The sequence below is a fragment of the Vibrio sp. SCSIO 43136 genome, assembly GCF_023716565.1.
Lineage (GTDB): Bacteria > Pseudomonadota > Gammaproteobacteria > Enterobacterales > Vibrionaceae > Vibrio.
The window spans coordinates 1,556,480-1,614,150 of the sequence record NZ_CP071848.1 but is presented as its reverse complement, the minus strand read 5'-3'; the positions used below and the strand labels follow the sequence as shown (position 1 = coordinate 1,614,150).

The following is a 57,671-nucleotide window of genomic DNA, read 5'->3' as shown; positions in this document are numbered from 1 at the left end:
TGATTGAAGAGCAAAATAAAGATCGTTGATAATTAGGTTAGAACTACCTTTTAATAGTTTGCGTGGCGCTTTGTATGAAGAGATCGCCAAATAGCTTCATACTCACGCCACGCAATCCATTTAGCAGTAACGATTTAGAGAGTAATCGTCGCCGCTTTTTCCTGTAAATTCTTTGTCTACGCTGTGTGCGATTGGGTCACCTTTTGCCCCAGTTTCCATTAGGCTTATCCAGTAGCGGTGGCTCGTTTGGGTTTTATCGCAAAGTGTAGTTTTAGACTCCAACTGGATATCACTAATTCTCGCAAGTGTTGTTCTACCTTGGCGTTGACCCAACATGATTTCCAAGTGGCAGCCATGCTCATCTTTCAGAAGAACTGACTCTGGTTCTTGTTTATGCCCGGCTAAGGCGACAAACTGCTTAGGGTTTTTGAGGCCGGTCAGTGTGCCATCCTTGAAACAGGCCACTAGGTTGCAGTAGTAAACCATGTAGTTGGTAACATCTTGGTGCGAGCCACCTTCAAGAGGGAAAGCAGTATCCAAAATCTCTTTCGCACGTTGTTGGCTAGTTTGGGTGTTAGTCGCTGCGACCTCACCTGCAACAGCCTTGTTTTCAAACATTGAATCATTTTGTAAGTTCTGATTATTTTCTGCTGTTGACATTGCCATAGTAGTGTCCTCGTCATGGTTAACTTAGTCGAACCTAGGTTTGTTTTGACCTTTTCGCTTGGTTCAGTTTTAGATTAACCAAGTTTTCACCAAAACTTCACAAAAGAAATTTTACAGTGTAAATTTTACAAAAAATATTTCACCATACTTTATGCTGTATTCTTAAATTAAACTTTATTTTTCATATCCTTATGTTTCATTGAGTGTTTACGAGTAAAGCGGTAAAATTGCATCAATTGACTTTTGCACATTAGATTTTTTTGATCAATTTTTATCGACTTTATTCGAGTTGACATTTGATGGTCGCTTTTGTTTTGTTCTTTACAATCACCTCAGACCAGCTTTGGGTTAGCGAACCTAATTTTATTGCCTACTATTTAATTAGGGGTATAGCAGGGAGTGTGATTATGGAGTTAGTGTTTTATGGAGTGTTGACCGTGGTCATTGTATTGCTTGTGGCTCGTCAATATAAAGCTGGCAGTAAAGAGGGAAAAGGTGCATCGTCAGCGCTGTATCTCGCTCGAGATAACTCAGAACAAAAGAAACCTGTTAACAAACCCAAACTAAGACTTGTTGCTACGCAGGGCAATACCGCTCGTAACCTCAATTTATCTGAGCCGAAGACTAAACCTACACAGCTTAAATTGGTACATAGCCAAAGTGAGCAGAAAACTTCGGATAAGTAATCGATACAGCTAACGTTATGGCGATAAAAAGGTAGTGTTTGATATTTAAACCTGCTTAGAATCATGGGAGGACAAGCGATAAAGAGAATACCCCATGGAATGGATCATACTTACCACTTTGGCATTGACTGCCTTGACGATGCTGTATGCGCAGAAGCGCCAACATACTCCTCGAAAAAACACACTCACTCCTGTAGAACCTGATAAAATCGAGCCTATTGTTTTACCCGATAGCTACCGGCTCCATCCTCGTTTGAGTGATGAATCTACCCAAGTTCATATCGTCCAGTGCGAAAGTCGACTAAGCCGGAAACTAGCAAAACTCCATGTAGTTAAATGAATAATCCACTGAAATACGTTCAAGGTTACCCAGACAGTATCTTAAACCAGATCAAGCACCTTATTGACCAAGGCAAACTTGCTGCCTGGGTTAGCCAACGTTATCCAACCAATCACAACATAACCTCTGACAAAGCGCTTTTTGAGTACACTCAGGCATTGAAAAACCAGTACATGAAAAAGTCTGCTCCACTAAGTAAAGTGGTTTACGATAAAAAAATTCATATGGTTAACAATGCCCTTGGCCTGCACAGTTATGTTTCTCGTGTGCATGGCAGTAAGATCAAATCAAAAAATGAAATCCGAATTGCGAGTCTGTTTAAAGATGCACCAGAACCTCTATTGCGGATGTTGGTCGTTCATGAATTGGCTCATTTGAAAGAAAAGGAGCACAATAAGGCGTTCTATCAGCTATGTTGCCACATGGAACCTGATTATCATCAGTTAGAACTTGATGCGCGACTGTATCTAACCTACAAAGAAATGAGTAACTAGTTCAGGTGGCTAAGCGATTGGAAGTCAAAGCATAAGCTGTGTTACACTCCACGCCCAATTTTATCATCCAAAGGCGAGCGCCATGAGCACGAAACAAGAACTTCAAAAACTAAATAACCGTTTGGATAAGTGTAATCACAAGCTGAATGCAGCAAAAAGCCGTGGCGATCATGAGATGATCTCTAAGTTTTCGGACGAAATTGATAAGCTAGAGAAGAAGCGTAACCAACTAAACCACAAGCAAAGCTACGATCTCAATAAAGAGCGCAAAATGCTGCTTGATATGCCTTTCTCTCGTGAGTTGACCAAGGCTGAGCAAGCTGACCTAGGTAAACTTAAAAAATCAGTACGTGGTCTAGTGGTGGTTCACCCAATGACTAAAATTGGTAAAGAGCTTCGTCTAGACGCAATGACAGGTTTTGCTCCTAAAGAGTTTTAACCCACTGTCACCATGAGTGACTGTTGATGAACATTTAAAAAGCCGCTCCTTAACAAGAGCGGCTTTTTCGTGTCGTAGCAAACGGGTATGGCATTATTTGCTTTGATTGTAAGCGTTGAGCTTAACCGCATTACCCAATACGTGAAGACAAGTTAAGCGACCAACACCACCTGGCACAGGCGTGATGCTAGCTTCTGTGTTTACATCCTCTAGGTGTTTTATATCACCGACGAGTTTGCCATCGATTCGGTTGATACCCACATCGACAATGAGTTGGCCTTTACGGAACTGACTGTTGTCGAGCGTGCCATGATGGCCTGTTGCAACGACGACAACGTCAAACTCGGACCAATCAGTATTATCAGTTTTCGAACGGCTGTTAAAGCTGGTCACTGTACTTTGGCGGTTGATTAGCTCAATCACCAGTGGCTTGCCTACGATGTTGCTTCGGCCAATGACTGCAACATTTAGGCCAGCAAATCCTTGGTCATCATCTAGGTGGTTTTCGATGATATCAATGGCTGCTTGCACGGTGCATGGTAGTACCGGTGCTTCACCAAGCACTAGCTTTCCTAGCGCTTCAGAACCGAATCCATCGACGTCAACAGAGGCTGGAAGATCGGGGGCGATAAGGCCATTAGGTAAAGGCAATTGGAACAGAATAGGGTGGTCTGCCTTAGCTGCAATTCCATCGAGGTCATTTTGAGTTGTGCCAACTTCTGGTAGAACGAGATGATGGCAAGGAAGTTCTAGTTGTTCAAACAGTCGAATTTTGTTTCTAACATAAACTTGGCTTGCTGGGTCATCACCTACAGTAACGATGGTGAGCTCTACTGAAAGGTTCTGTTTTTCAATCTCTTGCTTAAGCTTACTTAGCGTAGCGTCGTGTAGTTCACTGATTACTTTTTTCATCTTACTTACTTCTTAAACGACTTGGCGAGAAAAACTATTGAAACGCCAAAAAATAATAATATTGCGAGAATTCACCCATTAAAACCTTAAGGGCTTTTAGGGCTTAGACGCCTTCCAATCCTTGGTAGGTTAAGGGAGATACATCATGGTTTGATTTTACCGAACTCACCGCTTGGTTCAACGGTGGTGTTAAATTATCGAAAAGCTTAAGAAAAAATCTTTAATTTTCAAGTGTTTGAGGTGAGTTAATGGCTGTTTACAGCAGTAAATCAGACTAAATACATAACTGTAATAAAAGGTTCATCTTTTTGTGCTTCCCAATTCGTATATTGTTTCATATATTTGTAATGTAACTGAAACAAAAGTTGCTTTCTATTATTCACTGAGGAGTGTGCTTATGCAGCAAAACGAAATGATTCAACCATCGAACTTTGGCTTGATTAGCCGTACATGTCTATTCTCAATTGCAGCTATCGTCGGTACTTTTGTAGTTTTGTAATAGATCTTTCATAGGGGTAGCCTTAGAGATAAGGCGTCCCCCTGTGGCTAAGCTTCCACAACAAACTTAAAATACTTCTGTTCGAAATCTTCTACTTTTAGCGGCTTGCTAAACAGATACCCCTGAAGATAGCGATATCCACAACGACATAAGTTCGTTTTTTGCTCATCTGTTTCCACCCCTTCTGCGATAACCTCAACATTCAGTGAATGACACATAGATAACGTCGCTTGCACGATGGTGTGACTATGTTGGTGGTAGCTTTCGATAAAGCTTTTATCTAATTTCACTTTGCTAAGTGGAAGATCTTGCAGTACCGATAGGGAAGAATAACCTGTCCCAAAGTCATCGAGATAGAGGTGTACGCCTAACTCTACAATATCATTGAGGTAATGCTGAACATCTGAAAAGCGCTGCATCATGCAAGATTCTGTAAGTTCTATTGCGAGTGATTGAGCTGGGAGCTGGTATTTGCAAAGCAACTCAGCAACTAAATTACTAAAGCTACTATTAAGTTGAATTTGTGACACATTGACACTGACAACAAATGGCTGATTGTTTTGAGAAAGCCACTTGGCTTGCTGAGCAATGGCTTTTTCCAGTACCCAGGCACCTAATTCAACGATCTTGCCCGTCTCTTCTGCAATCGGAATAAACTCGTCAGGGCCAATAAAACCGAGTTCAGAATCGTTCCAACGTAATAGAGCTTCGGCGCCATACAGTTTGTTCGAGGCAGAGTCCCAAATAGGTTGATAGTGTAACTCGAACTCTTGTGCTTCAAGGGCCTTTGACATTCTGTGCTTAATACGCGCTTTACGGTGCATGCCGTTGGTAAGTTCATCACAGTAGAGTTGATATCGATTACGACCCTGATGTTTGGCATGGTGCATAGCGATGCTTGATTGCTTGATCAAGGATTCGATGTCAGTGCCATGAAGTGGAAAACAGCAGGCTCCAATACTGCAACTGAGTGACAGTTCGCCGATGTCATTGAGCAAGTACTCCTGACTGATGGTTGCAACGATTTGTTGGAGCAGTGGCTCAACGGTAGGGTAACCTTCTACATTTGCAGCAAGTACAAATTCATCACCACCAAAACGGGCAATTTGCGCATGCATGCCAAAGTGGGAAGTAAGCCTTTCTGCGACGAGATGAAGCAACTGATCACCCGCAATGTGCCCATAGGTATCATTGACGGACTTAAACTCATCGAGATCAAGAAAGACGAGATGAAATTCTTTGTTATCCGCGACCAGTTCGCTTAACTGTTCGATCATACCGCGTCGGTTGAGCAGGCCAGTCAGGTAGTCGTGGCTAGCATTGAACTTCGCATCGAAGAGTTGTTGTTTACAACGGGTAATATCGGTGAGCTTGAGCAATAGCTGTTTGCGCTCGTCAAGCCAATTAGCGTTGACCTCAAAGTAGTGCTTTTTGCCATTGATGACGGTATCTATCTCTTGGTTCAGTTCTCCGTCAGCCTGCGCTGTTACGAGAAACCGATGAGCGAACTTAGAGTCGTTAATCAGATCGCCCAAATCTAGGTTGCTGCTACCAAACATGAGATCAAATGCTTTGCTATAGCTCACCAGCTTTCCGTGCTTATCAAACAGAAGAGATAAATTTCCTCCCATCGAAAAATCAATATCATGCAATAAGCTTTCTTCTTCAGAAAGGACGTGTACCAACATACCAGTTCTGCCGTCTTCTAGCTCAATACCTGAGAACTGGCATAAGCCTCGTTTACTGATGCAGTTGGGGTTGAAGGTCCACCAAGTTCGGATCGATTCTCCTTGCTCTACCAACTCACGATACTGACTTAAGGTTGCCTCTACGGCGAGAGACATGGTTGACTTGATATTGCGATTGATAAGGTTACTTAGTTTATCTTCTTCCCAAAACTCTAAAGAGGCACTGTTTGCCCAAATAATCGACTTTCTTTCGAAATCATATATCCAGATTGGACATTGAATGAGCTCAAATGCCGAAAAATGATTCATAAATAACCTAAATTCCATTCAAGTTGCATAGCGAAGTTTATACTGCAAACGATTGCCATTAATTGCTTGTATATAAACAATTTATTGCTTGTTATTCTTATGTTGTAGTATTTCGAACAATACCAGATAACAGGTATGGCGGCTAGGGAAGTGCTATGCGTTAGGTTACTTTTGTATCAAGCTCTATTTTTTACATCTAGGGTATTGAATCCAGAGTATATTCGGGTAAAGGTCGTAAACCAGCATAATGCGCCGAACACCCATGCAATCTCATTGAAGCTGAATGGGAATAGACAGACTAGAATAAAGCAGGCGATGGTTTCCGTACCCTCGGTGAGCCCACTCATATAGTAGAGTGACTTATGGTGATACACAGGGTTTTCAATGCCTCGTTTACTTGCCAGTACTGCAAATGCCAAGAAACTGGTGCCAGTACCTACAAATGAAAATATCAAAAATGCCCCTGCGATAGCATTGCTTTGAGGATCCGCCAAAATAAATCCGAACGGAACTAGAGAGTAGAAGAGAAAATCTAAGCTGATATCAAGGAATCCGCCAGCGTCCGTTATTCCTTGACGCCTTGCCAACGCCCCATCGATCCCATCACATATTCGATTGAGCAAGATACAAATCAGCGCAAGGTCGTAGTTTTGCCAAACCAATGCTGGGAGCGTAAAGCAGCCAATAATAAAACCAAACACAGTGACTTGATTGGCTGTAATTGAATATCTATCTAACTGGGCCGCCGCCAAGTTAAGCGGTGACTTAATGATTTTAATGGCGTATCTGTCTAACATTTATCTAACTCCACGGCCATTCAAGAACAAGGTTAGGATCAGCGATATCATCATGATCGTGAGTGACCAATAATGCTGGTATATTTGCCTCCTGTAACTGCTTCTCGACCCATAATCGAAATTGACTTCGCAAGTTTTTATCGAGTTTGCTGAAGGGTTCGTCGAGTAATGCCAGTTTGGGTTTGGCAAGCAACATTCTGGTTAAGCTAATCCTAGCCCTTTGGCCGCCAGAAATTTCATCTGGATAGGACTCTGCGAGATTTGATAAAGATATTGCCTTAAGAGCTTGTTTTGCCTCTTGCTCACGAGCCGCTCCTTTGACCTGGTTAGGAAGTGCATAAGCGAGATTTTGCCAGACGTTCAAGTGTGGAAATAACAGGTCGTCTTGAAACAATATTCCAACTTGGCGCTGATGTGGAGCTATCTGGTCAATTCGAATACCGTCGAGCGATATGGTGCCTTGCATCGTAAATGGGTCATCTAGATGGCCGGCAATCGCATCGAGCAATGTTGATTTTCCACAACCACTTGGCCCCATCAATGTCAATATGGTTCCTTTTTTAACCTCGACATTGAGGGTGTCGAACAGGGTAATGTCAGGGTGCTTTTTTATAGTTACGTTATTAAGCGACAGGCTCATTAATCAAAGTCCGTTTGGTAGTGTTGCGATAAAACTTTTTTGGCAATTTACTCGCCAGTATTGCAAAAGAGAAAAATAGTAACGGTAACAGCGCTTGCCAAAGCGCATAAATTGCCGTGACACGGCGGTCTGAGCCACTCGATATAGCGACAGCTTCAGTTGTCAATGTGGTGATCCTTCCGGCCCCTAGCATCAGTGTTGGTAGGTATTGAGCAAGGCTTACACTCGCACCTATCGCCCACCCAAACAGTAGGGCGGGCAATAACATTGGCATTTTAATTTTTAGCCAAGCGTGCATTGGGCTTTTCCCTAAGCTAAGTGCAATTTTGGTGTAATTGGGATCAAAGCTTCGCCACGGACCATCAAGCGCCAAGTAAACATAAGGAAACGCAAAAAAGACGTGTGCCCAAGTTACCCACAAACCGAAGCTCATGTGGCTGACATACAAAGTTAAGGTTTGGATACCAAATAGGATCGATAGTTGCGGTACTAGCATAGAAATCGCAATCATGTAATTGGGGAAAGCCGCTGAGCGTTTAATTTTGATTTCTTGAGCAATGACTGCCAGAAGTAAGGTGATCGTTGCTGTTACCGTCGCCAGCACAAAACTGGTGTGGATGGTACTTGAAACGCTCGACCACTCAATTTCCCAAAAGCGAGTGGTAAGTGAAGATGGGAATATATCTGGAAAACGCCATCTTAAAGAAAAACTCCACAAGACGGTGACAGGCACAATCAGAGCGCTCGTAGTTACCATTAACCAAAATAGGGGTTTGCCATTAAGCGCAACTCCACTGCGACCAGAGTATTGATAACGTTTTAACCCTTTACAAATCAGCATCTCGTTAAGGATCACCAATGCAATTAAGCTGGTAGCGATAGCAAACAATACCACTGCCCCAGCAGACGCACGAGGGAATAGAGTTAAATCAGGTTCGTTAAACCATTGCCACACTAAAACCGCAAACGTCGGTGGGTTAGTTGGCCCTAGCACGATCGCCATATCCACAACAGAGACGGCATATGCAATCACTGCGAACAGTGGAAAGCGGATTTTTCTGATCCATAAAGGAAGAATACACTTCCACCAAGTCTGGGTGCGGCTATAACCCATAGAGGCGCTGACTTTTTCTATTTGTGCTACCCGTAGCTGTTGAAGCACCGGTATGCTCATTAATAGAAGAAAAGGGATCTCTTTAAGAGTGAGGGCAAAAATTAATCCGAGCGCTTTGGGATCTTTGACCAGAAGTGGAAGCTGGCTTTGATCTTGATTTAATAAACCTACGGCGTCAAATAGCCGTGCACCAAGTCCTGTGGGTGCGAAAAGAAACGCAAAACCAATGGCAAAGGCCACATGTGGCATTGCCAATAAAGGAGAAAGCGTCAGCTCGACTTTATGCCACCAGCGAGTATTCCAACAAGTTTTCAAAATAACGAAACTTGCCAAACACGCCAAATAAGTGCTCGTAATAGCAGAAAAGAAGGTGAGCGCCATGGAGTGGTAAACACTACTCCATGCGTGTAAATCGATAAAACCCTGCAGAGAAAGTTCCCGCAAACCTATGGCGGGAACATAACTCATCGCAGATAATGCAACACCAACGATGCCAGGCAATGTTGGCAAAAAGCAAATAGAGATTACCAATAGGTACAACAATCTCATCATAAGGGTTAGCCGTTACCGTAACGCTTCAGCCACTCTTTCTCTAGCGCAGTTTGCCAGCTTGGGTGAGGCTCAGAAACGGACTTGAATTGCTGAGTATTCTTAGCACTACCTGTTAAGTATTCGCTACTCAAAACAGAAGGGTCACCCCATACTTTCAAATCGCCCTTACGAGACTGTGCTTCTGGGCTTAGTAAGAAGTTGATAACCACTTTAGCCCCTTGTTTAGCATTGGCATTCCAAGGAATGGCTAAGAAATGGATATTTGACAGCGCACCTTGATCCATTGCATAGGCTTTGGTTGTTGGCGCCAGAGTGCCGTTTGCTTGTGCTGAGAATACCGAGTTGGGATTAAAGCTGATGCTCAAGTCGATCTGTCCATCATCTAGCAGTTGCACCATTTCAGCAGAACCTGTTGGGAATTGCTTGCCTCCACGCCACGCCGATGCGTGAAACTCATCTAGGTATGCCCATAGAGGTTGAGTAATGATGTCGAAAGATGCGTCATCGACTGGCTTTTGCAGTGATGCGTCGTTGTTGGTCAGTTCAATTAACAAAGACTTAAGGAAGCTGGTGCCATGAAACTCAGGTGGGCGAGGGTAGCTTATGCGATTCGGGAATGCTTTTGCGTAGCTGAGTAACTGCTGAAAAGAGGTCGGCGGGTTGTTAAGCTTCTCGCTGTCATGAACAAACACCAATTGCCCAACACCCCAAGGTGCTTCTAGGCCATCGGTTGGTTCAGAAAAGTCGACATCAATTGGCATGCTCTTATCGACATATTTCCAGCTCGGTAATCCTTCGACAAACGGTCCGTACAATAACTCATTGTCCTTCATCGATTTGAAGTTTTCGCCGTTGATCCACACCATATCGACGCTGCCGCCGTCATCATTGCCAACCGCTTTTTCTGCGATCAGTCTTGCTGTGGTTTCAGCAATGTCGGTAACCTTGACATGACGAAGAGTGACGCCGTAACGAGAGCGAAGCTCGTCACCTGCCCATTGAATGTATCGGTTAATTTCTTGGCTACCACCCCAAGCGTGAAAGTAGACAGTTTGACCTTTTGCTTGGTTGACAGTGGTTTCCCATTCAGTCTGTTGAGCATGAAGTGAAGATGTACTCATGATCAACCCAAGAGCCAAAAGCAGTTTTTTCATAATCTATTCCGTTAATTATGTAATCCAAGTATCTGACGTTTACTACTTTTAAAAGCCTAGTCGGTTTTAAGTAGGTTGTTGAATAACTTGATAAGATTCGGTGACATTAAGCATGCTGTTGCTTAGCTAATGCTCGTCCCTTTTAGCCTGTATGTTTCACTAAGCCATAGAATTTTATGCGTTTTACCGTCAAGAATGAACCAGTAGACCGAGAGAGCAAGAAAAAACTTACGCACAGATACTACATTTTTGTGATTTATCTCTCAGAGGATGGTGGGGTGTGGGTTGGTAAAACTGAATTTTAATAGTGGTGACTGGTAGCTATATCGCTATAATTCAATCAGTTGTTACTCTATTTATCGGCTCTGCTGGTCGAGGTTTTTAAGTTTATGCAAAGTGTTATCATCCTTTTGGTGGTGTTGGTTACCGTCTTCGTCATTTATATGCGTTACTTTTCTAAGCGCTATGAACCAGTCACCTATCGCTACAAGAAAGTTGACCATCTCATGACCCAACAGGAGAGTGCATTTTACAATGCGTTGATTTCCGCTCTCGATAACAAAGCTTTAGTGTTTCCAAAAATGCATATGGCCGATGTGATCACCCCTCCACCGTCTAAAGATAAAAAGAAATGGGTAGCGGCATTTAATAAGATTGCTCGCAAGCATTTGGACTTTGTCATCGTGCGCCCGGGAACTTTAGATGTGCTTTGCATCATTGAGTTTGATAATGGAGCGCCATTGGATAAGACCAAGGCAGACCGTGAAAAACTGATCATGCATGTATGTAAAACCTCAGGTATCCCTTTGGTTGGAGCTAATGCCAAGTACAGCTACCAAGTGGCTAGATTGCGTCGAGTGCTTGCAGAGTACATACCTGAGCTCAATATCGAACCTGAAGTTCGGTTTTGTAAAGAGTGTGGCAGCCCTATGGTGCTAAGATTTGCTACTCAAGGCGAATACAAAGGCAGACGTTACTTTACTTGCAGCCGTGCGCCGACATGTCGTTATACCGAAGACTTCAATGAAGAGAATGAGATAAACTGGTCTTAGGGCAAAACACTCTAGGGCAACATGCTCTAGCTTCTCAATGAAACATTTAAACCCCGCAATATGAGCGGGGTTTTGTTTAACTATCACTTTTTTATGTAGATTTCCTCTCAATTGGCTGGCAATACCCATAAATTGTCTATAGTTAAATCAAGTTGGTTAGCTAATAAGAAAAGCCTTTTATGGACAAGTGTGTGTTTGTAACTGCGGCGCAAGTTGCCGCTGAGTTAAATAAAGGGATGGTCATCGCTAAGCGATTGCTATTGATCGCCAGTAACGCTCGAGCACTAGCGCTTCGAGCAGGAGAAAGCGCCGCAGGCTTTCGACCTATCACAGATTCCATCGATGATTTAGTGAGGACGACTCTAGATTCCTCTAAAGTGATCAATGGGCGGGCACAACATCTAAGCCGAATAGCTACTGCAGAAGTGCGATCTGGTGACGCGCTTAAAAAAGTGCAAGCGGTGTATAAACGCCATCCAGAGGCAGCCCATCTCAATACCATCGATAAAGCACGGGACTATATTCACGCCGAACACCAACAACATTCTTCTCAGTTTCGCCGTGAGGCGAAGATTCTAAATGAGATGCTTCTAGAGTTATACAGTGAGCTTAGAACGGCACAAATTATCTCGACCATGTTAAGTGTTGAAGCGTCTCAAGCGGGTGAACTTTATAAAGATCAACTGAATAGTATCGCAACCAGCGTGGCAGAATCTGCACAAGCAATTCAAGCGCACGTGTCTAAATCACTCAAATTGTTTTCTGAACTGACAAGGAATTCTTATGCAAACAAAAGAGCTGTTTAAGAAGGGATCGCATCGTTGGCTAGTGTTTGGTCGTGATCCTGACAAACCGGATAAGATCATCGATACGAATCAGTACATGATAGTGCATCGTGACGAGTCGATATTACTTGATCCCGGTGGTATAGAGCTCTTTTCTGCCATGCTTGGAAGTGTGGTAAAAGAAGTCCCAGTTGAGAACATCACCAACCTATTTGCTTCTCACCAAGACCCGGATATTATCTCATCTCTAGGGTTGTGGGACCAAGCACTGGAGAAGGGCACTAAGCTTCATTCCCCATGGCTTTGGGAAGGGTTCATCCGTCATTTTGGTATGGATAGGATCAGCTTCGAGCCGATTCCTGATGAAGGGCGCACAATCACTATTGCTGGATTAGAGATCCAATTTGTACCAGCGCACTATATGCATTCTTCGGGTAATTTTTCGGTTTACGACCCTCAAGCAAAAATTTTGATGTCTGGAGACATAGGTGCGGCATTAGACAGTGCGGACGCCCCAATGTTTGTCGAAGATTTTGATGCACATATTCCGAAAATGGAGTATTTCCATCGACGTTGGATGCCTTCGAATCAAGCTAAGTCGTGTTGGATTGAGCAAGTCAGCCGTTTGGATCTGGATATGATGTGTCCTCAACATGGTGGGATATTCAAAGGGGATGATGTGAAACGATTTCTTGATTGGCTTGATCGCCTCGATGTTGGCATTGCGGTCAAATAGTAAACACCAAGCATTCAGTTGATAATGTCATCGCAGTGTCAAACATAGATTTCATGTATTGATTAATAAGGTTTGTAGTAATATCATTCTGGCTCTACTTAATTGGGAGCCAATTGATGCAAGTTCATACCTGTTTTTTCGAGCAACGAGACCTATGGCTAGAAGAGCAGGCGCAAAATGGAGCGGTGCGCCTTTTTGATTTTTGTTTGGAGTTTGGATTGAAATACTCCAGTCTTATCAACGCAGGAGTCATGTACCACACTGATCGTTGCGAACAGAAGCCATTTTTGGAGTTCGAACTAACGGAAGTCGGCCATCAATTTATAGATGGTAAATACGATACCTTCGTGGTGAGGAAAGATAAAATCGACGAGCTTGCTGCTTTTATCGAAGACCATGTCTTAAGTCAGTTTTTTAAAAAAGCGGTCTAGATAGACCGCTTTTTTGTTGGTTAAAACTGGTAATTCAAAGTCGCCATCGGCCCGTAGAACTGGAAATTTACATCCAAATCGCCTGATGCGCCGCCATAATCGATACCAATTTCATAATAACTGTACGCTGCAGATGCGCTTAAATTGTCGGTAAATTGGTAACTTACCCCGATACTTGCATCGATCAATAGGCCGCTTATGTCTTGGTATTCTAAGTAGAAAAACTGGGAATGAGCATCAATGTCCCAATCTTCATTGATAGAGTAACTACCAAGCAAGCCAAAGTTTGGCAGAGGTGCGGTAACGTCTTGGAACACTGGATTACCAATGTCTTGGATAGTGGTACTGCCGTCAACTCTAGCCCCAACAGCTCCTTCAAATCCCACTTCAATTTGCATTAAGTGGATACCACCAACAATCTCGATATCCCAAGTTTCATCATTAAAAAACTTATAACCATATCCTAGTCGGGCAAGATCAATGTTGAGTGTAGAAGTGATCCTACCACCCACTTGGGCTTCGTAGGTTTGCCCTTCCCATTCAAAACTAAATCCTTCGCTTAGTGCACTGATGGTTGAGCGGCGATGTAAGCGACGCCAGTCAGCATAGATGGCGTGTTTGTCATTGAACCGGTAAGCAAGTTGCAAGTAGGGCAATAACTCAGACTCTTCTAATTCCAGATCGGATTCAAAGTCGAGCTTGATATCTTGTATTGGTGCAATTGAGCTCACGCCCAGTTCTGTATTCGCTTTAGAAAGAAAGCCTCCGACAGATAGCTCAAAGTCACCTGCGTTTGAACTGGTACTGAATAAAGCGGCAATAATTCCAACTGCTGATAGTGTTTTGGTCATAGAATCATCCGTCCGTGGTTGATGGCTATTATTTTAATAAATAATCATACAGTTAATTGATATTCATCGCTATGTTGTGAAGGGCAGTTTATGTGCGACGCACTGAAGAAAAAAGAAATAACAGACGTTCTATAGTATCCTGCTGTCATAGGAGTATCAGATTGAAACAGAAACTAATATTGATCCGTGGTTTACCGGGTTCGGGAAAATCTACTCTTGCACAAACCATGGATGCACAGCACCTAGAAGCGGATATGTTTTTTATTGATAGAGAGGGAAACTATCGATTTGAACCCAGTTTATTGAGTGAAGCCCATCAGTGGTGCCAAAACCAAACACGACAGCTGCTAAAAGCGGGGGAGAGTGTTGTTGTCTCTAACACCTTTGTCCAACAGTGGGAAATGAAGCCTTATCTTAAAATGGCCAAAACATTTAATGTCGAGCTTGAAATTCATATATGCCGAGGCAAGTACCAAAACATACATGGGGTGAGCCAAGAGGTTATTGCATCGATGAAGCGTAAGTGGCAAGAGTAATGCCTATTTTGCGTATCAGGCAAAAGAAAAGCAGGCTGGTAGCCTGCTTTGTCGTTTACTTGCGATTACTTGGTAAAGTGCGCAGTTAGGAAGCGAGTGATATTAACCATATCTTCGATGGCAATGAACTCTTCAGTGGTGTGAACTTTAGACATACCTGTTGAAAGGTTAACCGTCTTAAGACCTTTGCTGTTGAAGATGTTCGCATCAGAACCACCACCAGTCGGCATGGTTGCTGGTGTTAGGCCAATTTTTTCAAATGTCTCTTTCACGTCAACAACTAGAGCATCGTCGTCAGTCAGTTTGTATGCGTCATATGCAGTTTCACACTTGATCTCGATGCCAGCACCGTGCTTCTCAGCCGCAGCTTCAAACGTGTCTACCATGTGCTTAACTTGCGCTGCTAGTTTGTCGTCACATAAAGAGCGAGCTTCTGCAGCAATAGTCATTTCTGGCATTACGATGTTTGTCGCTTTACCGCCGTTAACGATACCGATATTAGCAGTAGTTTCTTCATCAATGCGTGACAGGTTCATTTTTGATACGGCGTCAGAAGCTACAACCATAGCGTTGATGCCTTCTTCAGGCGCTAGACCTGCGTGTGCAGGGCGGCCTTGGATGGTAACATTGATGCTAGTTTGGCCAGGAGCAGAAGTAATGATAGTGCCGATTGGGCCGCCTGAATCAAGAACGATAGCGTGGTTAGACTCGATAACAGACATATCGAAGTTCTTAGAACCGTGCATGCCGCCTTCTTCATAAACAGTGAAAGCAACTTCAATAGACTTGTGCTCAGCACCACTCTCTTTAATCGTTTTCACCGCTTCGATAAGCGCAGAGATACCTGATTTGTCATCACCACCAAGAACAGTGTCGCCTTTAGAGCGGATGATGCCGTCTTCGATGATTGGTTCAATGCCATTGCCCGGAGTTACAGTATCAAGGTGAGCACTGATAACGACAGAGCCTTCTTTATTACCCTGAAGCTTACCGTACACGTTAAAACCGTTAGATACTTCAGCAGGTACCGCAAGTTCTTTTACTTCGAAACCAAGCTCAACAAGTTGCTTTGCAACTTCCTTGCTCATTTCTAGTTCGTTACCTGATTCACTGTCGATGCGTACTAGGTTGCAAAAATGCTCTACTAGGCGCTCTTGATTAATCTGTGTCATTATTCATTTCGCTATAGGGTGAATTTGGCATCAATATACGCATTTTGAACTTATAAAATGGGTGTCTAGATCAAGTTAAAGTGTGATATCGGACACTCAACTGATAAAAGTTCGCATTTAATTTTTGGCGCAAATTGTCGATATAAAGTTATCAGTTCAGTGAATGTAAAATTGTTCTATAAATAAACAAGATAGCTCGTTGTTAACCGAGTACTTTACATGTCCGAAAGGGGCTTAAATGAAGATTGTTGTAATTCTATTAGTAGTGTTACTGCTTGCCGGTGGCGGCGGAGGCGCTTACTACTATTTCGTTATAATGAAAGCGGAACAAGAAGCCGCCGAACTCGCCGCAGCGATGGAAAAAGAGGATGTGATCGAGCCGTCCCCTGAGCCAATCATGCCCGAGTTGGTATTAGACCCAGGTCTAGAGCCTGGTCAGTATTTTGTGCAGATGCCTGGGCAAGAGCTGCGTTATAGTCCAGATGACGATGGGGCTATCGCAAAAACCTTAGATATTGGCGCACAAGTTGAGGTGTTTGAATCCAAGGATGGATGGTCAAGAGTCAGCGAATATTACGAGTACGTCGATGGAAAAATGGCCCATTGGATCCCCAATGAAAAACTAGAAGCCACGCTGCCTGAAGATTATGACCAGGTAAGGGCAATGCGCCTTGAAGGGCAGATCGATGAGTCAGAAGACTTTATGGAGCTTAGAGACATCTTCATGGTCGAGACTCAAAAGCTAATTGATTCCGGTCGCTGCGACTATGATGACTTTGAGGTCACCAAAGGGTGGTGGAAGTCGACAGATTATGCGCAACAACCTGTCTATTTTACATACTGCGGTGGATTGGAACGCAGCGACAAAATCTACCTCAATGTTGATAGTCGCGAAGTGTTTGTGCCTTAGTATTGATAAGAAATCATGGTCTTATCAAAAGACAGGTTCGTTTACATACCAAAGTGACTGTAATCCCAGATAAGTTAGTAACTAATTGTTTTTGTGCCATATATTTTCGATGTAACATTTATTTTACATTTGGGTGTGACAGTTTAGCGCTAACGTATTCACCACCATAATTTGCGTGCTTCTAAATTGTTGGCTTAGTTCAAGTATGAGATAAGCCAACGCAAGGAAGCATAATGCAACTTCAAGATAGTCTTACCCCCGACTCTAATAAGCAACGTACGATTAACCCGTTAGGAACCGATGGGTTTGAGTTCGTCGAATATACTGCCGCCGACAGTTCAGGCATTGCAGCACTCAAAGCACTTTTCTATCAATTGGGATTTGCAGAAATCGCCTCTCACCGTTCAAAGCAAGCGTGGCTTTACAGGCAAGGTGATATCAACTTTATCGTTAATGCAGAACCTAACAGTCAAGCGCATGCTTTTGCTAAGCTGCATGGGCCTTCTGTTTGCGGAATGGCGTTTCGAGTATTTGATGCAGCTAAGGCGATGAAGCATGCGTTAGGGAATGGTGGGGAGCAATACGTTTCTGAAATTGGTCCGATGGAACTCAGTATTCCGGCAATTTACGGCATTGGTGAAAGTCTGATCTACTTCGTAGACCGATATGGAGATAAGGAGATCTATGACGTTGATTTTGTGTTCTACCCGGATTTCCAGCAGCGCCTTAAAGACAAGGATGTAGGATTAGGCGTTATAGATCACCTAACGCATAACGTGAGGCAAGGCCAGATGGATACTTGGTCTGGATTTTACGAGCGGATCGGTAACTTTAAAGAGATCCGCTATTTTGATATTGAAGGCAAGCTTACTGGCTTGGTGAGTCGAGCGATGACTGCGCCTTGCGGAAAAATACGAATTCCTATCAATGAGTCTTCAGACGACAAATCCCAGATAGAAGAATTTATAAGAGAATACAAAGGCGAGGGCATTCAACATATCGCCATGACAACAGAGGACATTTACCAAACGGTAGAGACGCTACGAGGTTTGGGGATGGACTTTATGCCTACGCCAGACACTTATTATGAAAAAGTCGATCAGCGTGTAGAGGGGCATGGCGAGGATGTGGCTCGGTTGCAACAACTTCGCATACTCATCGATGGCGCACCGATGAAAGACGGCATATTGCTTCAAATATTCACCCAAACCGTGATTGGGCCCGTGTTTTTTGAAATCATCCAGCGCAAAGGCAATGAGGGGTTTGGCGAAGGCAACTTTAAAGCGCTGTTTGAGTCCATTGAGGAAGACCAAATCCGTCGCGGAGTGCTCAAAGATGCGTAAACCATTTTCTTTCCCTATTAGACAAGGCGTGCACTCTAGACAGGCCCATGCCGACTTACCTGACGAGGCTATCTACGAGCGAGAGGCAGGTAGAGCGGGTTTCTTTGGCCCTGCGTCTCACTTTCACCATCAACATGCCCTGACAGGTTGGAGTGATTGGCGCGGGAGTCTGCGGCCACATGCTTTCGATTGCGCAAAACTGGACAACACCCACGTATCTTCTCCTTGGCAAACACCAGTGCTACTTAGCAATCAAGACTGCAAAATTCGAGTTTGGCAGGTGAGTGAAAACATGACCAATTTGGTACGTAATGCCGATGGTGACGAGCTGCTTTTTATTCATCAAGGTCGTGCCCAGCTCTACTGCGATTACGGACACCTCGAAGTTAATGTTGGGGATTACATCGTTATCCCTCGTAGCACTAGTTGGCGACTAGAAGTTAATGAGCCTTTGTTTGTATTGATGATAGAAAACAGTGAGGGGATGTATCAACTCCCTGAGCGAGGCAGCGTGGGGCGACATGCCGTGTTTGACGAAACAGTGCTCGACGTGCCTGAAATCAATGACGCTTTTCGAGCGCAGTATTCTGAGCAGAGAACAACGGTAGCCATTAAGCGCTTCAATGAAGTGACGGAACTGGAGTACCCATTCAACCCCCTGGATGCATTGGGCTGGCACGGTGATCTCAGCGTCGTGAGGCTAAATTGGCGAGATATTCGACCGTTAATGTCACACCGTTATCATTTGCCACCATCAGCACATACTACTTTTGTGGCTGAAAATTTTGTGATTTGCACTTTTGTCCCTCGCCCGATTGAAAGTGATCCTGGCGCATTGAAAGTACCGTTTTATCACAGCAATGATGACTATGATGAGGTTCTGTTTTATCACCAAGGCGACTTCTTTAGTCGTGATGGGATAGAAGCGGGCAGTATTACTTTGCATCCGTTAGGTTTTCCACATGGCCCGCATCCTAAAGCTTTTCAAGCAGGGCTTGAGCATCGCAAAACCTTTGCTGATGAAGTCGCTGTGATGATTGATACAAGGCGCTCTCTAGAAATAAGCGAGGCATTTAAGCAGGTCGAGAACTCTGACTACGTCAACAGTTGGAAAACCAAGGAGCAGCAATGAAGTTAGCGACGCATTTTAACGGTAAACGAGATGGTGAACTGGTCGTGGTTTCAAGAGATCTTACGAGATGTGTCTCCGCTGCGACGCTAGTTCCAACAATGCAAGCCTTGCTTGATGACTGGGAAAGTCATGCCTATAAGCTTGAAGCGATTTACGCCCAACTCAATCAAGGTGAGGTGGCAGGTGAGCTCCCGTTTGTGGCCAAAAACTGTTTATCGCCACTACCAAGATGTTTTCAGTGGGCAGATGGTTCAGCCTATGTCAATCATGTAGAGCTGGTGCGAAAAGCTCGCGGTGCAACAATCCCGGACTCATTTTGGACTGACCCGCTGATGTATCAAGGAGGCTCTGACTGCTTCTTATCACCGTGCGAGCCCATCCCACTGCAAGATCCTGCATGGGGCCTAGACTTTGAAGCGGAGGTTGCAGTTGTGACAACAGACGTTCCCCAAGGCGTTAGCGTAACGGATGCAGATAAGGCGATTCGATTGGTAATGCTGGTTAATGATGTCTCTTTACGAGGTCTGATCCCAAATGAGCTTGCCAAAGGGTTTGGCTTTTACCAGTCCAAACCGTCGAGTGCATTTTCTCCTGTTGCTGTCACCTTGGACGAACTAGGGCATGTTTGGCAAGAGAGCAAAGTGCACCTACCGCTACGTAGCCACTACAATGGCGCTCAGTTTGGTTTCCCAAATGCAGGGGTCGATATGACCTTCAATTTTGCACAACTGGTAGCCCATGCAGCCAAAACGCGTGCTTTGGGTGCTGGTACTATCATTGGTTCGGGTACCGTTTCGAACAAGCAGGATACTGAATTTGGCTCTTCTATTGAGGAAGGAGGTGTTGGATATTCATGCATCGCAGAGCGTCGAATGATCGAAACGATTAACACGGGCTCACCGACCACTTCTTTTATGCAGGTAGGTGACACGATAGTGATTGAAATGCTCTCAGAAAGCGGCGACTCCATTTTTGGTCGCATTGAACAAACGGTCGTTGCGTATGATCCTGTATGACTATTGGCGTTCTACAGCATGTTATCGAGTGCGAATAGCATTAGCGATTAAGGGAGTTTCTTACTCTAAAGTTGCCGTTAATATCGCACCGGGGCAAGACGAGCAATTTGAAACGGGTTACCAAGACAAGAACCCAGTGGGCTTGGTGCCCTTATTGGAAGACCAAGACTTTGAATTGCATCAGTCACTGGCGATTATCGACTACCTTGAGGAGAGTTACCCAACACCTTCGTTACTACCAAGTGACGTTAAGACAAAGCATCTAGCCAAAGCTTTGGCCTTAGACATTTGCGCTGATGTTCACCCAATCAATAACTTACGGGTTCTCAAATACTTGGCTAGTGAGATGGAGATTGACGAGCGCAATAAAATGAAGTGGTATCACCATTGGTTAGAAGTGGGCTTTGAAGCACTTGAGAAGCGCCTCCGCACTTATTCAGGAAAGTACAGCTTGGGTGACAATGTCACTATTGTTGATGTTTGCTTGATCCCTCAGCTCTATAACGCCCGTCGTTTTCAGTTTAACTTAGACGCTTTCCCTAGATTGGTGCAGATAGAGCAAGAGTGTTTGAAACTTGATGCCTTTAAACAAGCAATGCCGAAGGAATGATGGGGCATTTAACCCCCATCAAGCACTAGAGGTATTTACTAATATCGACGTCGTCGATTTGCCATTCTGGTAAATGTTGTTTGGCGTAGTCTAAGTAAACTCCACTGGTTAAAAACAGCTGGAACAACTCCAAATCAAAATGCTCATCACTGGCCATTTTGTACATGATATCGATGGCCACGCTGAGCGGTTTTGCTTTTTTGTAGGGTCTATCGGATGCTGTCAGAGCTTCAAATATATCGGCAATGACCAAGATACGCTCTGGAATAGAGAGGTCCTTACCTGTTAACTGACGCGGGTAACCACTGCCTTTTAGCGTTTCATGGTGGGTCGACGCATATCGAGGGACACGGCTAAGCTCAGGAGGGAAAGGAAGTCGTTCCAGCATTTTTATTCCGCTTATCATGTGCTCATTGACTTTGAAGCGGTCTTCTTGAGTTAGCGTGCCACGGCGTATGCATAGATTGTAGATTTCCCCTAAGTTGTACAGATGCTCTGGTGCTTGGATTTTGATCCCTAGTGACGGGTCATATTCTGTACTTTGTAGATGAGGCACAATATGTTCCGGTTTGTCGCCTAACAGCGTTTCTTTTGCTGGAATAGGGACCGCAGGTGATGTGATGTGCAGCTCTTCAGCGGGGGAAAGCCCTACACGGTCGTCAAAGTATCGAGTCCACTCTGTCTTAGCTATCGCTTTAATCCGAGCGATGCTTTCATCATCCATAAATTCACCCCCAACGTTAGCGTTGGCAATAAACTCAAAATCTTGTTTAAGTTGGGCTCGTTGCTGTTCTAGCTCCTGTTGTACTTCGGGTGGTAATTCACCATTTTTAGCCTGTTTAAGGGCGGATATTTCCGCATCGCGCCACAAGACCTCAAAACGCATACGTATCTCATGGATACGGTTGTAGATGGCTTCTAACTTGGTGCCTTTATCGATAACGTGCTCAGGCGAGGTTATCTTCCCACAGTCATGCAACCAAGCCGCAATTCTAAACTCACGTCTTTCATCGTCATTAGCAAACTTAAATTGGGCAAGCGTGCCACTATTGGATTTCTCAGCGGCACTAGCTAACATCAAGCCTATTTCTGGAACACGGTTACAGTGCCCAGCGGTGTATGGAGATTTGTCATCGATTGCTTGAGCGATCAGTTTGATGATCGCCTCAAATAACTCTTCATGAGCTTTTTCATGGCGTTGTAACTCGCTAGCCATATTGACGACCGAGGTTGATAAGTCATAGATTTCTTTAATCGGGGTGTCGACTAAGTCAACTTCGTCGTAGCGCCTTTGCTTTATCTTGCGAGTCTGGGCTCTCAACTGAGTGATTGGGCTTACTATTGGTGAGCCAAAGAACCAGGCAATCGGCAGCAATCCCGCCATTAAAATGGTGGTGACAGCAATAGAGGTGATGAGGCGTTCAGTCACGGATTTCATAATCGACTTTTTGGGAACGACCACGGCAAAATACTCATTGAGCCCAGCTTTATTTCCCACCGAAGTGACGTAAAAATATTTTTCTATGCCCCCAACTTGAATACTGTGCAGCATGTTATGGCTATCTGCATCTTGCGCAAATTGCATCAACTCCCGATAAGGCACAGTGGCTGCAAATGCTGCGCTAGGCTTACCAAACTCTGCTTCTAACCATTTTTGCTTCAATAAGTTGCGCTGCTCTGGTGTTATTGCTGCAAGCGCTCGGTTAATAAGGGATACCAGCGCTTTATTATCTGGGTGCATGACAAGATGGTAGTCGGCAGCGAGGTTAGTGTTGATATCGACCAGTTGGGTATGCAGCTTGAAATGATCGTTAAATGATTGAGCTAGCTTGTGGCGAGTGATAACCGCAGTATCAAGAAATCCGTCTATATAGTTATTTCTCAGTGCTTCAAACACGTCGTTGACGTTATCGTACTCATACACAATGAACTGCGGATATTGCTCGCTTAATGGCCCACGGATCGCTGAGCCAGAAAGAATCCCTAACCGTGTTTTGTCCCATTGCGACAGCCGGGTGATTTCTGGACTATCTTTTGACGTCACCAAGCCAAAGGGAAGTGAATACATAGGTAAAGAAAAAACGCCTTCATTTTGGGTGTTCAAATACTGAAGTCGTGAGTGCAATATGTCTAAATTGCCTTGCTTAAAATCACGCACTAACTCGGACCAATTCCGACCATTTATGTACTCGAAGGACAAACCTGTTGATTGTGCGACCATATTTAGTAGGTCGATGGCGTATCCTTTGGGTTCACCGGCTTGGGTAAAGTCGATAGGAGCCCAGCCATTTTGGTTACTCACTTTGAGAGTTGGAGTAGCGTCGACGAGAGATTGCTCTGCTTGATTTAATTCGAGTTTGTTAGCAAGAGGGATGTTGAACTGGACATCCAATGATTTGTTTGAGGCGATGACTTGTCCATTGTCAGAAAACAAGTAGCCTTCAGCTAGACTCTGGTCTTCATTAATTCGATTATTATCCCTAAGTTTTTCCGTGATAGATGAGAGAACAATATCGATACCTAAGACTGCATTTGACCCACTAATCGGCGTAGAGTATGTCTGCCCTGTCACTTTCATAAGATGGAATAGATAAGGCTCTGTACGCTTTATATTTCCTTGAATGTGGTTGTTGAACCAAGGTCGTTGTGTCGGGAAAAAGTTACTCTCTGTGCGCTCTGATTTGGTTGCGACAAAATCTTCATTGTAAGCGGTAAGAGATTTGTAACGTTTGCCGCCCATTTCGAAGTGTTCAACTAAAACCCAACAATCGTCTGGACCGTAATTCAACTTATCACGCAGAAGAGCGGATGCATCAAGATTGATCAATTGCACGAAGTGCTCGTCGCTATCGCCTATGTAGATGCTGTAAAAACTGCTATTCGCTTTGAGCGCCTCCACGAAGATCGGGATCAGCTCCTTTTTGGTTTTCGCATCGTTAAAGTTCTTTTCACTGACCTTTGCTAGAAGTTGAGTCGAGTAGCGTGCATCAGAGTCTAACTGGTTGATATGCTCGCTAACCGAAGTCGCAGCGACCGTATATCGTGACAAGATGTGCTCTTTTGCAATCTCTTTGGAGAAGTAGTACTGAAGGAAGATCGCAATACAAGCAGTAAGAATAGTAGCGATAACAAACATACCGCCAACCGTGAGGCGGATAGAAAACTTGGTTTTGCGATTGAGTATACCCACGTTAGGACTCCTTCCCTTATAACGTTATGGCAATAGATGAGTATGAAACATACTTTATAGGGTAGGTAAGTGCTTGTTTTGAAAAACTCGATATAGACGACAGTTTTTATAAAGATTAGCACCTGGACTTAAGTGAGGCAGTGTATCAGTAGAGAGAAATGGGAATAGTTTTATGCCTTGTTAGTGTTCCTCTAAGAACTACAAAAGAGATAAATAGGGTATAAGTCTATGAATCTTTTATGTCTATTTGTCACATGGTCTAACTATTGCATATGTTTCAGTGACGGTTGCGAACTTTGCCACTTGGGTAAGTGATATTGGTTTGTGACTCCATTTTTGTGTGAGGGCTAAGATATGATCAGAATTATAGAGCCATACAAAATAGAAACAGCATCCGAGCATGATGCGATTGTTGTGAGTAACCAAGTGAAACTACTGGGTGGGAGAGCTGTACGCTTAGGTTCGGCTGTATTGACAGACTACCATTTTGATGAAGACTCTTCGGGTTACATCGCTCCATTGGTGACTCATACCACGGGTTGGTTAAGTCCTACGGACCAATCTTGCTGGGTCGAACAAGCGACTAAAACGCCGATACCATTTGCATGTTGATACGCAAAATGCAAATACCGTTTTCTACTCATGGCTTTAAAGTAAAGAGGCGCTGGTAAGCGCCTCATAGGGTTTATTCTTCTACTTCTAGTAAATCAGACAGTTCATCCAAACTTTCCTGAACGATCAAGTATTGAGATTCGTTAAAAAAGATCACCGAAAAATCTGAGTGATCTTTAGTCGGTGCAATATAGAGAATATTGTCGATGTTCACTACGGTCTTAAGCCCGTCTTTTTTAGTCAGTTTTACAAAATACGACACGTCAATTCCTAAACATTTTTCATTCTAATAAGTGAGGCTAGGATCTAACAAGTTGATACAAATGTACATGGCTAATTACTTGTTGTGGCGGTTAGAGCCATGAGCAAATTTTTGATTTGATAGGGGTAACAAATTTCTAAAATTAATTATATATCCATATAACTTTTATGGGATTATTGTTATGCCACCTAGCACCTATAAGGAATATGCTATGAATCGAAATGACAGTGTTCCATTACCCTCAAATACCCGTGAGTGGTTTTTCAATCGCAACAGTCTGATCGTTATCGCCGACATTGCACTCTTTATTGCCCTCTACTTTACCCTGCCTTTTGAACAAGATGTTGTGTTAGGCATCAGCATGCTGATTTTTATCGCAATTTTATGGCTGACTGAGGCTTTGCATGTTACGGTCACGGCGATTTTAGTGCCTGTGATGGCCGTCGTGTTGGGGGTCTTTGACACACAGACCGCACTTAACAACTTTGCCAACTCGATAATATTTCTGTTCCTAGGTGGCTTTGCTCTAGCGGCTGCAATGCACAGGCAGGGGCTAGATAAGGTCATTGCAGATAAAGTGCTCATCTTAGCCAGAGGCAAGATGAGCACCGCAGTATTTATGTTATTTGGTGTGACCGCTGCACTTTCGATGTGGATCAGTAACACGGCGACAACAGCGATGATGTTGCCTTTGGTGTTAGGCGTACTCAGTAAAGTTAACGAGGAAAGCGGACATAAGACCTATGTGTTTGTCCTGTTAGGTATTGCGTATAGCGCAAGCATAGGCGGGATCGCTACCATCGTTGGCAGTCCACCAAATGCGATCGCTGCCGCAGAAGTTGGTCTTACCTTCACCGAATGGATGAGCTTTGGTGTACCAGCCACACTTATTTTATTGCCTGTCGCAATGGCGGTACTGTTTTTTATCCTCAAACCCGATTTAGAAGGGCATTTCGAGCTGAACTACGATCCAGTTAATTGGGATAAAGGGAAAGTGGTCACCTTGGCCATCTTTGGTGCAACAGTCTGTTTGTGGATCTTTAGCAAACCGATCAACGCCATGTTGGGCGGTTACGCTAAATTTGACACCTTGGTCGCTTTAGCAGCCATCGTAGCGGTTAACTTTGCGCGAGTTGTGCATTGGAAAGACATTGAAAAAACCGCAGACTGGGGTGTGTTGCTACTGTTCGGCGGTGGTATCTGTTTGAGTAACGTACTCAAAGCCACAGGAGCGAGTGTGTTCCTCGCCAATGGTCTATCCGAACTAATTGCTCATTTAGGACTGTTATTCATCGTGGCCGTTATCGCTGTGTTCGTGGTATTCCTTACTGAGTTCGCCAGCAACACCGCAAGCGCCGCATTACTGATCCCCGTGTTTGCGAGTGTTGCAGAGGCATTCGGGATCTCACCAGTCATCTTATCGGTATTGATTGCCGTATCCGCATCCTGCGCCTTCATGCTACCAGTCGCAACGCCACCTAACGCCATTGTGTTTGGTTCTGGGCATATTTCTCAAGGGGAAATGATGAAAGTAGGGGTGATATTGAATTTGGTTTGTATTGGTGTGTTGACGTTTATTGCGTTGGCTTTTTGGGCGTAAGCTAGGGAAGTACATAGTAGTTATGACGCACAAGTAGATTAGTGTGTAACTTGTGAACTGTAGCTCATGTTTCCAGTCAATTGTTTAAGGTGATAAGCAATTTAGATATGAGTATTGGTCACATTATTTGATATAATACCTATTCGTTGTCGAATGTGAAACCATAATCCTAACCGACAATCAATTACCTATTAAAAATATATGAGGGTAAGGCAATTAGGCTCACCCTCATTTTGTTTTGGATATTAGAAATGCAAGATACCTTGAACCTAAGTAGTCTTCTCCCAAGCTTAAGTGAGTTAACCATATCACCGCAAACACCAGAGCAATTAAGTGCATTGTTTGTTGTGATTTTATGGTTTGTTGCGTTGGTGTTTGCCAGCATATCTGCGTGGGCGTTTCACAAATCTCTTAGTCGAGTAAAGTGGGTCAATCAACTTCTAGAGTCTATCGACAACAACTCGCCAGTCAATGTACGTCAAGAGCTGATTCATACCGCTGAGAATCATAAAGAGTTGGAAGGCGATCTGTGGCTGGAGTTTGATGAAACTTTGATTGAAGTAAGGGGAGCTGATGATGTGATCCGTCTTCATAACACATTTGATGGTGACTACTTTTTCAACACCTCGACATTGGCCGGTGGAACTACTGAAAATAGGATGATTGCGGCTGTACCAGGCTTTCTTACAGCTCTCGGCGTAATAGGTACCTTTGTGGGTCTACAGCTAGGCCTCGCAGATCTCAATATCGGTGGGAATGTTGATGTTAATGAAATGAAAAATGGCGTTGCAGGTGTTATTAATGGAGCCAAAATTGCTTTTATGACATCTGTATGGGGTGTATTCCTTAGTGTTATTTTTAACTTTTATGAGAAAACCCTAGAGCAGGTTATTCGAGGTAAAATAAAGCGCCTTCAGAGTCGTATTGATAGACTATTTCCCCGTCTTAGTGCCGAAGACCAACTGCAAAATATCGCAAATAATACTCAACAATCGCGAGAGAGTCTTCAAGGCCTAGCTGAAAAAATAGGTGACAAGATGCAGGAATCATTGATGACTGCGACTCAAGGCATCCAACAAGGGCTTGAAGCTAGCCTTGAAAAAATAATGGCGCCAGCGATTAATAAACTAGTGGATGAAACTTCTGACGGGAATCAAAAGGCACTTGAAAGCGTGTTGCAGTCTTTTATGGATGGTTTCGGGCAGCAAGGTGAACAGCAGAGAGTAGCGATGGATTCTGCTTCCCAAAATGTTAACTCGACACTAGAAAAAATGAGCCTCTCGATGGAAGCGTTTGTAAATAAGTTAGAACTACAACAAACGGCATCTACAGAAAGAGAAAAAGAACTCATTTCCTCTATTTCAGCTCAGGTCTCTGAACTTGTTGATAGTAGCAATACGCAAAAGCGTATGCTAACTGAGTTTATGGAAACTCAAGTGTCTGAAATGGGCAAACAGCTAGAAATGCGTGAGACTGCAGCAGCTAAGCGTGAGCAAAACCTTGCAAGTGCAATGGGAGATACTATTGATGGCCTAGTCGATAACGTATCAGAGCAATCTAAAGTTCTTACTAATTTTGTAACTACTCAGGTTACAGAGTTGACAAACGTCCTCGCCGAGCGAGATGCGCAGTCTCTAGTGCTTGATCAAAAACGCAATGAGTCTATCGCAGAACAATCCAAGGTATTTACTGATTTTGTTAATGGTCAGATGGCAGAGCTAACAGGTGCGTTTACGAAGAGAGATGAACTGTCGCTAGAGATAGATCGTAAGCGCAATGAGTCATTCACCAAGCATACTGAAGCAATGACACAGGGTACGGAAGCGTTGTTAGCAGAAGTTAATGCAACTTCTGACGCTCAAATGGCTGCGGCAAAAGCGATCATTGAACAAGGCAAACAGCTTCAAGATGGGTTGAAGTCATCGGTCACCGCTACAGCAGAAGCCACTGCTAGCATGAATAGCTCAGCAAAAGAGCTCCGTAGTGCGGCAGATAGTATGAATGTGTTTGGTACCAATATTAAAGAAGCTGGAAATAAGCTATCTGGAGCAGTAGCAGAAGCTGTACACAGTACTAAAGATCTAGCAGAACAAAATCAGCTTAGCAGTGTGAAAATTGAGTCGCTTCGAGAGCAACTACTAGAAGATACTGCCAAGTTTAGTGAAATTGGTGATAACATAAAAATGATGTTGGATACTGCTGATACTTCATTTACGTCGTTGAAATCCACTCAATCAGAATTTTTGAAAGAGCAACAAAGCGTTTTAGAAAGCCTCACCTCAGAAATGAAACGTAATGTAAGTGAACTAACCGACGAAATGGCTCAGCTATTACAAGATTATGCTGAACGAGCAAATGGCCAAACAGCTAATCACTTAAAAGTTTGGGCAACCAGTACGACCCAGTATGCTGAGCAGATGAATCTTGCTGTACAAGCGATCTCGAGTGTAGTGGATGAAATTCAAGGTAAGGTAGCTTAATAATGCGTCGAGGTTATAGAGCAAATCCATCTAGAACTGTTGATGAAGAAAACCCGTATTGGGTATCGTTTTCAGATCTGATGTCTGCATTGCTAGTTATTTTTATCTTGGCCGCAGTTGCCTTGATAATTGAGTTGACGCAAAAAACAGATGATGTTGAAGCAGGTATTGAAGAGTTAAAAATGGCAGAGCAGGCTCGAAAGGACATTATTTATGACGTTAGAGATGAACTAGCTAAGAAAAATGTTGTTGTTGAGATTGCTGATAATGACACAGTTATCCGTATTCCTGAACGTACCCTGACATTTGCTTCTGGTAGTGATTCGATCCCTAAAGACCCTGCTATTCAACAAGCAGTTAAAGATATTGGACAAGTTTTACAAGTCGCAATAAGAAAGAATGAGCGATTTAAATACCTTGATACGGTATTTGTTGAGGGACACACTGATAGTGATGGCATTCATTATCGCGGTAAAGGCAATTGGGGGTTATCTGTCGATCGAGCTATTTCAGTTTGGAATGTATGGCAAACAGAAAGTTCCATATCACCTAAACTAGGTGAATTAGAAAATGCGTTTGAGCAAAAACTGTTCTCTGTAAGTGGATATGCTGCTACGAGAAGGGCAAATGTGACAGAGTCAAACCAGAAAGAAAAAGGTGAAAATAGAAGGATTGACATTAGATTTACCGTTAAAAAGCCGTCTATTGCAGAACTAGAAAGGATTATTCAATAGTGAGCTTGAGAATCAAAAGCCTTAAGGTTTCACTTCCAGATGATCCTTTTGGTCAAACCGTAAAAAGGTTGTCCAGTTTGTCTAATCAACTGGAGAAATGGTCTCGTCTAAGTGGTACTGATAATCCTCGATTTACAAGAGCTTGTAACGAAATTAAGACGGAGTTGCGTTTTCACAGGCCAGTAGAAGATGTGTTACATTCGAGGACGCATGTTCGTGCTTTAGCCTTGTCATTAAATACTGAGCTTGGAAATAATGTGAGCTTTACCCGCCGCTTGTTGAATAAGATCACTGAAGTAGTTCAAAAACCTAGTTCGTTAGTAATTGAGTCGTTTTATCAGCATTTCCTAACAGAGTTTGATCGTTTAACTGATAGTGAGGCAACGGCTGAGTGGCTGCTAGAAGCTAAAATGAAAAGAGGGTGTACAACACTTAATGATGAAAAAATCCTATCCACTGGCGGCCCTCAGTGGATTGCGAAACAAGCGATAAAAAATGGTAAGGATTTTGACCACCTACTTAGTGAACTGGGGCTAGACCGTTACGCTAACGGACAATATATGATGACGGCAAAGGGGATCTATTACGTAGAGCAATTAGAGTCAGTTCCAGTAGGATCGGATCACCCGCTCTTACATGAAGTACAAAAACGAAACGTTTTTGAAGCTCAGTATGATTCGAATACTTTGCTAGGACACAAGATCCTTCAGATCTTAATTGGTCGTTCTGTCGGAACTCACATATCTGAGGCATGGATGAATGTGGTTCTTGCTATTGCTGGTGATCCTCGAGTTCCAAATTCCAGCCCAAAGTATATCAAATGGTGGAGTCAGCTTGATCAGAATATGATTGATACGGTGCGTGGCTGGCTTTCACGTTTAGATCTGAAACTCTTTCTAGAAGCACTAGAAGATTATTCCTACTCATCTGGTAACTACGAGCTGCAACGCATGTACCCAGCTCGAAAGCATTTTCTTGAAGGAATGTTTGACGCAGGTTTGATCGTTAATACCAGGCTTTACCTCAGTCAAAATGCAGCCCGGTATTTAAAAAGAAACTATGATGCGAAACACTTGCCAAGCTTTTCGACTGTGAGGGATGGAGATAAGTCAATCATATATGTCCAAATGGAAGGTGCCCATATGATAGAGGGCAGTCATAGTTGCTACTTGTGGTTATACCAGCACCTAGATCCATCAATTTGTGTATTCAACTACAACATCACTATGCCTTCATATAGTGCACTGACAAGTGGTATTAATCGAGAAATGACACTTAAAACGGGTTCAGGAGTTGAGGCACGGATAACACACAATCCATCTAACTATTCTTGGCAACGTAACGCACTAACAGAATTACGAAAGCTGGGAGTAAAGCTGACACCGAGAGATGTGCTTTCGCAAGAAGATTATATTGATTTTAAACAGCGCTTTGGAGTTCGAGAATGGGCTTAACTTCTTTGGTGACTAAGTTTTTTTCTGGCTTAAATAAAACCTCAGCATTCGATATTGTTTGTGATGGTACGTTAGACTTTTCGACCAGTAAGGATAACTTAGATAAAATTCGTGCGGGTAAAGCTGATGAGTGGCTTACGACTCAATATGTCACTTTGAGGATGCTAGAAGAGCAAGGCGAAGTTGAAGCTTTTCCAGATGGCTTTACTATGCCCGCATCTAATGCAGTACGACTTGATGCTGAACTGATAGAGTTATTCGGCCTTCCACGCATTTGGGAGGGGGTGATCGATGCCGATATTCAAGGCAAAGCAAGTACACCAACGTTTAAAGTAAATTTAGCTGTAACAACTCAGCACGGTCGTCTTACGCATAATTACGACGTTGATGGCCCATTTATTAAATTTAGCGAAAGTGAATATTACCTGCTCACCCCTGAGCAGCTATCTGTGTTTGATGCGAATAGAATACATCAAGCTTCCGTAAAGTCTGAGTATGATAATTTGTTGTTTTTGCATGCCTTACAGCAAGCACAAGCGCTCGGTTGTAAGTTGAAGCTAAAACACTTTGATAAACTGAAAATTCATACACCGGACAAGATATCTGTTGAAGTTGAAGTGACAAAACAGGGCGATTTAGTGCTAACCCCTAATATGGGACAGGATGCAAGTCATGAAGCTATTCAGCGAGTTTTAGGCCAACTACAAAGTGATAGCACTGTGTCACTAAAAGTAGGTGATGAAATAGTTCTGTTTTCCGAAGAAAAGCTGCAAGCAGTAAAAGAGATCCTCGTTAATAGAGTTGTGCCAAAAAAACAAGTCAAGCTGTTTATCGATAATCCTACAGCATTTTTAGATGCGAGCTTAGTCGATTTAGATCTTGGTTTTTCACTTAGAGTACATGGTGCAACAGAGTTTAAGCATGCCTATTTTGGAGAAACGGATGAGTCTGGAATTGACTGGTTTGGCAGTTCCACAAGCGGGGATGTGATTTATCCAATTTCAAAGATTATTGATGTTGCAAATGATAAAGAGGCTCTAAATGAAATATACAATAGCCTTTCAGATGCGGCTCAAACCGGAGCAACCATTTTCGATTTTGACGGAAAAAGTTACGACATCAGCAATCCTGAAGCGGTAAGCAATGCACTTAGTGAGCTCCAGACAAAGATTAATGGTGATGAATATAAGTCAGGTGAGGGGGAAGAAGAAGACCCTGAACCCGAAGAGCCGATAGAAAATGAAATTCATGTTGTAGATATAGACTTAAATGACGAAGAGTTATCATCGAATTCACCTCAAGTTGAGAGCTTGATATCAGAAATCTCTTATGAAGGAGATCTCAATTGGGATAACTATAAACGTCAGCCATTTCCTCACCAAGAAGCAGGGGTTCGTTGGATTCTGGGGGTTGAGAAAAAGTCGCATGTAGAACGAGCAGTAAGTGGAGCTTTACTTGCTGACGATATGGGGTTAGGCAAGACCTTTATGGCACTATCTGCAATCGAGCATATTTATCAACATCAAACAGAACGAGAGCAGACCAAAAAGCCGACATTAGTTGTTGCTCCTTTGAGTTTGCTTGAAAACTGGAAAGATGAAGTTGAAAAGACATTTGTTAATTCACCTTTTCGAGACATTGTTATTCTTCAGTCCGCTGCCGAACTCAATACTTATCGAGTTGGTGGTATTGAGATAAGAAATAAAAGTTCTGAGTCTGATGATTTTGAACCACGATACTCATTAAAAGTCGGTAACAACTTCGGGCCAGAGCGCCTTGATATGCCAGAGAGGTTAGTGATTACAACCTATCAAACTTTGAGGGATTATCAGTTCTCACTATGCCTCATTGATTGGGGTGTCGTTGTCTTTGACGAGGCTCAAAATACCAAAAACCCTAATGCACTTCAGACTCGTGCGGCTAAAGGCTTAAAAGCTGACTTTAAGTTGGTAGCTACGGGTACTCCCGTAGAAAATAGCCTAGCTGATTTTTGGTGCTTAATGGACACTGCTTGCCCTGGTTACTTAGGTAGTTATCAGGACTTTCGGTCTCAGTTCATTACCCCGATCATAAAAGCTGCCGGGGATGAGGTTGAGGAGGTTAGGGCTCGGCTTGGTCGAGAGCTTAGAATTGCTGTTGGAGCTTTGATGCTTCGACGCATCAAAGAAGATAATTTACAAGGCTTACCACTAAAGCATATGTATGCTGGCGGTAGCTTTGAAAACTGGAAATATCTCGAGAGCCTAGAGTCTTGTATGAGTGGTTATCAGCTTGATGTATATGAAGGAAGTATTAGTGCTCAACTTGAAAGTGAAGATAGCCATGCGCTCACTACACTAATGAGGTTAAGAGATAGCTCCCTTCATCCAAGGCTATGTGATAGTGGCCGGTTAGAAACACCTAAATCTTCAAAAGCAGCCCTTCAACTGTATGAAGAGTCAGGGAAACTCGGTTCCTTGCTTAAAACTTTGAATGCTATACGTGAGAAGCAAGAAAAGTGTATTGTTTTCGCAGTTAATAAGCGCCTACAAAGCTTCCTTAGTGTAACACTAGGTCAAATTTATGGATTAGGCCCATTATCAGTGATTAATGGTGACGCTAAAGCTGTTTCGAAGAGAGCTTCGGTGCCAACACGTAAATCAATGATTGAAGAGTTTGAGGCAAAAGATGGTTTTAATGTAATCATTATGTCTCCAGTTGCAGCCGGTGTTGGTCTCACCGTTGTAGGAGCAAACCATGTAGTTCATCTTGAACGCCATTGGAATCCGGCTAAAGAAGCTCAAGCTACGGATCGTGTTTATCGTATTGGTCAGAAGAAAGATGTTCACATTTACATACCTTTGCTACATCACCCAGAGCTAGAGTCTTTTGATGTCAACTTACATCGTTTGTTAACACAAAAAACACTACTAAAAGACGCAGTCATAACGCCTGAAGACATCATGCCTTCACCTGGAGGTTTTGGTACTGATGGTACTAGTGGTTCCGCAGATACAAGGATAACGGCAGATAATCTAGATAAACTTAGCTGGAAGCAGTTTGAAGCTCTATGCTTAGTTCTTTTATCAAAAGTAAATGATGCAGAAAGTACTTGGTTGACGAATGACGGGGCAGATCACGGAGCTGATGGAGTAATTTTGAGTCAACAGGGGAATATGTTGATTCAAGCTAAATTTACTCATTATCGTTACGATGGATACAAGGGAATTCAAGAGATTCACTCAGCCAAGCCTATCTACGAAAAATCAATGAGTACAAAATTTGATCGTTTGATATTTATTACTAATTCACCATCACTGGTTAAGCAAACACTTAAAATTGCTAGAACGTGTAATGTTGAAGTTATAGATAGGTCTTCACTGCTTGGATATCTTGAGCAATGGCATGTTAGTTACCGAGATATAGTGTCTAGGTTAGGGAAAACTCGAATTAGACTATAGAAGTGAATGAAGGGAAGTATGAGCTTAACGTGTTTAGCGTGGTCTAGCTAGTTATTAATCAAGAACATACCTGCTACATCTTCAATCCTACAATCATCTAGAACTTCGATTGTAGGATTTTAATTTTCTATCTTAGTCATTGCAGATCTTTGAACACCAGCATGTTCAGCTAAGTAACCCAGCGCCACTTTACGACCATCGCTTATTGGGAAATAGTAAGAATGCTTTGTTGATTCTCTAGAAACAACAAAGCCCGCTAAAAAGCGGGCTTTGTTTTAAAATTTGGTGGGTCCGGGCGAACTCGAATCGCCGACCCCTACCATGTCAAGGTAGTACTCTAACCAACTGAGCTACGGACCCAAATTTTGTGTTCTAAGCGAGGTTAGTGCTTTTAAAGGAAGTGGTGGGTCCGGGCGAACTCGAATCGCCGACCCCTACCATGTCAAGGTAGTACTCTAACCAACTGAGCTACGGACCCATTTCCTTCGAACGGTTGAGATATTAACGAGTGCCGATCTTTGGCGCAAGTACAAAATGCAATAATTTGAACCGTTTGGCGTCTTTATGTTCATCTTGATGGTTTAACAGTCAGAATTAGGTTCTGTGACGAGGTTAGAGGCCAGAGTGCGCAATGTAATTGTGATTTTTGTCACTCAAAGCCTTTGCTCGCAATGTGAGGCCGAAGTGGGGAGGGCAAGCGTAATTTATTGCTAAGTTGGAAACAACGACCCAACTTAGAGGCGATTATGCAGATAAAATACAGTGCGCTGGCGATTGCTATCATGGCTTGTGGTTACAGTAATGCGGATATTTTGGCCGATACACTGCCACTTAAAGTCACTCTTGCTCAAGATTATCAATCTGATATTGATTTTAAGAGCTATTGGGTTAGCGAAAAACTGGATGGTATTCGGGCGGTTTGGGATGGTGAAAAGCTACTGACTCGCAATGGCAACCCAATATATGCGCCCACATGGTTTGTAGAGGGCTTACCCAAAGAAGCGATAGAGGGTGAATTGTGGGCCGGTCGGGGAAACTTTCATGTAGTACAACAAACGGTGCTCGACCATGTTCCTAGTGATGAGGCGTGGAAACAAATCTCGCTGATGGTGTTTGATGCACCCGATGCTAAGGGAGATTATCCCCAGCGCTATCTTTACATACAACACTGGGTAGAACAGGCGAACGTGTCGCATGTTCGTTACGTTAAGCACCAGCAGCTCAGCGATGAGTTAGCGTTATTTAGACTACTTAATACAATTGAGTCTGAGAAGGGTGAGGGGGTGATGTTGCGCGCAATCAATACACCTTATATTCATGGGCGTTCGGAGGCGCTACTAAAGCTCAAACCATACCAAGATGCAGAAGCGACGGTCATTGGTTATACGCAGGGGAAAGGAAAGTACCAAGGGCAAGTAGGGGCATTGATTGTTCAAACAGAAGATGGCACTGAATTTAATTTAGGCTCTGGACTGAGTGATGAAATGCGCCAAGAGCCATTACCGATTGGTACAGTAATCACGTATCGTTTCAACGGTTACACCCATAAAGGACTTCCAAAATTTGCTAGGCTGCTGCGAGAGCGGATAGAAAAATAGCCAACTGAGTTGGCTATTTCTTAGGTCGATACGCCTAGTTATTTGGCGGCGAACTCAAGTTGGACACTTTGTTCTTGTCTGTGCATCCACAGTAGACGTTGTCCTAACATTAATGCGGCGATTGAAAGACCGATGATAATGCCAATCCAATAACCAGGTGCACCAAGAGGTTCGTGAGTAAATACTGTTGTGGCACCTAACAGATAGCCACTCGGAAGCCCAAATACCCAATATGAAATGAAGGTGCGCACAAAAATAGCCTTCATGTCTTTATAGCCACGCAATGCGCCTCCGGCGATGATCTGCACCGAGTCGGTACACTGATAGACAGCGGCGAGAAACATTAAGCTACCAGCCATCAAGATAACTTCAGGATCGTCGGTGTAAAGCTCGGCGATTTGCTCGCGAAAAACCACCGTAAATACGGCGGTGGTCATTGCCATCAGTAAGCCAACGACAATGCCAACGCGACTTGCAATCATCGCACCCTCGACAGACTCTTCCCCCATTTTATGCCCAACGCGAATACTCACAGCGGTAGCGATGCTTAAAGGAAGCATGAACACTAAAGATGAAAAGTTCATAGCGACTTGGTGCGCTGCAACCGTCATCGAACCCAGCGGGGCAATTAACAGTGCTACCACGGCAAACAAGGTCACTTCGAAGAACATCGATGCAGCGACAGGTAGCCCGAGGCCAAACAGTCGTTTAATTGCTTTAACTTGCGGCGGAATGAGTTTATCGAACACTCCAACTTTGCTAAGTCTTTTAGAGCGCAGTATATAGATCAGCATCATTGCCAACATGCTCCAGTAAACAATAGTTGTCGCAACACCACAACCGACGCCTCCTAGGGCAGGCATTCCCAATTTGCCGTAAACGAACATCCAGTTTAATGGGATGTTGAGAACCAAACCGACAAAACCAATCACCATCGCAGGCTTAGTTAAAGACATGCCATCGGTGTAACTTCTCAATACTTGAAACAGTAAGAAGGCGGGCGCTGCGGTCATCATGGCATACATGTACCCAGTCGCTTTCTCTGCCATTACATCTTCGACATTCATCCACCCTAGGATGAATTGGGTTTGTGCCAAGACCAAAACCACAGGTAATGTAATGAGTAAAGCGAGAAACACGCCTTGCTGCACTTCAAATGGGATCTGTTTGGTTTTACCTGCGCCGTTTAACTGAGCAATGATCGGGACAAGCGCCATGATAAGCCCGATACCAAATAGGATAGTCGGAAGCCAAACACTGGTCGCAACAGCTACAGCCGCCATGTCGGTTGGGCTAACGCCACCGGCCATGACAGTATCTACAAACCCCATTCCAGTTTGTGAAACAGAGGCGATGAGTACGGGAGAAGCGAGCTTTATAAGCGCTGATGCTTCATTTTTGTATCGATACAAAAACAACTCCAAAATGAGGTAGAAAAGCAGGACCCACGGTCGATTCTTCGAGATAAAAGACACGGTGGCGAAAGAATCTGGTTATGATAGAGAAATCGATTGCTGATACCAAATCAAAATCGAAAAATCGGTAAAAGAAATAAAACTACTGCTTACAAAAGCAGCGATAGAGGAATTTATGTTTACAGGTATCGTTCAAGGAACAGCGCCAGTTGTTGAAATCATCAAAAAAGAGCGTTTTCAAACCCACGTCATCGAATTGACTCCAGAGCTCATACAAGGGTTACAAATCGGGGCATCAGTTGCGCATAATGGTTGCTGCTTAACCGTGACCAAAATAGAGAGCAACCGAGTTTGGTTTGATCTCATGCAGGAAACCTTAGACAAAACTAACCTTGGGCTGCTGACTGAAGGTTGCTCTGTTAACATCGAACGAGCAGCTAAATTTGGTGATGAGATTGGTGGTCACTCTATGTCTGGCCATATCAGCAATGTGGCGACTATTTGTGATTTGGTTAAAATGGAAACGAACTGCACGGTTTGGTTTGAACTGCCAAATTTAGAAATGGCGAAGTATGTATTGGCGAAGGGCTATATCGGTATAGATGGATGTTCATTGACGATTGGTGAAGTTCAACAACACCGATTCAATGTTCACCTCATTCCAGAAACGCTTAACCGTACACTTTTTGGAGAGCGAGAAGTGGGCGATAAGGTCAATATTGAAGTTGACCCACAAACACAAGCGATTGTAGATACCGTTGAACGGGTGCTAGCTCAACGAGGAGTTTAAATAAAGAAAGGGCCGACATTATGTTGGCCCTTTCTTCATTGAAGCAATTTAGAATATCTGTTCATCATCAGCATCCACCGTCAACTTCACTTCATCGTGTAAGTCATCAACCATCATATTGAGATGAATAGCGTGGCAACACGCTGGACAGTCATCATAAAACTCTTGGCTGCCGTTAGATGCGTCTAGGGTGATTCTGATCATATGCCCACAATGTGGGCAGTTAACACTCTTCTCGGTGTAGTTTTGCATAGGCTCGTTCCTTACGTCTTAAAAGGTCCACATACCTTCATCTTAGGTGCGAAAGTTGTTTATGGAGATGAATTAAGTGGCAAAGTTGAAACAGTGCAAAGAATGAGACATAACTGGCAGGATAGTTTGAAGTGACTCGTAATATTAAATTAAAGGTCTGTGAAAATTGGAATGTGAGTAGCATGAATAAAATCTCGTGCTACTCACAAAAGTACCGTAGGGGCTTTAGCGGGGTGATACTGTACGGTGATCTTCTAGCAACTGCTCGATGAGCGCTGTAGCTTCATCGAGATAGTGACCACCAAACAAATTACAGTGGTTGAGTACATGATAAAGGTTATAAACAGGCTTTCTTTGTTGGTACTCGAACGGCAGTGGTCGAACACTTTCATAACCTTGGTAAAAATCAGGCAGAAAACCGCCAAATAATTCTGTCATGGCAATATCACACTCACTGTCTCCCCAATAACAAGCGGGATCGTAGCAGATTGGTCCAAAGGCGGAGTTGGACGCATTACCACTCCATAGATCGCCATGGAGTAACGAAGGTTTCGGTGAATGGCCTCTCAAAACATCATAGACTGTATCGACAATTAGGTCCGCAGGTCCGAACTCAATACCCTTCTCTTGCAATAATTGCAGTTGCCACCCGATACGTTGTTCAGAGAAAAAACGTGCCCAATTTTTGTTCCAATTATTTGGTTGCAGTGTCGCACCGACATAGTTGTCTTGGTCAAATCCATACTCTTTCTGTTCGCCCCAATTATGAAGCTTGGCGAGTTGCAGGCCGAGTTTGTAGTTGCCTTTATCGCACTCTAAAGGTTTCAAAGGTATGTAGTTTAGTACGATGAAAGAGCAGTCTTTAGAGATGCCATGGTGAACGTATTCGGGAACGAATATCGAGTCGGTTTTGCTCAAATGTCTTAGACCATCGGCTTCGGCCTCAAATCTGGGAAGAAATTCCCGGTCGTTGACTTTGATGAAGTAACGCTGTTCACCGTCGCTGATCATATAGCACTTACTAATATCGCCACCTTCGATTCGCACACGCTCCTCGATTTTAAAGTCGAACATTAGTACATCAGAAAGCTGTTTTGTGATGGATTGCCACATATTCACTCCTCAAATGAACCCGCTACAAAATTATATTAGCGCATATACGGTAATTAACTGTTAATTCGGGCACATAGCCATAAGATTTATTATTAAATTGGTCTATTTGGTGACTGCAATAACAAATATATTGGCGCTGAACTTTGCACACAAAGTCTGAACCGATCTCAGGTTTACACGGCGCATTGTGAGACAAGTCCTCTTTTAAACATGAGATTGGTTCAAATCTTGGCGAAATTTGATGGGAAAAGTATAGTGTTCCTTTGTTTGAATTTTCAATTTACTTGTTGATATGAAAGTACTAATTTGCGATGACTCTGCTCTCGCACGAAAGTCTTTAGCTCGCAGCATTACCCAGTGGGAGGGGTTACATATTCTTCTCGCTGAGGATGGCCGTGAGGCACTGAGCATACTGTCTGAGCAAAATATTGATGTTATGTTTCTTGACTTAAATATGCCTGTCATGGACGGGTATGAAGTGCTTTCTGTTCTTCCAGTATCTAATTACCACACCAAAGTTGTGGTGGTCTCCGGGGATATTCAGCAAGAAGCTAAAAGGCGCTGTTTATCGATGGGGGCACATGCCTTTATAGAGAAGCCATTCAAACAACAGGTCGCCGCTCCCTTATTAGCGTCGCTAGGGCTTAAATTTCATCAAACCAGTGGCAGCAATAGTCAAGAAGTTGCCATTGACCCGTTAGTGAAGTTCAAAGAGCTAAGCAATATTGCAATAGGCCGTGGCGCTGCATTAATGTCTGACCATTTTGGTCATTTCATTCACCTACCGGTACCGCACTTAGGACTAATCAATAGCGGTGAAGTGGCAATGATGGTCGATGATGTCCTGCATAGAGAAGGGGCCGTAGCTGTCGCTCAGCGTTTTGTTGGTGGAGGTATTCACGGTGAGGCATTAGTCTGTATGCGCGGAGATGACATTACTGAAATGGGGGCTAAACTGGCCTTTGTGTCAGAAGACTCCACCTACAACGAAACTGTCCTTAACCTCGCCAGCATTTTGATATCTTCTTACCTGGTGTCATTGGGTGATCAGCTCGATAGTCCGTTTTCTCTACGCCAGCCGTCTATTATCGATCGAATTAGAAGTGATTTCAGTACGTTAGGGCAGACCAGTTACGATGAGATCTTTACCGTAGAATATACCTATATTGCAGAGAACTCAGATTTTGAGTGTGAAGTGTTGTTCTTTATCGACCCGCAATCGATAGGGGCAGTGAAGAAAATAGTCGGGTCTTTCTAGCCATGAACCAAAATAGTGACTTAAACGAAATCCATCTACTCATGCAGATCATGGACAACATGGATGCAGGGTTAATCGTGATCGACCTAGATTATAACGTCTGTACTTGGAATAGCTTTATGCGCTCCTACAGCGGTATCGATTCTGATCTTATCCATGGGCATTGTTTATTTGATTTCTTTCCTGATTTGCCGAAAGCGTGGTTTATGGCCAAAGTGCAGTCAGTGATCAAATTGCAAATGAGAACCTTCTCTTCTTGGGAAGAGAGACCGTATTTGTTCGAATTCAATAACTTTTCACCCGTTACCCATGGGCTGAGTAAGATGTACCAAAACGTGGTATTTAGCCCACTTCGATCGCTAACTGGAGAGATCACTCACGTCAGCATCAAGGTGCAAGACGTGTCTGATATTGCCAAGAAAAAGCTTTTCCTCAAAGAGTCGAACCAAAAGCTTAGTCAGTTGAGTCGAACCGACGGCCTAACAGGGCTATATAACCGCGGATATTGGGAACAGTGCTTACAAGAACAGTTTGCAAGGTGCCAAACCGTTTCTTCTATTGCAACCCTGGTGATGTTTGATATTGATTTCTTTAAGAAAGTAAACGACACCTACGGGCATACGGCTGGAGATGGTGTCATTCGTAACACCGCTTATTTACTTAAGCAAACGGTGCGCAAAGCTGATGTCTGTGGCCGATATGGTGGTGAGGAATTTGGTGTCCTTCTCCCTGATACTAACGCTGAGCAAGCACACTATTTCTCGGAACGTTTGCGTAAGAAAGTGGAAGCAGGCATCGTTGATTATGAAGGAGAGCCGATCCGCTATACCATCAGTTTGGGTATTTGTCAGATTGATCCCGATATGGAAAGCCATACTCAATGGTTGGAAGCTGCAGACAAAGCGTTATACACGTCAAAACAATCTGGCAGAAATCTGTCTACAATCTATCAGTAATCACAATCAATGTATGAAAATCTCTTGAGATGTCATACTATTTACTTATACGTAGATATAAACACCAAACTTAAGGTGGAGAAAAATAGTGGTAGTAGAAACTGATGGCTATCTCGCTCTTATTGAGCACTTAACATTAAACCTAGATATTTTCGCATCTCAGGAAGGGGATACGGGCGACGAGAGCATTGAAGACGTCGTCACCGACATGATTGCCACCAACATTATGGCGTTATTTGATCAAAACCCAGAGCTTCACTCTAGTGTTCGATTCAAATTACTCAAAGAAGCTGATTCTGTGGTTGAAGATCTAGGCGAAGTGCTTGCTGGTGCCTGGTCTAAAAAAGCAACCAACGAGCAAATCGTCTTTCTCGATGAGTATATTGGCTTAGTAAAGAACCTATTTGATTCAGCAGTTGCCATTTACGACTAGTTTACACGTCTAAATTGCCAAAATGCGTCTGCCCAATACGGGTTGTCGAGTCTTGAGATAATGACCCCCTTTGACGTGGACGCATGTAGAAATTGATTTCCTCCTAAATACACTCCCACGTGGTTTTGCTTTCCTCGTAGCTTAAAAAATACCAGATCTCCCTGTTTCGCATTGGTGTAACTGACTGACTGCCCCTGCTTGACCTGTTCATGTGTGGTCCTTTTGAGTGGTGTTACGCTATAGCCCTGAAACGCTATCTGAGTGAAGCCACTGCAATCTATTCCAAACTTAGAGTTACCTCCCCAGCGGTAGGGAACGTCTCTCCATTCGCGATAGATGTTTTCCCAATGTGTTGAAAGTACTACCATATTTTTATTTTGTAGCTCACTCTTTGTATCGAACTTCGACGAGTTTTGCGAGCTACATCCGCTTATGAATAACGCAGATAAGCAGATTTTTGTCAGTATAAGTGTTTGTATTTTAAGCATTGTAATCTATACATCAATTGGAAATATTTTTGTCATAAAAGCGTCGTACTATCTTCCGACAATAATTCACTACTTTAATTTTGAGTTCAGGAAGATTCTATGGAACAGCTCAAAAAGCGTCGATTTTCACTTTCATTGACGCAAGCGATTATCGCAATTTTTACGACAATCGGCATTTTAGTTGCAGTATTAGCATGGATTAGCCATCAAGGTTTGCAACGAGTGGGTGAGCAGTTCGATAGCCTTTCGCAAAATGCTCTCCCAGTGGCTATGTCGAATGCACAACTCACGCAAAATGTACTTACTCAAATTAAAGTGCTTAACTCTGCAATGCAAAGTGAAAACCTTGAACAATTGAGCACTGCAAAAAATGAGTATGAAAGACTCCAACTAGATGCGCAATCCAATATTCAAGAACTTATCGATGTTACACGTGAACTTCCTGAAATTGTCTCAGCGGATGACCGAGAAGCCTTTTTCGCTAAATCTGATACGTTGATTAGCGATGCCCAGTTGATCATGGCCAATCAAGAAGCTGTCTTGAAAATATCCGAAGAGCTTGATGCAATCATTCCTGGCTTTCGCTATGGATTAAGCTCTATTGGACCTGAGATGAGCCGAGTCAGCTCTTTTCTTGCACAAGATAACCCTGAAGCACAGGATGCAGCGAATCGTTTCATTGCTAGTGCCAGTGCGATGGAAAGTACCTTCTTGATGCTATTAGTTGAGTCTGACCTAGACAAGGCGGACAAAGCGAGACGAGAGTTAGGGAACCGTATCGCTGGGATAAACCTCGGTTATGACGACTTCGCTGAGTGGCATCCGGATGTTGCGGAATTTGCAAGTTTGATAGCACCTTATGACATGGTGAAAGAAGGCTTTAAAGATGGCGGAGTGATCGACTTAACGCTGGAACGCATCCAACTGATGCAAAAACAAAAGTCATTGCTTCAACATGCCTCTCAAAATGTGACGGCGATGATTGCTATGTTGAACTCTCTGTCGGTCCAATCAGAGCAGCTCATTGGTAATAGCGAAGACTTGGTAAAATCAACCATCGCCCAAGTCACTAATATACTGATTTATGTCTCTTTGCTCATCGTCAGCATCATTTTAATCGCTGGTCGCCAAGTGCGTCGCTGGATCACCAAAGGGCTTAAAAACCTAACAGGTCAGCTGAAGCTTCTAAACAATCATGAGTTTAACCAACAAGCTGAGCTAATTGGTCCTTATGAGATGCGGGTCATCGCTGAAAGATTAAATCGCGTCATTGTTTCGACCCAAGAGTCTTTGTCGATGGTAACGAGTAACTGCGAAACCTTGTATCAAACGGCAGAGATAAGTCACTCTGCTGCAGAAGAGACAGAGAAAAGTCTTGAGACTCAAAACCAATCACTCAGCCAAATGGTCACCACGGTCTCTGAGTTGCAATCAGCGATCCGTGAAATAGCGCAAGTGACCAATGAGTCAAATGAAGAGTCGAAAGCGGCTTCAGAGCAATCTAAGCTTGGAAGTAAAGCCATCGGCCTGAATCAACAACGTTTGCAGATGCTAGAGACAACCCTGCAATCCAATGAAACATCTATGCATGAGCTAGACGAAAAGGTACGTCAAATTAGCGAAATGGTCGATGTGATCAGCAATATTGCCGACAACACCAACTTGCTTGCGCTTAATGCCGCCATAGAAGCTGCACGAGCCGGAGAGCAGGGGCGTGGCTTTGCTGTAGTTGCCGACGAGGTGCGAAATCTTGCCAGCAATACCAGCACTCAAACGAACAACATTCGCGAAATGATGACCGAGCTTCAGTCTGCGGCCAATCATGCAAGAAATGCGGTGACTGAAAGCCGCAATGAAATGAACCAAGCAATGACGTCAAGCGAGGATGTAAGACAAACATTTGCGAGTATTGAAGGGTCGATTGACCAGATCGTGCAGCGAGTGACACAAATCTCAGTAGCGACCGAACAACAAGAACGCGCAACTGCGGATGTTTCGGCCAATATTAAGAGTATTTCAGAGTTGGGTGATCAGACAAAACTCCAACTTGAAGCCATGATAGAAAGCTCCGAACAAGTGGCAGATATTGGCGGCCATCAGCAAGCAATGTTGCATAAGTATCAGCTCTAAGTTCTTGTAGACCAAAGCGTTTGCAGAGCGAAGTATAGAGAGGGCGCATCAGCGCCCTCAGTTATTTGGTTAGTTACGTATCCCGAAATGGTTGGGTCAGCATGTGCCATATATTTTGCTCTTGGCGTTTTCGGAATATGGGAATCCCAATCTCTACATCGTCATGCCCTAGAGCTGGTTGGGCGATGTAGCTGGAAAACCAGCGATCCCACACGGAAAGAAAAAAACCAAAATTCGAGTGGGTTTCCTTAACAATAACGGAGTGGTGCACTCGGTGCATATCTGGTGTAACCACCACCTTTCTTAATACTTTGTCTACAGACAGCGGCAGCTTGGCATTGCTGTGATTAAACATCGCACTGGCATTGAGCAAAATTTCAAAGACAACCACGGCGAGAGGTGATGCACCAAGAGCCACGACGGCCAAGATTTTTATCCACATCGACAAGATGATTTCAATTGGATGAAACCGAGCACCAGTAGTGACGTCGATATCCTGATCGGCATGATGCATGCGGTGTAATCGCCATAACCAAGGGTTTCTATGAAACCACCGATGTTGCCAGTAGATCACAAGGTCTAGCACAACCACGGTAACAACAATGTTTAGCCATATCGGGGCACTTGCAATATTCAATAAGCCCCATTGATTGTTTTGTGCCATTTGTGCGGTTTCAAAAGCTAATAGCGGCATTGTGATAGTGAGAACGATCGAGTTAAAGCCGACCAGCCCTAAGTTATTTAACCAGCGCTGCCATTTGGATTGGGTTAGTGCCTTACGAGGTTTAAGATACTCCCACATGGCACAAGCCACTAAAACAAACAAAAAAACTCCAAAGCGAATAGTATCCATCTTTACTCTCTGTTTATGCTAATATCGCCGCCTTTCATCTCGCACACCCAGCAATTAAGGTTAGCAAAGACACATGCGTATCCATCAAGTTCATCACTTATATCAAGATAGACTGGCTAGAGCCACGAAACCTTTCAGCGCGCGTGGTGCTAAGGTCAAACGATGTGAACTTTGTATGGTTGCGAAAGAGCACTGCATTTGTGACCATCAGCCTGATATAGAAACGGACATCGCTGCAATGGTGATCATGTCTGACAACGAAATTCTTAAGCCGAGCAACACGGGACGTCTTATCGCTGACGTAGTCAAAGAGTGCCATGCGTTCGAGTGGAGCCGCACTGAACCATCAGCAGAGCTGTTAGCATTAATCAACAGCCCAGACTATCAACCTGTGATTATTTTCCCTGAGCAGTACGTCGATGATCGTGCCCGCTTAGTCCATTCTTTTAAACAAGACACCGAACGCTTCTCTAGCCAACCAAAGCTACTGCTGATATTTCTTGATGGCAGTTGGAAGGAAGCAAGGAAAATGTTCCGTAAGTCTGATTACTTGCAGAAATTACCGGTGTTTTCAGTAGAGCCAGAGGCGCTCTCTGAATATGTTCTGCGCCGCTCGGAGAACAGCAGTCATTTAGCGACCGCAGAAGTAGCTTCCATTGTCTTGGAACAGGCCAACCAACCAAAAGCGGCAAAACTGCTCGCCAGTTGGTTTGGCGTCTTTAGTGAAAGCTATATGTTGAGTAAAACCCGCTATAAACCAAATTTCGAAAAGCCGCAATTGCAACAATACATTCGTGAAATGGAGTAGGGTAAACCCGTTCAATTTAATACATTGGCTTACAAGCGAACACGACGGTGAACACGTTATAAACAGTTAGCGTTAACAGGTGTCGTAATACGCGCTGCGTCACGGATTGTAGGGAGTAGATATGGATAATGTCAGCATAGTTTTTAGGTTTTCACTTTTTTGACCTAAGCTGCGATTTTTGAATACTTTCTAGGAGAGAAACATGTACTACGGCTTTGATGTTGGTGGCACTAAGATTGAATTTGGTGCTTTCGACACCAATCTGGAACGAGTAGCGACGGAACGAGTTCCAACCCCGGGCGATGATTACGACAAGTTGGTCGAAACGATTGCTGGTCTGGTTGCAAAATACGACCAAGAACTTCAAACAGAAGGCACTATCGGTATCGGTATTCCAGGTATGGAAGATGCAGATGATGGCACTGTGCTAACGACTAACGTTCCTGCAGCGAAGGGTAAACCTCTACGTAAGGATCTTGAAGCTAAAATTGGTCGCAACGTAAAAATCGACAACGATGCGAACTGTTTTGCACTGTCTGAAGCTTGGGATGACGAGCTAAAAGATGAAGCGTCTGTTGCGGGTCTAATCCTTGGTACAGGTTTCGGTGGCGGTTTTGTATTCGAAGGTAAAGTATTTTCGGGTCGTAACCACGTAGCGGGCGAAGTAGGCCATATGCGCATGCCTCTAGATGCATGGTTCCACCTGGGTGAGAACGCACCAGTATTTGATTGTGGTTGTGGTAAGAAAGGCTGCTTAGATAACTACCTATCTGGACGTGGCTTTGAGCAACTATATGCTCATTACTACGGTGAGAAGAAAAAAGCGATTGATATCATCAAAGCACAAGCAGAAGGCGAAGCAAAAGCCGTTGAGCATGTTGAGCGCTTTATGGAGCTACTTGCTATCAGCTTTGCCAACCTATTTACTGCGTTTGACCCGCACACGGTTGTACTGGGTGGCGGTTTGTCGAACTACGATTTGATTTACGAAGAGATGCCTAAGCGTATCCCTAAATACTTACTGTCTGTAGCGAAAGCTCCTCGAATCATCAAAGCGAAACACGGCGATTCAGGCGGTGTACGCGGTGCAGCTTTCTTGAACATCAAGTAAATCTAACCGAATTAACCATGCCAGAGAGCGAAAGTTCTCTGGCATTTTTTGTATCTACAGCCAAGAATTTCACTACAATTTGAATGCAATTTGGCTAAATGACGTTAAAATGCCCCACGTTTTATAACGAATCATTTTAACAAGTAATTTTAGCTAAAGGTTGTAATGGAAACTCTCAAACTCCGTGATCGCTTGCATTCTTACGGCTGGTTTATTTTAGCCAACGCCATTCTCTCGGTCGTAATCGCTGGTCGCTATTACACGTTCATGCCGAAACTGCCTTCTGACGCTTTGGGCATTACCTTCATGGTTTCGAGCATCATCAGCCAAATGAGTTTGCTCATTGGTCTGGTTGGTCTGTTGGCAATGCCGCTCATCTTGTTACCTACAAAACTTCGTCGCACTGTTGTAGCCCTTTTTGGTGCGGTGGGTATTGCAACGCTATTTATTGATACCATGGTGTTTGCTCAATACCGCTTCCATATCAATTTAGTCGTCGTGAATATGTTGCTATCCGGCGGAATGGTGAGCTTTCCAATCTCTACTTGGTTAATCGTTATCGGTAGTGTGGTTGGTTTGCTTGTAGGACAGTACTTTCTGATCTCCAAACTTGAACAGCAGCCGAAACTTGCGGTAATGAAACGCAAACTAGGTTTGGCTTTTTCAGCATCAATTTTTGTATTGTTGTTGGTTTCTCACGGCACACACATTTGGTCGGCGGCTAACGTTTACCAACCAGTGACAGCTCAAGCCAAATATTTGCCTGTTTTCTACCCGACAACGGCGAATGACTTGATGGCCAAATATGGCATGTTAGATGTCGATGCGGTCGAACGCGAAAAAGCAATGCGTGTTAAAAGTTCTAATAACTTGAACTACCCAACAGAACCTTTGGTGACTAAACCGGTCGATAAACCACTCAATATCATGATCCTTGCGATCGACTCATGGCGTTACGATACGTTTAATGAAGTAGATTCTCCAAACCTGTGGAAATACGCACAACGCGGACAAGTGCTGCCAAATCACATCGCTAGTGGTAATGCGACTCGTATGGGGATCTTTGGTCTTTTTTATGGGATGCCAGGGACTTACTGGCACTCATTCCTAGCGAATCAGCAATCTCCAGTATTGATGGACCGTCTACAGGAGCTCAATTATGACTTAGGTATCTTCTCGGCTGCGCATTTACGTTCGCCAAGGTTTAAAGATACCGTATTTGCCAAAGTTGAGGATTTACGACTTGAATCTAAAGGCTCTCGCCCTTCGGAGTTAGATCAAAACGTTACCGATGAATGGTTAGAGTGGTATGACAGTCGTGATACTTCACAACCAGCATTCTCGTTTATTTTCTACGACTCACCACACGGCTATGATTTTCCAAAGGATTATTCGACTAAGTTTGAACCTGCAAAGCCAATTAACTACCTGAATCTGGATAATGATACCGATACAGTGCCGTTGATGAATTGGTACCGAACAAGTGTTCACTATACTGATAGCCTTGCAGGCCAAATATTAGATAAGCTTGAAGCAACAGGCGATCTTGATAACACCATTATCATCATCACCGCTGACCACGGTCAGGAACTTAACGACAACAAGCTAAACTACTGGGGTCACAACAGTAACTACACAGACCCACAAGTTCGTGTACCGTTTGCCATCATTGCACCAGGTATCACTTCAGACACCATTGAACTAGCAAGCCCAGATGCACTGACTAGTCATGAAGATGTTGCCCCAACACTGATGAAAAACTGGTTAGGGGTTGAGAGTGATATCGCAACTTACTCTACAGGACTGGATTTACTTGATGGTGAAGTAGAGCACCCATTTGTAGTGGCATCAATGTGGGCAAACTACGGACTAGTGACCAAAGAGCGCATCTTGGATGTGGGGGTTGGCGGCCAAACCACAGTGATGGATAAGGGTAATAAGGTGTTAGAAGAAGAATCGCCAAACTACGAACATGTGAGAACTGTGCTTGAGCGAATGAGCCGCTTCCAACGATAAGTGGCCTCGGTCACTCAAAAAAGCAATAAAAAACGCCGCAATGATCTGCGGCGCTTTTGTGTGTGCTAGAAATTATTTCTTCTTACCGACACCAAGATTCTCTTTTTGTGCCAAGGTAAGCTTTGAAAACCCAAGCTTTTTAAAGTGAGAATCACGGAAATCGCGTACCGCTTTAGTGTCTGAGACAGCTTCCACTTGTTGTTCCATCTTTAGGAAGTCGCTGATATCGATACCTTCAGCTTCGGCGACCGCTTCATGGATATTGCGATGCTTTTCATAAGAGAAGGTTAGGGTTTTCTCTTGCTTTTTGTAGGTGTAGATAATCGTTCTTGCCATGATGCTGCTCGTAATCGGGTTCAAAAAAATGTCGGCGCACTTTAGCTCGCCGACATAGGAAAATCAAGCTAGTTATAGCCGCCCTTGTAAAGGAATGACAGTGACGGCTTCACCAGTTTTAACGCTTTCAATGCTCGGACTAATCTCAATCAAACAGTTCGCCTCGCTCATCGAACGAAGGATACCTGAACCTTGTTTACCAGTGCTTCGAACTTCAAGTTGGCCCTTAGAGTTCAGAGCATACACTCCTCGCGAAAACTCTGTTCGACCTAAGCGAGAGCGAAGGGGTTCTAGCGCAACTGCTGGCACTTTTAACGGTAACCAATCAAGCTGGCCCTGCATTTTACGAATCGCAGGCTCAACAAAGTTAATAAACGACACCATGACGGCAACAGGGTTACCTGGTAATCCAAAGAAAGGCGTGTGATCGATCTTCCCGAATGCGAGAGGTCTGCCCGGACGCATGTTGATGCGCCAAAAGTTTATCTGACCAAGCTCGTCTAATACGTCTTTAATGTAATCTGCATCACCAACTGACACGCCTCCTGATGTGAGGATCATGTCGGCTTGTTGGGTAGCTTGTTTGATCGCATTGGCCATTTGTTGATGGTCATCTTCAAGGATGCCTAGGTCGATAACTTCACAACCAAGCGCAGTCAAAACACCTTTGAGGGTGAAACGGTTAGAATCATAGATGCGGTTTTCTTGCAGTGCTTCTCCCGGTGCTTGTACTTCATCCCCAGTGGAGAAAATGGCAACTTTCAGTTTTGAAAATACAGAGATTTTGTCGAAGCCTAAAGAGGCGACCATGCCCATTTCTGGAGATTCCAACAGCGTACCCGCGGCAAATACATCACTGCCAAGGCACAAATCTTCCCCTGCTTGACGTACGTTTTGACCTTGCTTAATCTTCGCAGATCCAAAAGTGACCATGTCACCATCTTGCTGGGATTGCTCACGCATGATGACAGTATCACAGCCTGCAGGCATCGGAGCACCTGTCATGATCTTTACGGCTTCTCCTACAGCAACCGTACCTTCGTACGCTTGGCCTGCCATAACCTCGGCAACGACAGTATAACTTGGGCACAATGTTTCGCCGTTAATAGCGTAACCATCCATAGCCGAGTTCGTGTAAGCAGGTACATTGATAGGGGACTTAATGGCTTGAGCTAAGGTGCGATGGTATGCGTTGTCGATAACAACGGATTCGGTTTGCTCAAGGGGCTCGATTTGCTCCAAGATGGCTTGTTGCCCTTGTTCCACGGACAAATATGCTGGAGATAAAGTATCACAGCACGCAGCTGGTGCGGCTGATGGAGCACCTTGAGTACTTGCGTAATGCACAACAAATTGTGCTATCGCATCCAGGTCATTGATAGACATCACTGGTAGAGATGTGTCTACCTGCTCATCACATGCGATGGCGACAATGTTTTTATCGGCTGGATATAACCAAGGTTTGTCCAAAGCTTGACGATGAAGCTCAATCTTTGGAAAGGCAATATTTTTGCAGCCTTCGACCAAGATAATATCTAGGCTCTCAGCATCAAATCGAGACAGCAGGTATTCAAATTGTGCTTCTGCGTCCGGTGTTTCTGTCATCAACGCAAAGCGATTTCTAGAAGCAATCAACATCTGCTCAGCACCAGCTTTACGTAAGCGATAACTGTCTTTACCCGGCTTATCAACATCGAAGTTGTGATGAGCATGTTTTAGTACACCAATACGTAAACCTTTTTCAGTTAACTTTGGCAATAGAGATTCTAGCAACGTGGTTTTTCCCGTACCGCTGTATGCTGCAAAGCCGAGAATAGGAAGGTCAGGCAAAGTCATAGTAACGTCCCAAATTGTTCTAGTTCTTGTGGTGTATTGAGATTGATAAAGCTCTGGTCGTCATCACTAAAATCGATAATCTTGGTGCGGCATTCATCGTAGAGCAAAATGATCTTACGATCGCCGCGATCTAAAAATGCTTCTAGCTTGTCGAGCACTCGTTTGTGGAACAGAGTAAATACCGGTTGGATGTGCTTGCCATCGTGGGCGACCAATATATCCCAATCATCTGATGCTGTTTGAGTAAAGCGTGTAATCAAGGTCTCCGAGATCAGTGGGCTATCGCAGGGAACAAAGCCTACCCAATCGGTAGACGCATTTTTCAGTCCAGAATGAATACCACCCAACGGCCCCAAAAAACCATCGAATAGGTCCGAGATCACAGGAGCATAGTGACGATAACGTTCTTGATTGCGGTTGGCATTAATAATGAGGTGCTGACTATGAGGCTTTAAGCGCTCGATAACATGTTCTATGAGTGGTATTTGATTGAGTAGAACCAAGCCCTTGTCTTGGCCCCCCATTCGAGTTGCTTGACCTCCAGCCAAGACAACCCAACTAATTTCAGTTTGAGGCGACATATTTATTCTCATTGTCATGAGGCACTACGACTTTAAGTGCAGGTGACTCATGCAAAGTTTGTTGTTTTAGGTGCCACTGTTTAGTGCACAGTTGCGTTAACGCATTTTCTTGATGACTGGTGATCACCAAACTTGACCCCTTATCGATGAGGTCTTGGCACATTACCACCAAACGCTCGATAGACTCTTGATCTAAACTGGCACTTGGTTCATCCATAAGCAAAATGGATGGGTTTAATATCCATGCACGAGCCATTGCAACACGTTGCTTTTCGCCTCCCGATAACAAGGAGACGTGCTCATCGGCAAGGGTTTCAAGGCCGACCATGCGCAGCGCATTTATGACTTGGTTTCGTTTATTGCGTTTGGAGTCAGGGCCGTATTTTATCCCATACACGACGTTTTGGTACACACTCCCATCGAATAGATAGGGAGATTGGTGTAGGTAGATCACACCATTTTGAGTGTTGGTTTTGAAAAGTCGTTTAAACAGACTAGGGCGAAGCTGGTTAACACTTCCACCTGTTGGGTATAGCAGCCCCGCAAGGATCTTCAACAGTGTGGTTTTGCCAATGCCATTATCACCCTTTAAGTACACCACATCTCTTGGCCCAAGCTCTAGCTTTGGGATATGGAACAGCAGGCGCTGTTTGAATGTCATCGACAAGTTTTGCCCACGAATAGTCAACATAGTCTGCCTCATTAAGTTCTCATAAAGCCTTTGCCGCGAACACTCGACAAAGCAAAATTAAGCATAAGCGCCAGTGCCAATAATACCATGCCAAGTGCGACACCTTGAGCGAAAGCACCTTTTTGACTCTCCATGGCGATCGCGGTTGGGATATTACGAGTGACGTTCATAATATTTCCGCCTACCATCATTGAACAACCGACTTCCGTAATGATCCGAGAGAATGCCGCAATGGTCGCCGCCATTAGCGGGAATCGGTTTTCCCACAATAGCGTGTGTACGACTCTAAATGGTGAAACGCCAAGAGTTAAGGCCGTTTCGAGAGCGCGTTTATCACTCGATTGCAAAGCGCCATGCATCATTGAAACCAAAATCGGGAAGCAAATAAGCATTTGTCCCAAGATCATCGCTTTTTGGGTGAAAAGCATTTGCCAATCCCCAAGAGGACCCGCTCTAGATAACAGCATATAGAGCAATAAACCAATCACGACCGTTGGCACCGCCTGTAGGGTATTCACAAGCGAGAGCAAAAACCATTTACCAGGAAACTGAAAGTAAGCTAACGAGTAGGCAGCTAAAAGCGCAGGAAGTGAGACCAGAAGCAAGGCGGTCAAGGATACTGAGAATGATACGCCGACAATGGTCCAAAGCTGCTGGTCAAAACTGACCAACAGCTCCAGTGCTTCAAGGGTTGTTTGCCACAAAGTCATATAGATTAGTTAGCGTTAGCAACGAACAGCTTTTGGCCTTGGATCGTAAAGCTGTTGATCAATGACTGAGCTTTAGGCGTGATTAACCAGTCACGAAAGACCTTGGCGCCTTTAACATTCAGGTCCGGATAACGAGCTGGATTTACCAAGATCACTTGATAAGGGTTAAATAGGCGCTCATCACCTTCTACTGCAACCATCAGATCGACTTTGTTTTGATAGGCTAGCCAAGTACCTCTATCTGTCAGTGTATAGGCTTGCATTTCAGAAGCCATATTTAAGGTAGGCCCCATGCCTTGGCCAACAGAACGATAACCACCAAAGTTTGGTTCGATTTGGCTTTGTGCCCAAAGATTTAGCTCTTTTTTATGTGTGCCAGAGTCATCGCCTCGTGAGACAAACATTGCTTGGTTTTTAACAATGGATTGAAAGGCGTTGGCAACGTCTTTTTCACCATAAACGCCAGCAGGATCATCTTTCGGTCCGACAACCACAAAATCATTGTACATAAGCGCATGAGGCTCAATACCGTAGCCTTTTTCGACAAAATCTGCTTCTGCTTTTGGTGCGTGGGTCATCACTAAGTCAACATCACCATTTTCGCCCATACGCAGCGCTTTACCAGTACCTGCGGCAATAATATCTACTTGATAGCCGGTATCCTTTTGAAATTCAGGCAGCAAGTAGTCGAGCAATCCTGAATGGTATGTACTGGTTGTTGTGGCGAGGCGAACGTGGGGTAGTTCATCTGCCAAAGCGGTTTGAGAGAGTGTTGCAAGGGCCAACAGAGGGTAATTAATAGTCTTCATGCTATGTCCAATGGTTCTTATATAAACGTGCTAAATGGTTTTTTTATTCTCAGCGGCGCATGTTGCAATCCTAATGCCAACCATCGGTGGTGCAAAGCAATATCTCTAAGATCAAACAATCTTTTCTGGGTGACAGCCCCACAGTGGCTGGGCTGTTAGACTTTGGTCTAAATTGACTAGGTTTATAAAGTGCGATGTCACTATTTAGTTGAAAAAAGGGACATTTAGCAGTGAAGAATATTGCATAGGGACAAAATGTCTCACATACTGTTGGCTACCATTTGCAATGAATGGTACCTATTGTCTCACTGATACGCTTCAAGGTGTTTTATGTCCCATCTACACAATAATTATAACCAAGCCCAGCAACAAGAACCTCGATATAAAGCGTTCTCTGTATTGGTTGTCGATGATGAAGTCGGTATGCAAGCGATCTTGAAGAAATCTTTGGGTAAATGGTTTTCTAAAGTTGAAAGTGCAGGAAGCATCGAAGAGGCCGAAGAGTTAAGGCAACAAAACCACTATGACTTAATTATTCTCGACATTAACCTTCCTGGACGTTCAGGAATTGAATGGACAGAAGCCTTTAGTGACCCAGATAAGCCCAGTGATGTGATTTTTATGACCGGTTACGCTGATCTGGAAACCGCAATCAAAGCACTAAAACTAGGGGCAACCGATTTTATCTTGAAACCGTTTAATCTAGAGCAGATGCTGCAATCGGTTAGCCGTTGTATGGATAAGCGCTTGGCCCAACGTATGCAAATGGCGCTCAAGCATGACATGTTGCGTTATCAATCAAGTGACATTATCGGCGGTTCAGAGAAAACTAAGCAGCTCAAGCAATTGATTTGTCAATTTGCGCCGTCTAAAGCTTCGGTGCTGGTCGAAGGGGAGTCTGGTACAGGTAAGGAGCTCGTTGCAAGAGGTATTCATCAAGCCAGTGGTCGAGTTGGGCCTTTTGTTCCTGTGAACTGCGGGGCTATAGCACCCGAGCTTTTAGAAAGCGAACTGTTTGGTCATGCTTCTGGAGCATTTACTGGCGCACGTAAAAGTCGAGAAGGACTGTTTCGCGTAGCGCACGGTGGTACCTTGTTCCTTGATGAGATTGGGGAAATGCCTCTTGCGATGCAATCTTCTTTACTTCGTGTGTTAGAGCAACGCACGATCAGACCTGTAGGCACGGAAAAAGAAGTTGCCATCGATGTTCGTATTGTTGCGGCGACAAACCGCGACCTTCAAAAACAGGTTGAGCAAGGTGCATTTCGTAAGGATCTGTTCTATCGATTAAATGTACTCAAAATTGATGTGCCAGCCTTAAAAGAACGTAAATCAGATCTCAATGAACTAGTGCCTTTTTTCACCCGTATTTTGGCCAAAGAGTTAGGCATGAAAGAGCCACAATGGGCGCACGAAGATATTTCAGCAATGCATGATTACGACTGGCCGGGCAACGTTCGAGAGCTTAAAAACTTGATGGAGCGGTGCATTTTACTAGGCAAACCGCCAGCGCACTATTGGCGCGAACTTAATGGCGAAACGACGGCACCGAGAGTTTCAGTGACGCTGTCACATGATGCGGAGTTTCCTCATCTTATCGATCAAAGGAATGATGATGTCGGTGGCTATCCCAACGAATGGACGCTAAAAGATGTCGAAAAATCCCATATACAGCAGGTGGTGCGCTTCCATGACGGTAATAAATCTGCAGCCGCTCGCCAACTCGGCGTGGCACGTAAAACGCTAGAGCGAAAATACAAAGAGTGGGACGCTGAAGGGGATGTTTATGCCGAGTAACACGGCTAAACGCTCTGGCGGTTTACTGGCAAAACTTCGCTTATGGCAATTTAGGTTTCGTACTATGGTACGTTACCGCTTGTTATTTCTGACCTCAGCTCCAATTGTGTTGACCTTACTGGCACTGGTTGGGATCACTGTTTATTGGTCGACCCATTACACTTGGCAAAATGCCTTGGTTAATGTGGAAGAGAAGCTTTCGGTGGCTCAAAACAGTACCGAGATCTTACAAGCCAAGCAGGCGCAGAGCATTCAGTCCATCGGAGATCACTATCATTTACGACGACTTTGGGAATCGGGCGATCTCGAAACACTCAACTATTGGCTGGCGCAGCAGCGCCAGGAGCATGGGTTAGACTACCTTCGCTGGGTTAATCAGTATCAAGACTTACCTGTCAGTGATATCGCAAACAAAAGCACTTTCTTAACTGTGTTAGATAAAGAGCAGTTAACACAGCTAGACCCAACGCTGGCACGGCGTGCGCAAGTGGAACTGCGTGACAAAACAGGGATCGAGACTCGCGGCTTAGTCAGTCGCACTATCTTTCCCGTACGTATCGATGACATCACCTTAGGCTATCTTGATGGCGGTATCTTACTGAATAACAGCACTCAGTTAGTTGATAAGATCCGTAGTCTTATTTATCCCAAACCAAGTCCTTTGCAGCCCAAAAAAGGCACGGTCACCATCTTTTTAGACGATATTCGTGTTAGTACCAATGTGCCGCTCAGCAGTGAAAGCCAACAGGGCCGTGCAATAGGTACTCGGGTCTCAGAAGAGGTAAAAAATATCGTGTTGGGTAAGGGGCAAAATTTCATCGACCGAGCGTATGTTTATGACGATTGGTATATCACTGCATACCAACCACTGAGAGACAAAGAAGGTGCAGTGGTTGGCATGCTTTACACTGGGTATTTGATCTGGCCACTGATCAAGGTTTATATCACCAACCTAGGCGAGATAGGTCTAACCATCGCAACCTTACTGATTATTTCAGGCATGATGGTATATCGCGGTTCTCGAGATTTGTTTGATCCAGTCGAGCGCATTCAT

The 57,671-nt window shown here is 43.9% G+C and carries 53 protein-coding genes and 2 tRNA genes (2 of these 55 running past the window's edge); 31 read left to right on the top strand and 24 right to left on the bottom strand.

Annotation, left to right across the window (positions count from 1 at the left end):
• Nucleotides 1–29, top strand: the 3' portion of a protein-coding gene (locus J4N39_RS07415; RefSeq protein WP_252017612.1) for a potassium channel family protein. Its footprint begins 724 nt before the window's first position; the window shows 29 of its 753 coding nt (coding positions 725–753); its start codon lies beyond the left edge, outside the window; its stop codon occupies nt 27–29.
• A gap of 91 nt (nt 30–120) precedes the next feature.
• Here the strand turns inward: J4N39_RS07415 and J4N39_RS07410 are convergent, their stop codons facing one another.
• The gene (locus J4N39_RS07410) at nt 121–666 is read right to left on the bottom strand and encodes an aldolase/citrate lyase/malate synthase family protein (RefSeq protein ID WP_252017610.1); all 546 of its coding nucleotides are present in this window, start codon (nt 664–666) and stop codon (nt 121–123) included.
• A gap of 407 nt (nt 667–1,073) precedes the next feature.
• Between J4N39_RS07410 and J4N39_RS07405 the strand changes: the two genes are divergently transcribed.
• From J4N39_RS07405 to J4N39_RS07395, 3 genes are all read left to right on the top strand, one after another.
• The gene (locus tag J4N39_RS07405; protein WP_252017608.1) at nt 1,074–1,352 is read left to right on the top strand and encodes a hypothetical protein; all 279 of its coding nucleotides are present in this window, start codon (nt 1,074–1,076) and stop codon (nt 1,350–1,352) included.
• A gap of 336 nt (nt 1,353–1,688) precedes the next feature.
• Complete coding sequence (locus tag J4N39_RS07400; RefSeq protein WP_252017606.1) at nt 1,689–2,186, top strand: M48 metallopeptidase family protein; 498 nt, start codon at nt 1,689–1,691, stop codon at nt 2,184–2,186.
• Nucleotides 2,187–2,268: 82 nt separating this feature from the next.
• Nucleotides 2,269–2,625 (top strand): YibL family ribosome-associated protein, encoded by a 357-nt coding sequence (locus J4N39_RS07395; RefSeq protein ID WP_252017604.1) that lies wholly within the window; start codon nt 2,269–2,271, stop codon nt 2,623–2,625.
• A 93-nt stretch (nt 2,626–2,718) separates the two neighbouring features.
• On the opposite strand, the gene J4N39_RS07390 is transcribed toward J4N39_RS07395, so the two are convergent.
• From J4N39_RS07390 to J4N39_RS07365, 6 genes are all read right to left on the bottom strand, one after another.
• Nucleotides 2,719–3,537: a bifunctional 5,10-methylenetetrahydrofolate dehydrogenase/5,10-methenyltetrahydrofolate cyclohydrolase gene (locus J4N39_RS07390; RefSeq protein WP_252017602.1), complete on the bottom strand. Its 819-nt coding sequence runs from the start codon at nt 3,535–3,537 to the stop codon at nt 2,719–2,721.
• 546 nt (nt 3,538–4,083) lie between these two features.
• Nucleotides 4,084–6,033, bottom strand: a complete 1,950-nt coding sequence (locus tag J4N39_RS07385; protein ID WP_252017600.1) for a putative bifunctional diguanylate cyclase/phosphodiesterase — start codon at nt 6,031–6,033, stop codon at nt 4,084–4,086.
• Between the two features lie 176 nt (nt 6,034–6,209).
• A complete protein-coding gene (locus J4N39_RS07380; protein WP_252017598.1) occupies nt 6,210–6,830 on the bottom strand; it encodes a CDP-alcohol phosphatidyltransferase family protein in 621 nt (206 codons plus the stop codon).
• A 4-nt stretch (nt 6,831–6,834) separates the two neighbouring features.
• Complete coding sequence (locus J4N39_RS07375) at nt 6,835–7,470, bottom strand: ATP-binding cassette domain-containing protein (RefSeq protein WP_252017596.1); 636 nt, start codon at nt 7,468–7,470, stop codon at nt 6,835–6,837.
• A complete protein-coding gene (locus J4N39_RS07370) occupies nt 7,454–9,136 on the bottom strand; it encodes an ABC transporter permease (protein ID WP_252017594.1) in 1,683 nt (560 codons plus the stop codon). Before J4N39_RS07370 ends, J4N39_RS07375 begins: the two co-directional genes overlap by 17 nt.
• A gap of 5 nt (nt 9,137–9,141) precedes the next feature.
• Nucleotides 9,142–10,290 carry an ABC transporter substrate-binding protein gene (locus J4N39_RS07365; protein ID WP_252017592.1) on the bottom strand — a complete coding sequence of 383 codons (1,149 nt, stop codon included), beginning with the start codon at nt 10,288–10,290 and terminating at the stop codon, nt 9,142–9,144.
• Nucleotides 10,291–10,679: 389 nt separating this feature from the next.
• On the opposite strand from J4N39_RS07365, the gene J4N39_RS07360 reads away from it, so the two are divergent.
• The 4 genes from J4N39_RS07360 (at nt 10,680) to J4N39_RS07345 (ending at nt 13,294) form a co-directional block, all read left to right on the top strand.
• Nucleotides 10,680–11,342, top strand: coding sequence for a DUF2726 domain-containing protein (locus J4N39_RS07360; protein ID WP_252017590.1), 663 nt, complete (start codon nt 10,680–10,682; stop codon nt 11,340–11,342).
• 179 nt (nt 11,343–11,521) lie between these two features.
• Nucleotides 11,522–12,148, top strand: coding sequence for a chemotaxis protein (locus J4N39_RS07355; protein ID WP_252017588.1), 627 nt, complete (start codon nt 11,522–11,524; stop codon nt 12,146–12,148).
• Nucleotides 12,126–12,863: an oxygen-binding di-iron domain-containing protein gene (locus J4N39_RS07350; RefSeq protein ID WP_252017586.1), complete on the top strand. Its 738-nt coding sequence runs from the start codon at nt 12,126–12,128 to the stop codon at nt 12,861–12,863. Before J4N39_RS07355 ends, J4N39_RS07350 begins: the two co-directional genes overlap by 23 nt.
• Before the next feature lie 116 nt (nt 12,864–12,979).
• Entirely contained in the window at nt 12,980–13,294 is a 315-nt protein-coding gene (locus tag J4N39_RS07345) for a hypothetical protein (RefSeq protein WP_252017584.1), read from the top strand.
• 20 nt (nt 13,295–13,314) lie between these two features.
• Here J4N39_RS07345 and J4N39_RS07340 read toward each other — a convergent pair whose 3' ends face one another.
• Nucleotides 13,315–14,145 (bottom strand): outer membrane protein, encoded by an 831-nt coding sequence (locus J4N39_RS07340; RefSeq protein ID WP_252017581.1) that lies wholly within the window; start codon nt 14,143–14,145, stop codon nt 13,315–13,317.
• Nucleotides 14,146–14,306: 161 nt separating this feature from the next.
• On the opposite strand from J4N39_RS07340, the gene J4N39_RS07335 reads away from it, so the two are divergent.
• Nucleotides 14,307–14,681 (top strand): ATP-binding protein, encoded by a 375-nt coding sequence (locus tag J4N39_RS07335; protein ID WP_252017579.1) that lies wholly within the window; start codon nt 14,307–14,309, stop codon nt 14,679–14,681.
• A 65-nt stretch (nt 14,682–14,746) separates the two neighbouring features.
• Here the strand turns inward: J4N39_RS07335 and J4N39_RS07330 are convergent, their stop codons facing one another.
• The gene (locus J4N39_RS07330; RefSeq protein ID WP_252017577.1) at nt 14,747–15,853 is read right to left on the bottom strand and encodes a M20/M25/M40 family metallo-hydrolase; all 1,107 of its coding nucleotides are present in this window, start codon (nt 15,851–15,853) and stop codon (nt 14,747–14,749) included.
• A 238-nt stretch (nt 15,854–16,091) separates the two neighbouring features.
• On the opposite strand from J4N39_RS07330, the gene J4N39_RS07325 reads away from it, so the two are divergent.
• The 5 genes from J4N39_RS07325 (at nt 16,092) to maiA (ending at nt 20,864) form a co-directional block, all read left to right on the top strand.
• Nucleotides 16,092–16,763, top strand: coding sequence for an SH3 domain-containing protein (locus J4N39_RS07325; protein WP_252017575.1), 672 nt, complete (start codon nt 16,092–16,094; stop codon nt 16,761–16,763).
• A gap of 233 nt (nt 16,764–16,996) precedes the next feature.
• Nucleotides 16,997–18,106 carry a 4-hydroxyphenylpyruvate dioxygenase gene (hppD, locus tag J4N39_RS07320; protein ID WP_252017573.1) on the top strand — a complete coding sequence of 370 codons (1,110 nt, stop codon included), beginning with the start codon at nt 16,997–16,999 and terminating at the stop codon, nt 18,104–18,106.
• The gene (locus J4N39_RS07315) at nt 18,099–19,238 is read left to right on the top strand and encodes a homogentisate 1,2-dioxygenase (RefSeq protein WP_252017571.1); all 1,140 of its coding nucleotides are present in this window, start codon (nt 18,099–18,101) and stop codon (nt 19,236–19,238) included. Before hppD ends, J4N39_RS07315 begins: the two co-directional genes overlap by 8 nt.
• Nucleotides 19,235–20,254, top strand: coding sequence for a fumarylacetoacetate hydrolase family protein (locus J4N39_RS07310; RefSeq protein WP_252017569.1), 1,020 nt, complete (start codon nt 19,235–19,237; stop codon nt 20,252–20,254). Before J4N39_RS07315 ends, J4N39_RS07310 begins: the two co-directional genes overlap by 4 nt.
• The gene (gene maiA, locus J4N39_RS07305) at nt 20,241–20,864 is read left to right on the top strand and encodes a maleylacetoacetate isomerase (RefSeq protein WP_252017567.1); all 624 of its coding nucleotides are present in this window, start codon (nt 20,241–20,243) and stop codon (nt 20,862–20,864) included. Before J4N39_RS07310 ends, maiA begins: the two co-directional genes overlap by 14 nt.
• Nucleotides 20,865–20,889: 25 nt before the next feature.
• Here the strand turns inward: maiA and J4N39_RS07300 are convergent, their stop codons facing one another.
• Nucleotides 20,890–24,054 carry an HD domain-containing phosphohydrolase gene (locus tag J4N39_RS07300; RefSeq protein ID WP_353505594.1) on the bottom strand — a complete coding sequence of 1,055 codons (3,165 nt, stop codon included), beginning with the start codon at nt 24,052–24,054 and terminating at the stop codon, nt 20,890–20,892.
• Between the two features lie 354 nt (nt 24,055–24,408).
• Between J4N39_RS07300 and J4N39_RS07295 the strand changes: the two genes are divergently transcribed.
• Nucleotides 24,409–24,666 carry a hypothetical protein gene (locus J4N39_RS07295; RefSeq protein ID WP_252017564.1) on the top strand — a complete coding sequence of 86 codons (258 nt, stop codon included), beginning with the start codon at nt 24,409–24,411 and terminating at the stop codon, nt 24,664–24,666.
• A 73-nt stretch (nt 24,667–24,739) separates the two neighbouring features.
• On the opposite strand, the gene J4N39_RS07290 is transcribed toward J4N39_RS07295, so the two are convergent.
• Complete coding sequence (locus J4N39_RS07290) at nt 24,740–24,928, bottom strand: hypothetical protein (protein WP_252017562.1); 189 nt, start codon at nt 24,926–24,928, stop codon at nt 24,740–24,742.
• Between the two features lie 211 nt (nt 24,929–25,139).
• Between J4N39_RS07290 and J4N39_RS07285 the strand changes: the two genes are divergently transcribed.
• The 5 genes from J4N39_RS07285 to J4N39_RS07265 all read left to right on the top strand — a co-directional run bounded on the left by J4N39_RS07285 (nt 25,140) and on the right by J4N39_RS07265 (nt 34,636).
• On the top strand, nt 25,140–26,528 hold the full coding sequence (locus J4N39_RS07285) for an SLC13 family permease (RefSeq protein WP_252017560.1): 1,389 nt from the start codon (nt 25,140–25,142) through the stop codon (nt 26,526–26,528).
• Nucleotides 26,529–26,779: 251 nt separating this feature from the next.
• Nucleotides 26,780–29,008, top strand: coding sequence for an anti-phage ZorAB system protein ZorA (gene zorA / locus J4N39_RS07280; protein WP_252017558.1), 2,229 nt, complete (start codon nt 26,780–26,782; stop codon nt 29,006–29,008).
• Between the two features lie 2 nt (nt 29,009–29,010).
• Nucleotides 29,011–29,742 carry an OmpA/MotB family protein gene (locus J4N39_RS07275; protein ID WP_252017556.1) on the top strand — a complete coding sequence of 244 codons (732 nt, stop codon included), beginning with the start codon at nt 29,011–29,013 and terminating at the stop codon, nt 29,740–29,742.
• Entirely contained in the window at nt 29,742–31,196 is a 1,455-nt protein-coding gene (locus J4N39_RS07270) for an EH signature domain-containing protein (RefSeq protein ID WP_252023571.1), read from the top strand. Before J4N39_RS07275 ends, J4N39_RS07270 begins: the two co-directional genes overlap by 1 nt.
• Nucleotides 31,187–34,636, top strand: coding sequence for an SNF2-related protein (locus J4N39_RS07265; protein ID WP_252023569.1), 3,450 nt, complete (start codon nt 31,187–31,189; stop codon nt 34,634–34,636). Before J4N39_RS07270 ends, J4N39_RS07265 begins: the two co-directional genes overlap by 10 nt.
• A gap of 283 nt (nt 34,637–34,919) precedes the next feature.
• Here J4N39_RS07265 and J4N39_RS07260 read toward each other — a convergent pair.
• Nucleotides 34,920–34,996: transfer RNA gene (locus J4N39_RS07260), tRNA-Val, on the bottom strand.
• A 41-nt stretch (nt 34,997–35,037) separates the two neighbouring features.
• Nucleotides 35,038–35,114 (bottom strand) — tRNA-Val (locus J4N39_RS07255).
• 268 nt (nt 35,115–35,382) lie between these two features.
• Between J4N39_RS07255 and J4N39_RS07250 the strand changes: the two genes are divergently transcribed.
• Nucleotides 35,383–36,234, top strand: a complete 852-nt coding sequence (locus tag J4N39_RS07250) for a DNA ligase (protein ID WP_503063886.1) — start codon at nt 35,383–35,385, stop codon at nt 36,232–36,234.
• 38 nt (nt 36,235–36,272) lie between these two features.
• Here J4N39_RS07250 and J4N39_RS07245 read toward each other — a convergent pair whose 3' ends face one another.
• Nucleotides 36,273–37,646, bottom strand: coding sequence for an MATE family efflux transporter (locus tag J4N39_RS07245; RefSeq protein ID WP_252023567.1), 1,374 nt, complete (start codon nt 37,644–37,646; stop codon nt 36,273–36,275).
• Between the two features lie 178 nt (nt 37,647–37,824).
• On the opposite strand from J4N39_RS07245, the gene J4N39_RS07240 reads away from it, so the two are divergent.
• The gene (locus J4N39_RS07240) at nt 37,825–38,439 is read left to right on the top strand and encodes a riboflavin synthase subunit alpha (protein ID WP_252023565.1); all 615 of its coding nucleotides are present in this window, start codon (nt 37,825–37,827) and stop codon (nt 38,437–38,439) included.
• A 48-nt stretch (nt 38,440–38,487) separates the two neighbouring features.
• Here J4N39_RS07240 and J4N39_RS07235 read toward each other — a convergent pair whose 3' ends face one another.
• Together J4N39_RS07235 and J4N39_RS07230 are read right to left on the bottom strand one after the other, a co-directional pair.
• Nucleotides 38,488–38,691: a CPXCG motif-containing cysteine-rich protein gene (locus tag J4N39_RS07235; RefSeq protein ID WP_252023564.1), complete on the bottom strand. Its 204-nt coding sequence runs from the start codon at nt 38,689–38,691 to the stop codon at nt 38,488–38,490.
• A gap of 225 nt (nt 38,692–38,916) precedes the next feature.
• A complete protein-coding gene (locus J4N39_RS07230) occupies nt 38,917–39,804 on the bottom strand; it encodes a fructosamine kinase family protein (RefSeq protein WP_252023561.1) in 888 nt (295 codons plus the stop codon).
• A 292-nt stretch (nt 39,805–40,096) separates the two neighbouring features.
• On the opposite strand from J4N39_RS07230, the gene J4N39_RS07225 reads away from it, so the two are divergent.
• From J4N39_RS07225 to J4N39_RS07215, 3 genes are all read left to right on the top strand, one after another.
• Nucleotides 40,097–41,062: a response regulator gene (locus J4N39_RS07225; RefSeq protein WP_252023559.1), complete on the top strand. Its 966-nt coding sequence runs from the start codon at nt 40,097–40,099 to the stop codon at nt 41,060–41,062.
• A gap of 2 nt (nt 41,063–41,064) precedes the next feature.
• Nucleotides 41,065–42,018 carry a GGDEF domain-containing protein gene (locus tag J4N39_RS07220; protein ID WP_252023557.1) on the top strand — a complete coding sequence of 318 codons (954 nt, stop codon included), beginning with the start codon at nt 41,065–41,067 and terminating at the stop codon, nt 42,016–42,018.
• Nucleotides 42,019–42,106: 88 nt separating this feature from the next.
• Nucleotides 42,107–42,451, top strand: coding sequence for a DUF3802 family protein (locus tag J4N39_RS07215; protein WP_252023555.1), 345 nt, complete (start codon nt 42,107–42,109; stop codon nt 42,449–42,451).
• Here the strand turns inward: J4N39_RS07215 and J4N39_RS07210 are convergent.
• Complete coding sequence (locus J4N39_RS07210) at nt 42,448–42,939, bottom strand: C40 family peptidase (RefSeq protein ID WP_503063883.1); 492 nt, start codon at nt 42,937–42,939, stop codon at nt 42,448–42,450. The genes J4N39_RS07215 and J4N39_RS07210 overlap by 4 nt on opposite strands.
• Nucleotides 42,940–43,038: 99 nt before the next feature.
• On the opposite strand from J4N39_RS07210, the gene J4N39_RS07205 reads away from it, so the two are divergent.
• Complete coding sequence (locus J4N39_RS07205; protein ID WP_252023551.1) at nt 43,039–45,069, top strand: methyl-accepting chemotaxis protein; 2,031 nt, start codon at nt 43,039–43,041, stop codon at nt 45,067–45,069.
• 73 nt (nt 45,070–45,142) lie between these two features.
• Here the strand turns inward: J4N39_RS07205 and J4N39_RS07200 are convergent, their stop codons facing one another.
• On the bottom strand, nt 45,143–45,922 hold the full coding sequence (locus J4N39_RS07200; RefSeq protein WP_252023549.1) for a sterol desaturase family protein: 780 nt from the start codon (nt 45,920–45,922) through the stop codon (nt 45,143–45,145).
• 73 nt (nt 45,923–45,995) lie between these two features.
• Between J4N39_RS07200 and J4N39_RS07195 the strand changes: the two genes are divergently transcribed.
• The 3 genes from J4N39_RS07195 (at nt 45,996) to J4N39_RS07185 (ending at nt 49,857) form a co-directional block, all read left to right on the top strand.
• Complete coding sequence (locus J4N39_RS07195) at nt 45,996–46,730, top strand: tRNA-uridine aminocarboxypropyltransferase (RefSeq protein ID WP_252023547.1); 735 nt, start codon at nt 45,996–45,998, stop codon at nt 46,728–46,730.
• 202 nt (nt 46,731–46,932) lie between these two features.
• Nucleotides 46,933–47,841 (top strand): N-acetylglucosamine kinase, encoded by a 909-nt coding sequence (nagK, locus tag J4N39_RS07190; protein WP_252023545.1) that lies wholly within the window; start codon nt 46,933–46,935, stop codon nt 47,839–47,841.
• Between the two features lie 165 nt (nt 47,842–48,006).
• Complete coding sequence (locus J4N39_RS07185; RefSeq protein WP_252023543.1) at nt 48,007–49,857, top strand: DUF3413 domain-containing protein; 1,851 nt, start codon at nt 48,007–48,009, stop codon at nt 49,855–49,857.
• A gap of 72 nt (nt 49,858–49,929) precedes the next feature.
• On the opposite strand, the gene J4N39_RS07180 is transcribed toward J4N39_RS07185, so the two are convergent.
• The 6 genes from J4N39_RS07180 to J4N39_RS07155 form a co-directional block, all read right to left on the bottom strand.
• Nucleotides 49,930–50,193, bottom strand: coding sequence for a DUF2960 family protein (locus J4N39_RS07180; protein ID WP_252023541.1), 264 nt, complete (start codon nt 50,191–50,193; stop codon nt 49,930–49,932).
• Between the two features lie 72 nt (nt 50,194–50,265).
• Nucleotides 50,266–52,029: a bifunctional molybdopterin-guanine dinucleotide biosynthesis adaptor protein MobB/molybdopterin molybdotransferase MoeA gene (locus tag J4N39_RS07175; protein ID WP_252023539.1), complete on the bottom strand. Its 1,764-nt coding sequence runs from the start codon at nt 52,027–52,029 to the stop codon at nt 50,266–50,268.
• On the bottom strand, nt 52,026–52,610 hold the full coding sequence (gene mobA, locus J4N39_RS07170; protein WP_252023537.1) for a molybdenum cofactor guanylyltransferase MobA: 585 nt from the start codon (nt 52,608–52,610) through the stop codon (nt 52,026–52,028). Before mobA ends, J4N39_RS07175 begins: the two co-directional genes overlap by 4 nt.
• Entirely contained in the window at nt 52,594–53,301 is a 708-nt protein-coding gene (locus tag J4N39_RS07165) for an ATP-binding cassette domain-containing protein (RefSeq protein ID WP_252023535.1), read from the bottom strand. The genes mobA and J4N39_RS07165 overlap by 17 nt, the downstream gene beginning before the upstream one ends.
• Nucleotides 53,302–53,312: 11 nt before the next feature.
• Entirely contained in the window at nt 53,313–54,011 is a 699-nt protein-coding gene (locus tag J4N39_RS07160; RefSeq protein ID WP_252023533.1) for an ABC transporter permease, read from the bottom strand.
• Between the two features lie 5 nt (nt 54,012–54,016).
• Nucleotides 54,017–54,820, bottom strand: coding sequence for an ABC transporter substrate-binding protein (locus J4N39_RS07155; protein WP_252023531.1), 804 nt, complete (start codon nt 54,818–54,820; stop codon nt 54,017–54,019).
• A 330-nt stretch (nt 54,821–55,150) separates the two neighbouring features.
• Here J4N39_RS07155 and J4N39_RS07150 point away from each other — a divergent pair, with 330 nt between their 5' ends.
• Together J4N39_RS07150 and J4N39_RS07145 are read left to right on the top strand one after the other, a co-directional pair.
• Complete coding sequence (locus J4N39_RS07150; protein WP_252023529.1) at nt 55,151–56,617, top strand: sigma-54-dependent transcriptional regulator; 1,467 nt, start codon at nt 55,151–55,153, stop codon at nt 56,615–56,617.
• Nucleotides 56,607–57,671, top strand: partial view of a sensor histidine kinase gene (locus J4N39_RS07145; RefSeq protein ID WP_503063876.1) — the 5' portion only. Its footprint extends 981 nt past the window's final position; the window shows 1,065 of its 2,046 coding nt (coding positions 1–1,065); its start codon is at nt 56,607–56,609; its stop codon lies beyond the right edge, outside the window. The genes J4N39_RS07150 and J4N39_RS07145 overlap by 11 nt, the downstream gene beginning before the upstream one ends.

Coding starts and splice junctions, on each gene's coding strand:
- J4N39_RS07285 (WP_252017560.1), top strand. CDS start 25,140: ATGAATCGAAATGACAGTGTTCCATTACCCTCAAATACCCGTGAGTGG.
- J4N39_RS07385 (WP_252017600.1), bottom strand. CDS start 6,033: ATGAATCATTTTTCGGCATTTGAGCTCATTCAATGTCCAATCTGGATA.
- J4N39_RS07370 (WP_252017594.1), bottom strand. CDS start 9,136: ATGATGAGATTGTTGTACCTATTGGTAATCTCTATTTGCTTTTTGCCA.
- J4N39_RS07340 (WP_252017581.1), bottom strand. CDS start 14,145: ATGACCAAAACACTATCAGCAGTTGGAATTATTGCCGCTTTATTCAGT.
- J4N39_RS07405 (WP_252017608.1), top strand. CDS start 1,074: ATGGAGTTAGTGTTTTATGGAGTGTTGACCGTGGTCATTGTATTGCTT.
- nagK (WP_252023545.1), top strand. CDS start 46,933: ATGTACTACGGCTTTGATGTTGGTGGCACTAAGATTGAATTTGGTGCT.
- J4N39_RS07275 (WP_252017556.1), top strand. CDS start 29,011: ATGCGTCGAGGTTATAGAGCAAATCCATCTAGAACTGTTGATGAAGAA.
- J4N39_RS07205 (WP_252023551.1), top strand. CDS start 43,039: ATGGAACAGCTCAAAAAGCGTCGATTTTCACTTTCATTGACGCAAGCG.
- J4N39_RS07400 (WP_252017606.1), top strand. CDS start 1,689: ATGAATAATCCACTGAAATACGTTCAAGGTTACCCAGACAGTATCTTA.
- J4N39_RS07180 (WP_252023541.1), bottom strand. CDS start 50,193: ATGGCAAGAACGATTATCTACACCTACAAAAAGCAAGAGAAAACCCTA.
- J4N39_RS07410 (WP_252017610.1), bottom strand. CDS start 666: ATGGCAATGTCAACAGCAGAAAATAATCAGAACTTACAAAATGATTCA.
- J4N39_RS07250 (WP_503063886.1), top strand. CDS start 35,383: ATGCAGATAAAATACAGTGCGCTGGCGATTGCTATCATGGCTTGTGGT.
- J4N39_RS07185 (WP_252023543.1), top strand. CDS start 48,007: ATGGAAACTCTCAAACTCCGTGATCGCTTGCATTCTTACGGCTGGTTT.
- J4N39_RS07220 (WP_252023557.1), top strand. CDS start 41,065: ATGAACCAAAATAGTGACTTAAACGAAATCCATCTACTCATGCAGATC.
- J4N39_RS07295 (WP_252017564.1), top strand. CDS start 24,409: ATGATCAGAATTATAGAGCCATACAAAATAGAAACAGCATCCGAGCAT.
- J4N39_RS07365 (WP_252017592.1), bottom strand. CDS start 10,290: ATGAAAAAACTGCTTTTGGCTCTTGGGTTGATCATGAGTACATCTTCA.
- J4N39_RS07345 (WP_252017584.1), top strand. CDS start 12,980: ATGCAAGTTCATACCTGTTTTTTCGAGCAACGAGACCTATGGCTAGAA.
- J4N39_RS07350 (WP_252017586.1), top strand. CDS start 12,126: ATGCAAACAAAAGAGCTGTTTAAGAAGGGATCGCATCGTTGGCTAGTG.
- mobA (WP_252023537.1), bottom strand. CDS start 52,610: ATGTCGCCTCAAACTGAAATTAGTTGGGTTGTCTTGGCTGGAGGTCAA.
- J4N39_RS07235 (WP_252023564.1), bottom strand. CDS start 38,691: ATGCAAAACTACACCGAGAAGAGTGTTAACTGCCCACATTGTGGGCAT.
- J4N39_RS07265 (WP_252023569.1), top strand. CDS start 31,187: ATGGGCTTAACTTCTTTGGTGACTAAGTTTTTTTCTGGCTTAAATAAA.
- J4N39_RS07160 (WP_252023533.1), bottom strand. CDS start 54,011: ATGACTTTGTGGCAAACAACCCTTGAAGCACTGGAGCTGTTGGTCAGT.
- J4N39_RS07315 (WP_252017571.1), top strand. CDS start 18,099: ATGCGTAAACCATTTTCTTTCCCTATTAGACAAGGCGTGCACTCTAGA.
- J4N39_RS07375 (WP_252017596.1), bottom strand. CDS start 7,470: ATGAGCCTGTCGCTTAATAACGTAACTATAAAAAAGCACCCTGACATT.
- zorA (WP_252017558.1), top strand. CDS start 26,780: ATGCAAGATACCTTGAACCTAAGTAGTCTTCTCCCAAGCTTAAGTGAG.
- J4N39_RS07325 (WP_252017575.1), top strand. CDS start 16,092: ATGAAGATTGTTGTAATTCTATTAGTAGTGTTACTGCTTGCCGGTGGC.
- J4N39_RS07380 (WP_252017598.1), bottom strand. CDS start 6,830: ATGTTAGACAGATACGCCATTAAAATCATTAAGTCACCGCTTAACTTG.
- J4N39_RS07175 (WP_252023539.1), bottom strand. CDS start 52,029: ATGACTTTGCCTGACCTTCCTATTCTCGGCTTTGCAGCATACAGCGGT.
- J4N39_RS07200 (WP_252023549.1), bottom strand. CDS start 45,922: ATGGATACTATTCGCTTTGGAGTTTTTTTGTTTGTTTTAGTGGCTTGT.
- J4N39_RS07165 (WP_252023535.1), bottom strand. CDS start 53,301: ATGTTGACTATTCGTGGGCAAAACTTGTCGATGACATTCAAACAGCGC.
- J4N39_RS07225 (WP_252023559.1), top strand. CDS start 40,097: ATGAAAGTACTAATTTGCGATGACTCTGCTCTCGCACGAAAGTCTTTA.
- J4N39_RS07240 (WP_252023565.1), top strand. CDS start 37,825: ATGTTTACAGGTATCGTTCAAGGAACAGCGCCAGTTGTTGAAATCATC.
- J4N39_RS07390 (WP_252017602.1), bottom strand. CDS start 3,537: ATGAAAAAAGTAATCAGTGAACTACACGACGCTACGCTAAGTAAGCTT.
- J4N39_RS07150 (WP_252023529.1), top strand. CDS start 55,151: ATGTCCCATCTACACAATAATTATAACCAAGCCCAGCAACAAGAACCT.
- J4N39_RS07330 (WP_252017577.1), bottom strand. CDS start 15,853: ATGACACAGATTAATCAAGAGCGCCTAGTAGAGCATTTTTGCAACCTA.
- J4N39_RS07230 (WP_252023561.1), bottom strand. CDS start 39,804: ATGTGGCAATCCATCACAAAACAGCTTTCTGATGTACTAATGTTCGAC.
- J4N39_RS07195 (WP_252023547.1), top strand. CDS start 45,996: ATGCGTATCCATCAAGTTCATCACTTATATCAAGATAGACTGGCTAGA.
- J4N39_RS07360 (WP_252017590.1), top strand. CDS start 10,680: ATGCAAAGTGTTATCATCCTTTTGGTGGTGTTGGTTACCGTCTTCGTC.
- hppD (WP_252017573.1), top strand. CDS start 16,997: ATGCAACTTCAAGATAGTCTTACCCCCGACTCTAATAAGCAACGTACG.
- J4N39_RS07310 (WP_252017569.1), top strand. CDS start 19,235: ATGAAGTTAGCGACGCATTTTAACGGTAAACGAGATGGTGAACTGGTC.
- J4N39_RS07155 (WP_252023531.1), bottom strand. CDS start 54,820: ATGAAGACTATTAATTACCCTCTGTTGGCCCTTGCAACACTCTCTCAA.
- J4N39_RS07395 (WP_252017604.1), top strand. CDS start 2,269: ATGAGCACGAAACAAGAACTTCAAAAACTAAATAACCGTTTGGATAAG.
- maiA (WP_252017567.1), top strand. CDS start 20,241: ATGATCCTGTATGACTATTGGCGTTCTACAGCATGTTATCGAGTGCGA.
- J4N39_RS07210 (WP_503063883.1), bottom strand. CDS start 42,939: ATGCTTAAAATACAAACACTTATACTGACAAAAATCTGCTTATCTGCG.
- J4N39_RS07355 (WP_252017588.1), top strand. CDS start 11,522: ATGGACAAGTGTGTGTTTGTAACTGCGGCGCAAGTTGCCGCTGAGTTA.